The sequence below is a fragment of the Ruminococcus sp. genome, assembly GCF_016283395.1.
Genome location: NZ_JAEEMU010000055.1, coordinates 1 through 50,424, shown reverse-complemented (window position 1 = coordinate 50,424; position 50,424 = coordinate 1). Strand labels below are relative to the sequence as shown.

The 50,424-nt window shown below is 44.4% G+C and carries 35 protein-coding genes, 3 tRNA genes and 1 rRNA gene; 16 read left to right on the top strand and 23 right to left on the bottom strand.

The genetic code is table 11. The features are described 5' to 3' along the window. Nucleotides 1–191 precede the first annotated feature (191 nt). The 5 genes from QZZ41_RS14395 (at nucleotide 192) to QZZ41_RS14375 (ending at nucleotide 1,520) form a co-directional block, all read left to right on the top strand. A tRNA-Lys gene (locus QZZ41_RS14395) sits at nucleotides 192–267 on the top strand. 6 nt (nucleotides 268–273) lie between these two features. Continuing rightward, nucleotides 274–345 (top strand) — tRNA-Glu (locus QZZ41_RS14390). An 8-nt stretch (nucleotides 346–353) separates the two neighbouring features. Beyond that, nucleotides 354–470 (top strand): 5S ribosomal RNA (gene rrf, locus QZZ41_RS14385). Between the two features lie 8 nt (nucleotides 471–478). After that, nucleotides 479–554: transfer RNA gene (locus tag QZZ41_RS14380), tRNA-Asn, on the top strand. 300 nt (nucleotides 555–854) lie between these two features. Beyond that, nucleotides 855–1,520 (top strand): type II secretion system protein, encoded by a 666-nt coding sequence (locus QZZ41_RS14375; RefSeq protein ID WP_295073658.1) that lies wholly within the window; start codon nucleotides 855–857, stop codon nucleotides 1,518–1,520. 81 nt (nucleotides 1,521–1,601) lie between these two features. Here the strand turns inward: QZZ41_RS14375 and QZZ41_RS14370 are convergent, their stop codons facing one another. Then, nucleotides 1,602–2,024 carry a hypothetical protein gene (locus QZZ41_RS14370; protein ID WP_028518506.1) on the bottom strand — a complete coding sequence of 141 codons (423 nt, stop codon included), beginning with the start codon at nucleotides 2,022–2,024 and terminating at the stop codon, nucleotides 1,602–1,604. 209 nt (nucleotides 2,025–2,233) lie between these two features. Here QZZ41_RS14370 and QZZ41_RS14365 point away from each other — a divergent pair, with 209 nt between their 5' ends. Beyond that, on the top strand, nucleotides 2,234–2,725 hold the full coding sequence (locus tag QZZ41_RS14365) for a GNAT family N-acetyltransferase (RefSeq protein WP_295073654.1): 492 nt from the start codon (nucleotides 2,234–2,236) through the stop codon (nucleotides 2,723–2,725). A gap of 431 nt (nucleotides 2,726–3,156) precedes the next feature. Here QZZ41_RS14365 and QZZ41_RS14360 read toward each other — a convergent pair whose 3' ends face one another. The 5 genes from QZZ41_RS14360 to QZZ41_RS14340 all read right to left on the bottom strand — a co-directional run bounded on the left by QZZ41_RS14360 (nucleotide 3,157) and on the right by QZZ41_RS14340 (nucleotide 10,818). Then, the gene (locus tag QZZ41_RS14360; protein WP_295073651.1) at nucleotides 3,157–5,880 is read right to left on the bottom strand and encodes an ABC transporter permease; all 2,724 of its coding nucleotides are present in this window, start codon (nucleotides 5,878–5,880) and stop codon (nucleotides 3,157–3,159) included. Nucleotides 5,881–5,892: 12 nt separating this feature from the next. Beyond that, nucleotides 5,893–6,567 (bottom strand): ABC transporter ATP-binding protein, encoded by a 675-nt coding sequence (locus QZZ41_RS14355; protein ID WP_295073649.1) that lies wholly within the window; start codon nucleotides 6,565–6,567, stop codon nucleotides 5,893–5,895. 416 nt (nucleotides 6,568–6,983) lie between these two features. After that, entirely contained in the window at nucleotides 6,984–8,198 is a 1,215-nt protein-coding gene (locus QZZ41_RS14350) for a sensor histidine kinase KdpD (protein WP_295073646.1), read from the bottom strand. Further along, on the bottom strand, nucleotides 8,177–8,782 hold the full coding sequence (locus QZZ41_RS14345) for a response regulator transcription factor (protein ID WP_295073643.1): 606 nt from the start codon (nucleotides 8,780–8,782) through the stop codon (nucleotides 8,177–8,179). Before QZZ41_RS14345 ends, QZZ41_RS14350 begins: the two co-directional genes overlap by 22 nt. A 362-nt stretch (nucleotides 8,783–9,144) precedes the next feature. After that, a complete protein-coding gene (locus QZZ41_RS14340; protein WP_295073640.1) occupies nucleotides 9,145–10,818 on the bottom strand; it encodes a hypothetical protein in 1,674 nt (557 codons plus the stop codon). Nucleotides 10,819–11,245: 427 nt separating this feature from the next. On the opposite strand from QZZ41_RS14340, the gene QZZ41_RS14335 reads away from it, so the two are divergent. Both QZZ41_RS14335 and QZZ41_RS14330 read left to right on the top strand, forming a co-directional pair. Further along, a complete protein-coding gene (locus QZZ41_RS14335; RefSeq protein WP_295073637.1) occupies nucleotides 11,246–12,751 on the top strand; it encodes a DNA methylase in 1,506 nt (501 codons plus the stop codon). A 302-nt stretch (nucleotides 12,752–13,053) separates the two neighbouring features. Next, nucleotides 13,054–13,455 (top strand): hypothetical protein, encoded by a 402-nt coding sequence (locus QZZ41_RS14330; RefSeq protein ID WP_295073634.1) that lies wholly within the window; start codon nucleotides 13,054–13,056, stop codon nucleotides 13,453–13,455. A 1,078-nt stretch (nucleotides 13,456–14,533) separates the two neighbouring features. Here QZZ41_RS14330 and QZZ41_RS14325 read toward each other — a convergent pair. Then, nucleotides 14,534–16,150, bottom strand: a complete 1,617-nt coding sequence (locus QZZ41_RS14325) for a hypothetical protein (RefSeq protein ID WP_295073631.1) — start codon at nucleotides 16,148–16,150, stop codon at nucleotides 14,534–14,536. Further along, nucleotides 16,137–16,691, bottom strand: coding sequence for an RNA polymerase sigma factor (locus tag QZZ41_RS14320; protein ID WP_295073628.1), 555 nt, complete (start codon nucleotides 16,689–16,691; stop codon nucleotides 16,137–16,139). Before QZZ41_RS14320 ends, QZZ41_RS14325 begins: the two co-directional genes overlap by 14 nt. A 557-nt stretch (nucleotides 16,692–17,248) precedes the next feature. Between QZZ41_RS14320 and QZZ41_RS14315 the strand changes: the two genes are divergently transcribed. Next, a complete protein-coding gene (locus tag QZZ41_RS14315) occupies nucleotides 17,249–20,716 on the top strand; it encodes a CotH kinase family protein (RefSeq protein ID WP_295073625.1) in 3,468 nt (1,155 codons plus the stop codon). A gap of 197 nt (nucleotides 20,717–20,913) precedes the next feature. Here QZZ41_RS14315 and QZZ41_RS14310 read toward each other — a convergent pair whose 3' ends face one another. Beyond that, nucleotides 20,914–21,543, bottom strand: coding sequence for a response regulator transcription factor (locus QZZ41_RS14310; protein WP_295066476.1), 630 nt, complete (start codon nucleotides 21,541–21,543; stop codon nucleotides 20,914–20,916). Between the two features lie 168 nt (nucleotides 21,544–21,711). Here QZZ41_RS14310 and QZZ41_RS14305 point away from each other — a divergent pair, with 168 nt between their 5' ends. The 4 genes from QZZ41_RS14305 (at nucleotide 21,712) to QZZ41_RS14290 (ending at nucleotide 25,742) form a co-directional block, all read left to right on the top strand. Continuing rightward, on the top strand, nucleotides 21,712–22,662 hold the full coding sequence (locus tag QZZ41_RS14305) for an ABC transporter ATP-binding protein (RefSeq protein ID WP_295073623.1): 951 nt from the start codon (nucleotides 21,712–21,714) through the stop codon (nucleotides 22,660–22,662). Nucleotides 22,663–22,664: 2 nt separating this feature from the next. After that, nucleotides 22,665–23,798, top strand: a complete 1,134-nt coding sequence (locus tag QZZ41_RS14300; protein ID WP_295066480.1) for an ABC transporter permease — start codon at nucleotides 22,665–22,667, stop codon at nucleotides 23,796–23,798. Further along, complete coding sequence (locus tag QZZ41_RS14295; protein WP_295073620.1) at nucleotides 23,785–24,975, top strand: ABC transporter permease; 1,191 nt, start codon at nucleotides 23,785–23,787, stop codon at nucleotides 24,973–24,975. The genes QZZ41_RS14300 and QZZ41_RS14295 overlap by 14 nt, the downstream gene beginning before the upstream one ends. Nucleotides 24,976–25,187: 212 nt before the next feature. Continuing rightward, the gene (locus QZZ41_RS14290) at nucleotides 25,188–25,742 is read left to right on the top strand and encodes a hypothetical protein (protein ID WP_295073617.1); all 555 of its coding nucleotides are present in this window, start codon (nucleotides 25,188–25,190) and stop codon (nucleotides 25,740–25,742) included. 80 nt (nucleotides 25,743–25,822) lie between these two features. Here the strand turns inward: QZZ41_RS14290 and QZZ41_RS14285 are convergent, their stop codons facing one another. The 14 genes from QZZ41_RS14285 to QZZ41_RS14220 all read right to left on the bottom strand — a co-directional run bounded on the left by QZZ41_RS14285 (nucleotide 25,823) and on the right by QZZ41_RS14220 (nucleotide 37,683). Continuing rightward, entirely contained in the window at nucleotides 25,823–26,521 is a 699-nt protein-coding gene (locus QZZ41_RS14285) for a thioesterase II family protein (RefSeq protein ID WP_295073615.1), read from the bottom strand. A gap of 1 nt (nucleotide 26,522) precedes the next feature. Further along, nucleotides 26,523–26,774, bottom strand: a complete 252-nt coding sequence (locus QZZ41_RS14280; RefSeq protein ID WP_295073612.1) for an acyl carrier protein — start codon at nucleotides 26,772–26,774, stop codon at nucleotides 26,523–26,525. After that, entirely contained in the window at nucleotides 26,774–28,333 is a 1,560-nt protein-coding gene (locus QZZ41_RS14275; RefSeq protein ID WP_295073609.1) for a class I adenylate-forming enzyme family protein, read from the bottom strand. The genes QZZ41_RS14280 and QZZ41_RS14275 overlap by 1 nt, the downstream gene beginning before the upstream one ends. A gap of 2 nt (nucleotides 28,334–28,335) precedes the next feature. Next, on the bottom strand, nucleotides 28,336–29,457 hold the full coding sequence (locus tag QZZ41_RS14270) for an alpha/beta hydrolase (RefSeq protein WP_295073606.1): 1,122 nt from the start codon (nucleotides 29,455–29,457) through the stop codon (nucleotides 28,336–28,338). A 25-nt stretch (nucleotides 29,458–29,482) separates the two neighbouring features. Continuing rightward, nucleotides 29,483–29,839 carry a hypothetical protein gene (locus QZZ41_RS14265; protein WP_295073603.1) on the bottom strand — a complete coding sequence of 119 codons (357 nt, stop codon included), beginning with the start codon at nucleotides 29,837–29,839 and terminating at the stop codon, nucleotides 29,483–29,485. A gap of 285 nt (nucleotides 29,840–30,124) precedes the next feature. Further along, a complete protein-coding gene (locus QZZ41_RS14260) occupies nucleotides 30,125–31,333 on the bottom strand; it encodes a beta-ketoacyl synthase (protein ID WP_295073601.1) in 1,209 nt (402 codons plus the stop codon). 33 nt (nucleotides 31,334–31,366) lie between these two features. Further along, a complete protein-coding gene (locus QZZ41_RS14255; protein WP_295073598.1) occupies nucleotides 31,367–32,488 on the bottom strand; it encodes a 3-hydroxyacyl-CoA dehydrogenase family protein in 1,122 nt (373 codons plus the stop codon). A gap of 2 nt (nucleotides 32,489–32,490) precedes the next feature. After that, nucleotides 32,491–33,195, bottom strand: coding sequence for an enoyl-CoA hydratase/isomerase family protein (locus QZZ41_RS14250; RefSeq protein ID WP_295073595.1), 705 nt, complete (start codon nucleotides 33,193–33,195; stop codon nucleotides 32,491–32,493). Then, on the bottom strand, nucleotides 33,188–33,628 hold the full coding sequence (locus QZZ41_RS14245; protein WP_295073592.1) for a hypothetical protein: 441 nt from the start codon (nucleotides 33,626–33,628) through the stop codon (nucleotides 33,188–33,190). The genes QZZ41_RS14250 and QZZ41_RS14245 overlap by 8 nt, the downstream gene beginning before the upstream one ends. Then, nucleotides 33,615–34,025: a thioesterase family protein gene (locus QZZ41_RS14240; RefSeq protein ID WP_074718889.1), complete on the bottom strand. Its 411-nt coding sequence runs from the start codon at nucleotides 34,023–34,025 to the stop codon at nucleotides 33,615–33,617. The genes QZZ41_RS14245 and QZZ41_RS14240 overlap by 14 nt, the downstream gene beginning before the upstream one ends. Then, nucleotides 34,025–34,741, bottom strand: coding sequence for an enoyl-CoA hydratase/isomerase family protein (locus QZZ41_RS14235; protein WP_295073587.1), 717 nt, complete (start codon nucleotides 34,739–34,741; stop codon nucleotides 34,025–34,027). The genes QZZ41_RS14240 and QZZ41_RS14235 overlap by 1 nt, the downstream gene beginning before the upstream one ends. 9 nt (nucleotides 34,742–34,750) lie before the next feature. Continuing rightward, complete coding sequence (locus tag QZZ41_RS14230; RefSeq protein WP_019678946.1) at nucleotides 34,751–35,053, bottom strand: acyl carrier protein; 303 nt, start codon at nucleotides 35,051–35,053, stop codon at nucleotides 34,751–34,753. A 52-nt stretch (nucleotides 35,054–35,105) separates the two neighbouring features. Then, the gene (locus tag QZZ41_RS14225) at nucleotides 35,106–35,996 is read right to left on the bottom strand and encodes an ACP S-malonyltransferase (protein WP_295073583.1); all 891 of its coding nucleotides are present in this window, start codon (nucleotides 35,994–35,996) and stop codon (nucleotides 35,106–35,108) included. A 499-nt stretch (nucleotides 35,997–36,495) separates the two neighbouring features. Beyond that, nucleotides 36,496–37,683: an ECF transporter S component gene (locus tag QZZ41_RS14220; protein WP_295073580.1), complete on the bottom strand. Its 1,188-nt coding sequence runs from the start codon at nucleotides 37,681–37,683 to the stop codon at nucleotides 36,496–36,498. A 525-nt stretch (nucleotides 37,684–38,208) separates the two neighbouring features. Between QZZ41_RS14220 and QZZ41_RS14215 the strand changes: the two genes are divergently transcribed. From QZZ41_RS14215 to QZZ41_RS14205, 3 genes are all read left to right on the top strand, one after another. Continuing rightward, nucleotides 38,209–47,910, top strand: coding sequence for a SpaA isopeptide-forming pilin-related protein (locus tag QZZ41_RS14215; RefSeq protein WP_295073577.1), 9,702 nt, complete (start codon nucleotides 38,209–38,211; stop codon nucleotides 47,908–47,910). 275 nt (nucleotides 47,911–48,185) lie between these two features. Beyond that, a complete protein-coding gene (locus QZZ41_RS14210) occupies nucleotides 48,186–49,112 on the top strand; it encodes a magnesium transporter CorA family protein (protein ID WP_295073574.1) in 927 nt (308 codons plus the stop codon). A 454-nt stretch (nucleotides 49,113–49,566) separates the two neighbouring features. Next, the coding region (locus tag QZZ41_RS14205; protein ID WP_295073571.1) for an FAD-binding protein at nucleotides 49,567–50,424 on the top strand (858 nt) is incomplete at its 3' end.

Sequence of the window (50,424 nt, the reverse complement as noted above, 5' to 3'; positions counted from 1 at the left end):
GCTCAAAGTGTAAGCGTGGTGACACGTTCAGCTTGCGAGTACTAATCGGTCGAGGGCTTTTCCTTTTTACTTCTGAACTTCTTTGTTCTTGCCTCGCATTACGCTTTATTCCTTCAAAAGTTTTCAAAAAATTTGAAAAATCGCTTGACAAAACTGCTTGAATGTGGTATAATAGTTAAGCAGTTTGAAATGCACCATTAGCTCAGTTGGTAGAGCAACTGACTCTTAATCAGTGGGTCCTGGGTTCGAGTCCCCGATGGTGCACCAAAATTTGGCCCGTTGGTCAAGCGGTTAAGACACCGGCCTCTCACGCCGGTAACACCAGTTCGATTCTGGTACGGGTCATATAAATAGTCGGTGCTTATGGCAATGAGGTCACACCCGTTCCCATTCCGAACACGGAAGTTAAGCTCATTCGCGTTGACGATACTTGGCTGGCGACGGCCCGGGAAACTAAATCAGTGCCGACACTATATATTCCTCCTTAGCTCAGTCGGTAGAGCACTCGGCTGTTAACCGAGTTGTCGCCCGTTCGAGCCGGGCAGGGGGAGCCAATTAAGTCCAATTCAATAGAATTGGACTTTTTTTGATTTACAAGCATTAGAATCTGTTCATTTCTATGATATTGATGATATCGCTTTATGATAAAAGGCAGTAGAAAATACTGAAAAAATAACAAAAAGGGCAGCTTTACGTCGTTTTAGCCGCCTTTTTTGTTATCCTACCAATTTTTATTACAACAAGTATACATAATGTTATAAAACTTTGAATTTTCGCCCTTTTCTCTTGACAAAATATACTAAACGTGATATTATATATTTAAGGAAAATTCCTCAGGATTAGGAGGATGACATATGAACGAGCAGGAAAATAGTTTTAAGAACAGAGTAAAAGCCAAAGGTTTTACCCTTATAGAGCTTATCGTTGTTATATGTATCATAAGTGTTCTTGCAGCTATGCTTGTTCCGAGTATCATGGGATATATTGAGCTTGCAAGAAACAGAGCTGATGTAAGTGCAGCCGATGTTATATGTAAAGCTATAGAGGTCGAGTGTGCTATGGACACTGACAAGATAGAGTCATTTACAAGAAATCCGTGGAGTTCAGGTGTTAATGCTGACGGCAGCAAGTACGATGCAGATGATCACGGCTATGTTTACGTAGATCAGAACGAAGTCCGTGTAAGCAGCTATGCGATCGCAAAGATACTTGAAGAAAACGGATATATCAAGTCAGCAGGCAAGAATACAGGTGACATAAAAGAGTATAAGTTCACAAAAGATCAGTGCAACGGACTTATATGCAAGTCGAGAAAGAAATGGTACCGTTTCCAGATAAATATCAATTACCGAGACGGTGAGATACACTTTACGTATTCGGCAAATTCCAAAAACGGAGAACGATATAATACGTCAGGTCAGAGTATCAGCACAAACCTTCACGATCAGAAAGCATCTGAGATATTCGCAGGTATGATCGGCGGAGAGGCTGACGACATCGTTTCACTTCCGTCATTATAATCGCCCCCACTCCTAATTTATATAAAGCCCCCTAATTTATATAAGCAAAAAAACACGCACCTGCGTGTTTTTTTGTTTGTATCAGAATTTTCCTATACTTACAAGCTGTGCGGTGAACATCTTGCATTTGGGGCAGAATGTTATTGAACCCCGTGTCTTTCTGAGAAGTGTGGAATGACACCCGGGACATTCGTGCCTGAATTCTATGGTCAACGTAAAATCCTTCTGATTTAGGGACATTTCTTTTGCTATCTGCACGGAAAACTGCCTGCACTCCATACACTGATAGAGGTCTGTATCGCAGTTGACATACATCTTTTCACGTTCATTCTTTATGAGCTGCCTGACGGTCTCGCCGTATTTTCCGTAGAGAGCGGCACTGCGCAGTTCTTCTTCTGCTTCTTCGGTCCTTTTTTTGTAGTCTTTTGTCATAAGTCTGCCGCCCACGAAGAATTCTTCTTCATATCCGCATTCGTCGCATTTATACTTGTAAGATGTTCCCATAGTCACCGCTCCTTTCGTATTATATTTTATATTAACACAAGTCAGTAAAAAAATCAAGTATATTATAGCTCTTCCTTTGGCTATTTAGGTATTTTAAGCAGTTTTTATGTCGAATTTTTATCAAATTCATAGATTTGTATTATTATCTATTGACTTTTTTTAAAATAGTATGCTATAATGTGATTATAAAATTATATGGGGGTATATGTATGGTTATAAGGCATATTACAGAAAAAGATGATTTTTCCGCTGTCAGAAACATCTACGAAAAGGGCTGGCAGTTCGCATATAAGGGGATAATACCGCAGGATTATCTTGATAATATCCCGAAGGAAAAGTGGGGCGGCAATATCCTGAAAAACGGCAGAACTGAAATAGGTGCTTTTGAAGATGACAAGATAGTCGGCACAGCAAGCTTCTGTCCCTCACGCTGGGAGAAGTTCAGCAGCTGCGGCGAGATAGTTACTATTTACCTGCTGCCCGAGTATATCGGCAGGGGAATAGGTTCTGAACTCCTTAAAGCCTGCATTGCAGAGCTGGAGCTTCTTGGCTTTACGTCAATACTTATCTGGGTGCTTGAGGATAATTACAGAGCTCGTCATTTCTATGAAAAGCATGGCTTTGTAAATACGGAAGATCATATGAGCTCTGAGATAGGCGGCAAGGTGCTGCAAGAGGTAATGTACATCAGAAGAAAATGATATATCCTCTGAGAGAGCCTACAATGACGTTTACGGCACGTTCAATGATAAGAGTGTAATTCTGCTATTATATTCCTCTGAGCCGCTCCTGATGATTCTAAAGGCTGTCAGGCTATGCTGATGCTATAGCATAAAAATTACGCTTTGGCAGGCGTCTATATGCCGTTATAGGGACAAATATGAATTAGATGTTAACAAAATTTGCATTTCACGCACAAAAAATGCATTTCACGCTTTATATATTGCTTTTGTCACAAAGATGTATTATCATTAATATGTTGCTTGTGATGAGCACAAAGGGTACAATGAGAATGAATGACATAATGGCTTTCATAAAATTAGTCCCTATTCGTACAGACACTGTTCCCTCAGTGTTTGTGCGTTTATATTGCACACAAAAAGAGCAGTTCTTCCCGAACTGCTCTTTTGTTTTATCTGTTTACTGCCTGTGCTATGGACTCGACCTTTTCGAGGCTCTTTGTTGCTGGTATAGCTGACAGGATAGCTATGATGATATTGAATACCAGTGAAAGGACAACTACTATGATGATAGACACGATCACCTTGCTCAGCTGTTCGCTCCATACAGGTATAAAGATGAGAACACCGAGGATAGTGCCGACTATTGCAGCAGTTGCTGAGAACATGATAGTTTCCATAAGCACGCTCTTTCGGAGTTGTTTTCGCGTCATGCCTACGCTCCTGAGCATCATAAGCTCGCGGCTTCTGTTGAGTACGCTGGTATTTACGGAGTTTATCATTGAGAGTATACCTACCAGCCATATGGATATGAGGAAGGCAAGAACTATTTTTACGATAGCCTTGACAAATGAAGTTAGCCCTGTTCCTTCAAAATAAGTATCCATTACCAATGAGATACTGTGATCCATTTTGAATTCATCTACAGTTTTCTTTGCTTCCTGATAATGCTGTGGTGAGGCTTTGAGTGTGATATAGTAATATAAGTTTAAATCCGATGTGTTTTCAATAGGTATCAGGATAGCATTGCCGTATCCTTTTTTCATTTTGCTTTTTGCAGAACCGATGAACTTCATTTCTGTATCCGTACCTGTGAATTTGATTGTCGTTTCTTTCTGTACAGCAGTAAATTCACGTTCTTTTTTATCGGTATTGTTTTTGAAAACGGATTTAGATGCAACAAGCTCGTCATAGCTCATGCCTGTAAGCTCGTCAAGCTTTGCGGCTTCATAATCATCACGGTCTATAGATTCTATCCTCGCTCTTCTTGAGTTTTCATCTGGGTTGGGATAAGTGCCTGATATGAGTAATGAATCTATTTCATCTGAATGTGTAAATACTCTTTCACCATAAGTCTCTATATTGATCTTTTCAAATATCTTCTTGTCGCCAAAGGCTTTATTTACATCGGCAATAGCGTTTTTCGGATCATTGCTGTAGTAATCATCTATCCAGAAATCGTATATGTCATCTTTGTCGATATCTTTCATTTCTTTATATGTGTTGATAGCAATAAGAGACGAGAACGTGAACATGAGCACACCCAGTCCCATTGTGATAGTGGAAACGATGAAACGGCTCTTTGCTGCACCTATATTCTTTCTGGTATAGCGGCGCAGGAATTTCTTGGAGTTGAGGTCGAGCTTCGACTTCGATTTTTTGAGCTTTTTCTTTCCGCGCTTTGGCTTGCCGAAATTGAGAGCTTCGGCAGGCGAGAGCTTTCTTGCTGCCCACATTGCCGATGTGTAGGCTGAGATAAGTACAGCTATGAGGCAGAGAAATATTGCCAGCCCGATAAATGCAGGCTTTGCCGAGAATTCAAACATTGAAAATCCGATATTACTGAATGAATTGACTGACGAGCGGCATATGAGCAGTGCGGCTATTATTCCTAAAGGTATGGCTGTGCAGATGTAGAATATGGCTTCTGCCATTACTACTGTTGCTACCTGCAGCTTTGAAGCTCCCATGACGCGGAGTGCGGCAAAGTGAGTGCTTCGCTCCTGTACAGCCATTTCAAAGGCGTTGTCGATAACAAATCTTGCTATGAACCATGCTATAAGAAGTATTATCAGACCAGGTACTACAAAGGTAGGTATGATCGATGATATAGCATCTGAGCTTTTCCATTCAAGTGCCAGGAGGAAATTGTTTGTACGGATCCAATATTCTGATTTGTCATAGAAATTTTTGTCATAATCAAAGCCGAGGTCGATGAAAAGTTTCTTTACAGCTTCATCAAAGTCAATGTTGTCGGTGATACGGACATACATTTCTTTCATATCATCGTCATCATATATTACATCGGGATTTTTTTCGGATATTTCCGCAAAGCTGAGTTTTTCGCTGTCTCTATTCAATATATCGATGTATTTCTCCTTTGAGCGGAGTATATCCGTGAAGCCTGCTATTTTTATGGTGTATTCAACAGGTTCGCCGTAGGTTATATCGATTATAGGAGCATCATCAAGCAATATACCCCTGTTATATTTAAGCAGGTTGCTTATTTTATCTTTGCTGGCTTTGCTTTTCAGTTCTTCCGAAAGCTCTTCGTATTCCTCATCGTGTGTCGTATATTCTGTACCGTATTTTTCTTTCAGCTTAGAACGTATTTCTTTCATTACCTGCGAGTTTTCGTCATATTTTCCGTGTGCAGGACGTAAAGTAAAGGTAACTGTGTCGCCTTCATTGTATCCCATATCCTTGAATATGCTTGATACATAGATACCCTCGCTTTTATTCAGAGAAAATCCTCCGTCTATTTCATAAGGGCTTATGAGATCAGGATTTCCGTCACAATTGGTTATAGCTGCATTTTGGACCCTGTAGCTTGTTTTGCCGTCGGATATTTCAAAGAAATTTGCTCCGAAGCTCTCCGAATCAAAAGAAATGAATTCGGTACTGTAATAGCAGTGATCCTCTACAGAGGGGTGACCTTTTACGGTCTCTACAGCTTTGTCAGGATCCTGTGTATGGTCTATCCAGTTTGCGATTTCAAGCTCCCACGAACCGCCTTCGTCTATTTCATAGTTGAGCAGGGTAGTGAAGATACTGCTTCCGTATGCACAGACTGTTGCGAGAATGAATGCCGAAAGGGTTATACACATGAATGTGAGGATAGTGCGGAGCTTTTGTCGGCGGATATAATTCAGTGACAGTGCAATAAGATGTTTCATATCATCGCCTCCTTATTCCGAGAGGACTCCGTCTGTGATGCGGCAGATACGGTCTGCCTGAGCAGCTATGCTGCCGTCATGGGTTATGAGTATGAGAGTCTGATTGTACTTCTTGATAGAGCTTTTGAGGATAGAGATTATCTCGCGGCTGTTTTTGCTGTCGAGATTTCCTGTAGGCTCGTCCGCAAGTATTATTCTCGGCTTATGGATAAGTGCCCTCGCAAAGGCTACACGCTGCTGCTGACCGCCCGAAAGCTCGTGAGGGTAGTTGTTTCGCTTTACGTCAAGTCCCGTGAGCTTGAGGAGCTCCTCAAGAAATTCCTTGTCGGGTGGAGTGTTGTCAAGGTTCAGCGGCAGAACTATATTTTCCTCGACGTTGAGCACGGGGATGAGGTTGAAGTTCTGGAAGATAAAGCCTATACTCTTTCTGCGGTAGGCGGACAGTCCGTTATCGTCCATTGTGGTGATGTCTCTGCCGTTGAAGATTATCTTGCCGCTTGTGGGACGGTCGAGAGAGCCTATGCAGTTTAGGAGAGTAGTCTTGCCGCTTCCGCTCTCGCCTGTAATGGCTAAGAATTCCCCCTGCTTCACTTCAAGGTCTACATCGTTGAGAGCAAGAAAGGCGTTTTCGCCTGAGCCGTATTCTTTTTTGAGTTTTTCGGTTTTCAGAATGATGTTGTCGTCCATAATGATACCTCCGTTTCTTATTGTAACTTTAGTTTATCATGGTTATCTTACTGTAATGTTACAAAAATGAAAAAAAGCTGAAAAATTTTCAGCTTTTGCAGCGTGACGCTGCACCCTATCCACGTTGTCGCTCGTAAACTCGCTCACCATTATCAATACCAATACTCGTACATCGCTTACAGCACATTTGTAGGGGCTGGCGTCCTCGACAGCCAAATATTAGTTCTCCGTAACCATTATGTATACCGTAATTATATGTAGGGGACGCCGGCCCTACAGCGTTCCATTTGGTGTTTACACGAAATATGTGGACGCGCAATGCGCGTCCCTACAGCACGTTCATGTTATTTGTACGTTTTCTAACGGGACGTCGAGGGCGGCGTCCCCTACAATTCTAAGCACTAACAACTAACAACTCAATCTTTGATAAATACGAATTCAAAGCGTGTGCCTTTGCCGACTTCCGAATACACCATTATATCTCCGCCGTTGGCGCGGACTATCTTCTGTGCGATAGACATACCAAGTCCCGAGCTGTACATTGTCTTGTCGTTGGAACGGCAGGAGAAGCGTTCAAACAGCTTCGGTATTTCTTCCTGAGGTATGCCCTTGCCGTTGTCGGTAACAGCCAATGTTATCATTATAGGGTCATCTTTCAACTCCAGCGATATCTCTGAACATTCGGAGTGGTCTGCGGAGTTCTTGATAATATTCTCCAAAGCCTCGCACAGCCAGCCCTTGTCGCAGCTGAGCTTTATATCATCGGCAAGGCTTTCGTTCACTTTTATGCTTTTGCTTCTGAGAAGGGGAGACATACGCTTTACAGCTATCCTGCATATCTCCGCAGGGGAATTTATCTCCATGTTGTACTCTACAGCATCTGCATTGAGCTTTGCAAGCTTTATGGCTTCGATAACGAGCTTTTCCATACTGCTGAGATTGAGCTGTATCTCGTCCGAGAGCTTGTCACGATGCTCCTGAGGTAAGTCGTCAAGCTCGCTGAGCATATCCGTGTTGAGCCTTACCACAGCGAGAGAAGTCTTTATCTGGTGAGAGAGGTCGGTGAGGAAATCGCGGAGAAATCGCTGCTCGTTATTGAGCTTGAAATGGAGATTGTTCATTCGGTCGGTCAGCGTGTCTGCGGCTTCGGATATCCTTCGCACACAGCCCAAGTCCTCGCCGTAAAGACCTATAGTACCGTCAGTTTTGTCGGCAGCGTTAAGGCAGTCTGCACGGAGCTTTTCAAGGTCGCGGTATATGTTCATAAGCTCATGTATCGCTATGGCAAACCATATCACCGATAACGAAGCCATGACAGCAAATATGGCGGTGAATATAGTCGTGCGCACGGACTTGTAGCTGTACATTATGGTAGGGGAGAGTTCACGGTCGATACTGTAGCCGCTGAGTTTTTCCTCGGCTCTTGCTATTGCTTTTTCATCGGGAGCACCTGTGAATTTACCGTCACCTATTGCCGAAAGCTCGGCAGTTATCTGCTCTCTTACTATCCTGTCGGCGCAGAGCTTTGATATACCCCAAGCCGCTGCTGCGGATATACATATCATAAGCAGAAGTATGAGCAGAAGTTTTCTCGGAGCACGGTTGTTTATTAATCGGTCTGTTCTGTCCATTTATAGCCCATTCCTCTCTTGGTGACTATCCTGCCGCTGCCTGTGGTCTTGCTGAGTTTTTCGCGCAGGCGGCTGATATTTACCGAAAGGGTGTTGTCGTTTACGAAGATACCCTTTGAGTCCCAGAGGTATTCCAGTATCTGTTCACGGGTAAGGTACTGCTCACGGTTCAGCATGAGGTAGCTGAGAAGCTTCTGCTCCACCGCAGTAAGCTCCATTTCGGGCACATCGGGTACTCGTCTGAGATTTGCGCGTATACGTGAGAAAAGCTCACGCAGGCGGAAAGGCTTTGTTATGTAGTCATCGCCGCCGCTGTCGAGTCCGCGGACTATATCTGCTTCGTCATCGCATGAGGTAAGGAATATTACGGGAGTCTGTATCTTTTTTCTCAGCCGCTTGCAAAGGTCAACACCGCTGCCGTCAGGCAGCATGACATCGAGTATTATAAGGTCTGCTTCTGGTGCGTGGAGTTCGGCTGCCGCTGTTGTACTGACTGCGATAACGGTGTAGCCCTCGGATCTGAGAGCAAGGGAGATATTGCGGTTGAGTGTTTCATCGTCCTCAACGAGAAGTATGGTGTTCATGTTTTCACCTCAGTCATAAAAGTTGCTTTAATTCTAACATATAATCCGCCAAAAATCAAGAAGCTCAGTGCTTAGTGGGGAGTGATTAGTGAGTAGTGTAGGGACGCGCATTGCGCGTCTGCAAAAAATACAGTCAGCCTGTAGTAGCAGATATTATCCGACCGTGTAGCCTTACGCAGAAAATAGCATTAGCGCACTGTAGGAAACGCTGCCTGTGTTTTACAGATAGTGCTGTAAGCGATTTACGAATATGAGCATTGATAAGAGTGAGCGAGTTTACGAGCATCAACGTGGCAAGGGTGCAGCGTCACGCTGCAAAAAAGCTGCACCGCGGAGGATATCCGCAATGCAGCTTTGAATTATCAATATCTGTAGATAGAGCCGTCTTCAATGCTCTGGAGAACACCTGAACATAATCCCTTCCACTGTTCGATCTCAGCCTCGTCGTAAGAAATGACCTTCTTAGCCCAGTTGCTGCAATGAGCGCAGGCATTAGGAGCTGTCTGACCATCTTCGAGGATATCGTTTACACAGAGTGAACTTGCACAGTTGTTGTTATTGATGAAGTGCTCAAGGAAGCCGTCGAGCTTCTTGTTGTCAACATACATCTTAGGAAGATGCATAGTTCTTCCGTAATTCATCATAGCCTCGGGCTTGAGCTTGTCCATCCATCTCATCTTAGGTACTCCTGGAGGAGGACCGCCTACTGGCATACCAGCTGGAGGAGCAGTGATACCGTTCTTCTTTGCCCATTCCTCAGGCTCGCCTGGTCTTGGAGGTCTGCCTTCCATTACCCACGGAGGAGGACCGCCTGCCGGCATACCCATTGGAGGTCCACCAGCACCCATAGGTGGCATACCCATTGGAGGAGCACCTGCGCCCATAGGAGGCATACCAGCTGGGGGAGCAGTGATACCGTTCTTCTTTGCCCATTCCTCAGGCTCTCCTGGTCTTGGAGGTCTGCCTTCCATTACCCACGGAGGAGGACCGCCTGCGGGCATACCCATTGGAGGACCGCCGGCACCCATAGGTGGCATACCCATTGGGGGAGCACCTGCACCCATAGGAGCACTTGCAGCAGGAGCATCTGCGCCTGCCTGGAGACCTTCCTTGGACTGATCGGGACGTGTAGCAATTGTCTTAGCCTGTGGCCAGTTAACGATATCAAGAAGATTTCCGTCGTAGGACTCTTCCATATAGCTCTTTACCACTCTGTGGAGGAAATCGGTTGTTCTTGTTCTGTCGATAAGCTTGATAGAGAAGTGCTTGTTGCCTGTCTCTTCTGCAAGCTCTCTGTAATAGTGAACGTCCTCGGGACGAATGAACTCAGCTGTAAGGATAGCAGCAGGGTGAGTTACTTTCTTGTATGCACAGTTGACAAGTGAGTAGTCCATTGAGAACAGCTCAGGGTCTGAGTGACCTACGAAGCAGCCGTGTGCAAGGCGGAAAGGACATTCTCTGAGGCAGAGATTGTTAGCTATTACACGGAGATGAAGGTCTGTATCCTTGTACTGTGTGAGGACCTTTCTGAGCAGGTCGAACTTTCTGTTGAAGCCGTGATCGAGAGTGATCTCATCAACGCCCCAGTTTCTCCAGTATTCGATATGCTGTATAGTTGTAGGATAAGCATAGAGTCCAAGTGTTACGAAAACGTCCTTGAATTCTCTCTTTACATATTTTATAAGTATAGGCGAATTAAGCGTAAATGCTCTTATGCCAAGATCGTACATCTGGTGGATAAAATCACGTATCTGCTTGCCCACTACAGGATCGATCTCGTTCTGATCCATTGAAAGAGGGTTGATAAGATAGTTGAATGTGATGTCGCGCTTCTTACATTCCTTGACATAATCAGCAAGCTGATCGAGTGTGAAGTCAGGAATGATAGAAGCTGTACGTCCGCCCGGAAGTCCGTCAAATTTGAGCTTTCCGAAGAAGCTTGTTATAGCGTGCTTCTTATCGTACTCATCAACAAAGTCAAAAAGCTTGTAATCGAAATTACAGCCAAGATCAAATGAAATTGAGTCTTGATTCATGTTACACATCTCCCAAAAATTAAGTAAGGACATAATACATATAGTCGCGTTTGATTGTCAGTACACGCTAAAAAAGCGAGGATCCGAATATTTTTATATGATCGTTATGTATGTCGAGCCGCGGAGCTTAGTGTTGTTTTTCCGCAATAGTCCCATATTAAAATTATATCATTTCTTCACAGGACTGTCAATTATTCTTCTGCAATTTATTGAGAGATAATTTAAGTACAAATTTGTAAAAAATATCCAATTTTATACGCGTTTGATAGTGAAACTATCAAAGTTGTATTGTGAAAAGCTAATAATTATAGTCTGTATTTATGTGATATGTCACCAAAAAGGAACATATTTTCTTTTCAAGCCTTGACAGCAGGTGACTGGGAGTGGTATAATACTAAAAGAACAGATGTTCGGAGAGGAGGCGGCTATGGAAAGAATATATGTTGCTATTGATCTTAAATCCTTTTATGCTTCGGTAGAATGTGCCGAGCGCGGACTCGATCCCCTTGACACAAACCTTGTTGTTGCGGATAAGAGCCGCACCGATAAGACCATATGTCTTGCCGTATCGCCGTCCCTCAAGGCTTACGGTATCCCGGGCAGACCGAGACTTTTCGAGGTGGTTTCAAAGGTCAGAGATGTGAATGATATGCGGAAAATGAGAGCTCCGCGGAGAAAATTCAGAGGCAAGTCCGAGATAGCAAGCAAGCTTAATGCAGACCCGTCACTTGAACTTGACTATATAGTCGCAACTCCGCGAATGGCTCTGTATATTGCCTACAGTACGAGGATATATCAGATATACCTCAAGTATGTCGCTCCCGAGGATATACACGTTTACTCCATTGACGAGGTATTTATCGACGTTACCGCTTATCTTGACACCTACGGCATGACTGCCCATGAGCTTACCATGACTATGATAAGAGATGTGCTGAAAACCACGAAGATAACCGCTACAGCAGGCATAGGTACGAATATGTACCTTTGCAAGATAGCTATGGATATCGTTGCCAAGAAAATGCCTGCGGACAAGGACGGTGTGCGTATTGCGGAGCTTGACGAGATGTCCTACCGCCGCCTTATGTGGGAGCATCAGCCCCTTACCGATTTCTGGCGTTTAGGCAGAGGATATGCGGAAAGGCTGAAACACTGCGGACTTTTTACAATGGGGGATATCGCAAGATTTTCCACGTCCGAGTTCGGGGAAAGGGCACTTTATAAGATGTTCGGAGTAAATGCGGAGCTCCTCATTGACCACGCATGGGGGTGGGAGCCCTGCACTATTGCCGATGTGAAAAGCTATCGTCCCGAGAACAACAGTATAAGCTCGGGACAGGTATTGCAGGAGGCTACGGAGTACGGCACGGCTCGGCTCATAACATGGGAAATGGCTGATATGCTGGCTCTTGACCTGCTTGGAAAAGGGCTCGTTACCGATCAGCTGACGCTTACTATAGGCTATGATGTAAAGAATTTGCAGAACGAGGATATAAGGCGGAGCTATGAGGGCAAGGTGGTGCTTGACCATTACGGCAGGGCTGTACCTGTTCACGCTCACGGTACCATAAATCTTGATACACCTGTATCGTCATCGAAAATAATAACTGAAGCCATGATGCAGCTTTTTGACCGTATAGCGGACTTCCGCCTGCTGGTGAGAAGGATAACCGTCAATGCAAACAGGGTAGTGCCAGAGAGCTCGGTCAAGGAAGAGATAATACAGCTGGATTTTTTCTCAGATCCCGAAGAGAATGAGAAATGCCGTCAGCAGGAGCAGGCAGAGCTGCGGCGTGAGAAAAATTTGCAGCTTGCCATGCTGAGAATGAAGGAGAGATACGGCAAGAACGCGGTGCTCCGTGGAAGCAACCTCTGCGACGGAGCAACTGCAATGCCGCGCAACAGACAAATAGGCGGACACAGAGCGAGCTGAGCCAGCTCGACCGCTTGCCACGTTGTCACTCGTAAACTCGTTCACTCTTATCATAGCTCTTACTTGTACATCGCTTACAGCACTATATGTAGAATACGGGCGAACACTGTTCGCCCCTACAGCTCGTTCATGTTACTTGCATTGTAAGGTACACACGGGCGAGCGGAACTCGCCCCTACAAAGTTTTAATGTTGCCTGCGGCGTAATGCGCGGACGACCAATGGTCGTCCCTGCACTACTTACTATGCACTAACCGCTAATAACTACTCTCAACTCTAAACTTCATAAAGGGGGAGATAATAATGTCGGGACAGTATGATGATATAATCAATATGCCGCATCATGTTTCAACGACAAGGGCACAGATGCCGCGGCGGAACCGTGCGGCGCAGTTCGCGCCTTTTGCGGCTCTCACAGGCTATGAGGACGCTATTGGTGAGTCCGCGAGACTTACCGATGCAAAAGCCGAGCTTTGCGAGGACGAAGCAGCTGAACTGAACAAAAAAATACAGCTCCTCAGCGCACGTATCGCTTCGGAGCCTTATTGCGAGATAACCTATTTTGTTCCCGATAAGCATAAATCGGGAGGGAAGTATATTACCGTATCGGGTAATGTGCGGTTCATAGAAGAAGTTACGCGGCAGTTAGTGCTCTGCGGCGGACTGCGCATACCTCTTGATGATATCATAAAAATATCTCTATAAAGAGCAACAGCCCTATCTCCGCCTCAGAGATAAGACTGTTCTGATATGCCCTCTTACAAAAGGATTTGGATAGCAAAGGAATTACTTACAATATATCACAAAGACCGCCTATAGTCTTTGTTAAAATTCGTTTGTACGATCTCTGCGTGATACTGCGTATGCCCCCGAGCTTCGCGCTATCCTGTCGAATTATCGGGGAACAGCAAACCCGAATGCAGGTCAGGGGAGTATAGTGCAGAGTCTCCCCGCCTGCGGGTCTGTTGACTTTGTTTTGCATCGTATTGATGCGATGCCTGTCTGAAAGGGAAACAGGACTTTATACTTTGTGAAACCGCTCATTGCAACGGAATGAATTCATTTATAATACTGTGTCTGTAACATTATTTTTTAGTTTATACCGCCGAGGACAAAGGTGACGGGAGAGGGGCCGTCAGCCTTTGTACACGGAATGTGCCGTTTGCCTCGCCGATACAGAAGCTTTCAGAGCCTTCCTTAGTCTCACACAGAGAGAAGGTCAAAAGCTCCTCGATAGTCTTGAAAATGGAAATTCAAGCGTACATACTGCTTTTGCGGTATGTACATATTTTGTCTTTCATGCAGAGTCTGCGTAAATCTGCATAGAAAGAACGAAATCGTAAAGATGTCCTCAAAGGTGCTGTGGAAATATACGCCGCATATCGGGAACTGCGTTTGTGGGAGGGTAACAGGTTCGCCGGGCTGAATATTTCCACCGCCGCCTCAGAAGCTGCTGCAATATCGGATAGCATTGAGAGAACTGCCCGTTTTCTCTCTTTTTTATAAGACTGTCCGTTTTGCAGGATTTGCACTGGTTTGACCGCTTCGGCTTTTGACTTGTGCGGACAAATGTGAGTGACCGCTGCTGTTTTTGACAGCAGCGATGTTCACTTTAGGAGCTTTCTCCAAATTTTAATATCCCTATAGCCTATTTGCTATATGTTTATTATAAATAAAATGTGAATTGATAACAACCTATAAAATAAATATTAGGTGGAAAAAATGAGGGGAATTTGCAAAAATTGCCCACACTGACCAAATATTGCGCTCAGTGTGGGCTGTTTTAAACATTTTTTTGTAGTGATGCGTACAATTTGTCAAGAGTTGTACTGTCAACGTTGAACTCATATGTACGGTGACCGTAATCATCAGCCATGAATATTACTAATGTCTGATCTGCTGATATACTCACGTGTCCAAATATACAGGTATAATCATCACCTGTAGATAGCATATCATAATCAAATTCAACTTTTGTTTTGGGATAGAAGTCGTCAATTATCTGAATGATGCCTGCATTTTTGTTGCTTTTCAGAAATTCTGTCAATGGGGTACAATCCGGCGAATTTATATACTTTGAATTGACGGAGTCATATAAGGAGTATAAATTGAAACTGTCAGGGAAGTCAATAGCATCTAAAAATTCGCCAAGATTATCAGGAACGTAATCCCAGTTAATGCCTAAGAAGGTCTCGCCGTCATCAAATTCCACCATACACAGGAAATCGGGAGAGAAATCCTTGTAAGCATATACGGTATACACGGTAAGTCGTCCAAGTGCTACGTCATAAATACCGCTTTTGTGAAGCAGATCCCCTGTAAATGAAGTATCAAAATTCTCACATCCCGCCACTGTATATGTTGTGCCGTTATAATAGAATTCTGAATGCGGAGGCTTTGTAGTCGTTGTGCTCAGTACGGGAGAATATGTGCTGGACACCGCAGGATATACAGTTGTTGCAACAGCAGGATCATGTCGTGTCGTTGATGTGTAAACAATGGTCGACATTGCAGCTGTTGTTGTATAAGCAGGCTGCGGAGATATCGATGTTGCTATAGTAGTATATGCAGGGTGCGTGTATACTGCTGTAGTTGAAGTGTATACTCTGGTAGTATATACTTTAGTTGTTGTAGCATACGTCATCGTAGTATACGTAGCAAGTGATGTATATACCCTTGTAGTCGTAGTAGCTACAGGAATACGTGTAGTAGCTGAAGTACGCCTTGTTGTGGTAGATGTTCGCCGTGTAGTAGTGGACGTTCGACGTGTAGTGGTCGATGTATGTCTTGTAGTTGTTGAAGTGCGCCGCGTTGTAGTGCGTGTTGATATTCGTGGCGTTGTAGTAGTTGTGCGGACATCAGAACGCTGTGTGGTCAATACAGGGGATTGATGATGTGAAGTTGTGAGGTTCTGATGAGACGGATTATTGGAAGAAGTAATTTCAATGCTTGAAGCAGTTGTCCTTACATTGCTTTCCGAAGTCTTACTGTCTGAACGTGATGTCGTCACATTGCCTGAGCCGCTGTGACCGTTTGCGGAGGTAGTTTTTGTACCGTTTGCTCCGCTTTGCGCAGAATTATCAGAAACAATTGCCGTAGTTTCAAGGATATCATTTGTCGCTGTTGCGACAGTATTTTCCGTGGTAATATCCTCATCGGATGTTGTTACAGCCGTTGTTACGATAGGTGATGGTAATGTGTAGTCTTCCTTGTGAGGAGATGGTTTGATATCCTTCAGCAAACCGATATTCCAGATGCCTATGCCCACAGCTATCATAATACAGCAGCTCAGAGCAACGGTGGCATTTCTTAATATCAGAGCTTTTTTGCGTTTTTTCTCTTTCAGGTATTCTTCTCTGCGCTGAAAAACACTATTTGCTATCTCATTATAGTCTTTCATACTCAAAGCCCTCCTTTTCAAGCTTTGATCTCAGCGCAAGCTTTGCTCTGTACAGGAGATTTTCTATCTGACGGTTGCTTTTGTGCATTACCTTAGCAGCCTCAGAATTGCTCAGCTCTTCAAAAAACGTCAGGTAGAGCACCTGCTTGTAATCGGAGCTGAGAGTTTCCATAGCCCTGTGGAGCGAGATCTTTTGTTCTTCCTGCAAATATTCCCTTTCGATATTCCGCTCGTCGGAAATATCATAATATTCATCTGCGGGAGTGTCGGAAATACGCGACCTTTTGCGCAGTTCATCTATGGTGAGATTTCGTGCGATGGTATAAAGCCATGTCTTAAAGGTGCATTTTCCGGAAAATTTAGGTTTTTTGACGGATAGCTTGAAGAATGTATCTTCCATGAACTCCTCGGCAAGACTGAGAGAGCCTGTAATGCCGTTGAGATAGAGGATCAGACCGTCTTTATAGTCGTGGATCAGATCAACTAATCCGTTATCATCACCGTCAAGGTAACGGCGGTAGCTACTTGCACCGTTATCCATGAGCTCCCCCTTTCTGTAGGAATGTCCTCTCACTACTTAGACGTTTGAGTAGGATATTTCTCTCATATAAATTATCAATTAACAGTATATATCATTGGTAATACCATTTGTAAGCAACATAGTTAATGATACCACATATCGCGGAAATAGTCAAGTTTTTGGGCTTATTGGCGGTCAAAAGTGAGCATCAGCGGATGTATCAGCCCCTGTATTTTGGAACGCATTAGTATAATTAAGATACATTCAGAACATTTGAAAACAAAACGCATAACATTTTATGCTTTTTCATTTTTTGCGGACTTTTTATGTTTTGTTCAGTTTTTGCTCTTTTAGTTGACCTGATTTGTGCATAATGATGTATTATTAATATAAGGAAATGACGGAATATCGCGTAGTATGAATGTGCATCAGGCAGCATAAAAACGACATTTTATTAAGATTACTTTAAGATTATTTTAAGAATGGAAATATATGATACAGGTATGATGAAAATATGAAAAAGGCGTTAAGCCGCGTAATTACGAAAATATGAAAAATCACAAAATGGAGGGAATATTATGTCAAAGAAATCAGCAAAAAGAACCTGTGCAGGAATAATGAGTCTTGCAATGCTGCTAGGTACAGCAGGTCTGTTTCCTGCACCAAAGGCAGTAGCAGCTTCAGGTGTAACTATCAATGAGGTTTGCCCAAAGAATACTACATATGCTGCTCCTGACGGACAGATGTATGACTGGGTAGAGCTTTACAACAATTCAAGCAGCCCTGTGGATATCAGCGGCTGGGGTCTCACAGATAAGGCAGAGACACCTTACAGATTTACTATCCCGTCAGGTACAGTGATCCAGCCAAATACAGGCAAGGTATTCTTCTGTGACGGTACAGCAGGCGAGACAAACGCTTCTATTGCTCCTTTCGGACTTTCAACAAGCGGTGAGACTCTCACACTTACAGATGCTTCAGGCAATATCGCTTCACAGATAACATTCGAGGATATGGCAAAGGATACTTCATACGGTCAGTATCCCGACGGCAGCGGCGAGTATTATGTTATGAATGCTACTCCCGGCAAGAACAATGTTGCTCCTGAGGGCTCAAATGCAGTAAGAACTCCTTCTTTCTCAGCTGAGAGCGGTTTCTATGACAACGGCTTTGCACTTACTATCGACGTTCCGCAGGGAACTACAGTTTACTATACAACAGACGGCAGCGATCCGACAACTTCGTCTGAAAAGTACACAGGTGCTATCACTGTCAAGGATATGACAAGTGAGCCTAACAAGTACAGCGCAAGAACAGACGTTACAGCTTATACAGATATCCTTGCTCCTGATGAGGGCGTACTCAAGGCAGCAGTAGTTCGTGCTATAGCTGTAGACTCACAGGGCAGAGCAAGCAGCATCATAACTAAGACTTACTTCATAGGTTCAGCAAATGTTGAACGCTACAGAAATATGAAGGTAATATCACTTGTTACAGATCCTTCAAATCTTTTCGATTACGAAAAAGGTATCTACGTAACTGGTAAGGTATACGACCAGGGCGGAAACGGCATGGGCTGGGGTATGCCAGGTCAGCAGGGTATGAACTGGGGCAACCAGCAGGGTCAGAACGGCGACGGTCAGAATGCAGGTCAGCAGGGTGCTTTCAACATGAACGACTTCATGGGAGACACTCAGAATAACGGTAATGCTCAGCAGCCAGGCTTCAACATGGGCAACTTCAATTTCGGAGGAAACCAGAATGGCGATGCTCAGCAGGGCGGCTTCAATATGGGCAACTTCAACTTCGGCGGACAGCAGCAGGGCAATATGCAGCTCGGCGGCGCAGGCGGTCTTGTTGTAAATTCAGATGAAGAAGAGGAAGATGCTTCTGTATTCGACAGCATTTCACTTGACAGCATAGATGCTCCCGAGATACTTGCAGACGGCGATGACGCACAGCAGGGCGGTGCTCAGCAGGGTGGCTTCGGTGGCTTTGGCGGCTTCGGCGGTCAGGGCGGTGATGCACAGCAGGGTGGCTTTGGTGGCTTTGGCGGCTTCGGCGGTCAGGGCGGTGATGCACAGCAGGGTGGCTTTGGCGGTTTCGGCGGTCAGGGTGGTGATGCACAGCAGGGCGGCTTTGGCGGTCAGGACGCAGGTGCAGGCGCAGGCGGCTTCGGTGGATTCGGAGGCTTCGGCGGTGACGGCGGCGCAGGCGGAGCTGGCGGTATGGGCGGCTTTGGCGGCTTTGATATGGGCGGCATGGCATTCATGTCACAGGCTAACTACAACCAGAAGGGCCCAGAATGGGAGCGTCCGGCTAATATAGAGATATTTGAAAACGGCAAGAGCGTAGTTTCACAGGATGTAGGCATCAGAACAAAGGGTGCTGCTTCCCGTGCATGGGCACAGAAGAGCTTCAATATCTTTGCTCGTCAGGACTATGGCAAGAGCAGTGTAGAGTACGATCTCTTTGACGGTGAGGCTACAAAGGCTAAGAACAACAAGGTAATCGATACATTTGACGGTTTCACTATCAGAAACGGCGGTAACGACAACATGGCAGGCTTCTTCCGTGATTCTGTTGCACAGTCACTTGTTACCGACAGAGCTATGACTACACAGGCTACAAGCGAGTGTATACTCTTTATCGACGGCGAGTTCTGGGGCATTTATCAGCTCATGGAGAAGTACAACTCGGATTACTTCAAGTCACATTACGGCATAAAGAAGAATGATGTATGCTTCATAAAGAACAACTCACTTGAGGACGGCAACGATCAGGACCTCAACGAGTGGAACAACCTTCTCGGAAACCTCTCAAGAGTTGATATGACACTTGATGAGAATTATCAGAGAGCTTGTGCAGAGCTTGATATGCAGAGCTTTATCGACTATTTCGCAGCTCAGATCTACTGGGCTAACCACGACTGGCCAAATAATAATACAGGTGTATGGCGTTCAAATGCTGTAGATCCTGAAAATCCATATGCAGACGGCAAGTGGAGAATGGTACTGTTTGATACAGAGTACAGCTCTAACCTTGCTGACAAGGTAAGTGAAACAGGTCCAACCTTCAACAGCTTTAATCAGGCTGCAGGCGGCGGCATGGGCGGCTTCGGAGGCTTCATGGGAGGCGGCGGTTCTCTCAGCGGTGCATTCTCAAATCTTATGAAGAATCCGACATTCAGACAGCAGTTTGAGCTCAGCTTCATGGATATGGCTAACTATAACTTCGATACAAAGAAGACTACAGCTGCCATCAACTACTACAGAGGCTTCAAGCAGCAGATCCTTGATACATATAAGCGCTTCCCATCTTCAAAGCATACTCACAATGAGCAGACATTCGAGCAGGATTATCAGCTCCTTGAAACATTCTATAACACAAGATACGGCAATGTTACAAGCCAGATGAAGAACTATATGAACCTCACAGGCAGCCTTGCTACAGTAAATGTTAGCAACGACAGCAGCAAGGGTTCATTACAGCTCAATACTATCAAGTTTGACGACTCTATGAGCACATGGAGCGGTAAGTACTTCACAGACTTCCCTGTAACAGCAAAGGCATCTCCTAAGGATGGATATGCTTTCGATCACTGGGAGGTAACAGGTGCTACAGTTTCAGATACATACTCTGATACTATTACAGTTCCTGTAAGCGAAGGCGTTACTATCAAGCCGGTATACAAGACAGGCAGCTCAGAGCCTAAGGTAACAACAACAACAACTACTACTACAAGGACTACAACTACAACAACAAAGATCACAACAACTACTACAACATCTGTACAGCCTACACAGTTCGTAAATGTAACTCTCAGCGGCGATGCAAACTGCGATGGTCAGGTAGACCTCTCTGACGCAGTTATGGTAATGCAGGCTCTTGCAAATCCTAACAAGTACGGTGTAAACGGCAACGACAAGAACCACATTACAGAACAGGGTGCTGCAAATGCAGACGTTGATAAGTCAAGCGCAGGTATTACTGCAAACGATGCTCTGAAAATACAGGAGTATCTCCTTGGAAAAGGTTCTCTCTAATTAATTACTTACTATACAGCAAAAGGGCTGCACGATAATGTGCAGCCCTTTTGTTTGCGGCTATGGACGTAAAAGAAGTGGCAGATAAAAGTCTTTGGAAAGGGGTTCGGGGGATAACCTTTCCTCAGAAAGGTTTCCCCCGATAAATCAATATAAACTTCTATATTAGCAACATGGTTATCTGCCCGTTACTTATATCATATGCCTTTTACTTCTGTATAATAGTATACTGCAAGCTGAGTTCTGTCGCGGAGCTCCAGCTTGTCAAGGAGATTGCTTATGTAATTGCGTATTGTGCCTTCGCCGAGGAAAAGCTTCCCCGATATCTCTTTATTGCTCAGTCCCTCTGCAACAAGCTCCATTATCTCGCGTTCCTTGTCGCTGATACCGTGTGCAGCAAAGTCATAACGCTCCTTGGGCTTCATAAGCTCTGGGAGCTTGTTCATTATGGTGTTGCCGTAAACGCTCTGTCCGCCCATGACAGTTTCAAGTGCAGGTACTATGCCGTCAAAGTCCTGCTTGAGTATGTATCCCTTTGCGCCCATGTTCAGTGCCTTGATGATGTACTCATCATCTGAGAATGTGGTGAGGTAGAGTATCTTAGCGTCGGGGAACTCTTTCAGTATGACCTCGCCTGCCTCTATACCTGTCATGCCCTCCATGCGTATATCCATAAGTATAACATCAGGTCTGACGTTCCTGTATAGCTCTATTGCTTCATTTCCGCTTGAACCCATAGCGGTAACAGTTACCTTGCCCGAATTTTCAAGTATAGTCTTTAACGACAGAGCTACGAGCTTGTCGTCATCTATTACGATAATGTCCATAATTGCTCCTTTATGCCGTGATCTTTTCATTATTATATCATAGCGGTACATTTTTTTCAAGTACACAATGTGACAAATGTCATATGCAAAAACTGACTCCAGACACTACAAAAAGCTTTTCAGCTGAGGTATAATGATTACAGTAAAACACAACAGGGAGGATTTACCATGGAAAACACAGTTATCAAAATAAATAATCTTGTAAAACGCTACGGCGATCTTATCGCACTGGATCACCTTGATCTTGAAATAAAGCAGGGGGAGGTATTCGGACTTCTCGGACCGAACGGCTCGGGCAAGACCACTACCATAAACTGCCTTCTGTCACTTCTTGCCTTTGACAAGGGCGACATCGAGATATTCGGTAAGAAGATGACTCCCGTAAGCTACGATATCAAAAAGGAAATAGGCGTTATCATGCAGAATGTCACTGTTTTTGATGAGCTTACAGTTTACGAGAATATCGACTACTTCTGCGGACTCTATATCAAGGACAAGGCAAAGCGCAAGGAATATGTTGAGGAAGCAATAAAGTTCGTAGAACTGGGGGATTTCAGAAAGTTCTATCCGAAAAAGCTTTCGGGCGGACTTCTCCGCAGACTCAATATCGCCTGCGGTATCGCTCACAAGCCAAAGCTCATAATCCTTGACGAGCCCACAGTTGCAGTTGATCCTCAGAGCAGAAACCGTATCCTTGAGGGAATACAGGAGCTCAACAGAAACGGTGCTACAGTCATCTATACCTCGCACTATATGGAAGAGGTAGAGCAGATATGTACCCGCATAGCTATCATGGACAAGGGCAGAAAGGTAGCTGAGGGTACTAAGGACGAGCTGAAACGAATGATAAAGAATACAGAGACTATCACTATCGAGATACTTGATGTACCTGATAATATCGTAAAAGAGATAGCTTCACTGCCTCACGTATACGATACAGAGCTTGGCAACGGCAAGCTTACAGTTTACTGCTCGGGCGGCAAGCATAATCTTACAAGAGTACTTGAAGTGCTTCAGAAGAATGAGCTCAGCTTCGGCAGAGTATATACAGAGCTTCCGACACTCAACGACGTATTCCTTGAAATAACAGGAAAAGCTCTCAGAGACAAGGAGGAATGACCATGTTCATGCATATCCTTAAATATGAGCTGAAAAACGGTCTGCGTACAAAAGACCTTATCATATGGCTCATACTCTTTCCTATAATCCTCGGCACTTGTTTTAAAATAGCTTTCGGAAGCATTTACGAAAAGACCGAGAAATTCAGCTCAATCCCCGTTGCCATAGTTGAAGAAAGCGAAAATGCTGCTTTCAAACAGGTCATCGAGGGCATTGAAAAATCTGATGAACCCTTCCTCAAAGCCAGCTTTGTGGATAAGGAAAAGGCTGAAAAGATGCTTGACGACGGCAAGGTAGAGGGAATAATCTTTACTTCCGACAATATCAGCCTTACAGTAAAGGAAAAGGGCATACGCGAGACAATGCTGAAATCCTTTATCGAGCAGTATAAAGTTCGTGAAAAAATAGCTATGGACGCTATAAATACTGCTCCCGAAAAGGCACAGGAGGTCATCGCTTCACTCACATCTGAGACAGCTTCTACGTGCAGGGATATACCCCTTACACAGGGCAACCCCGATATGTATATACAGTATTTCTATAATCTTATCGCTATGGTGGCAATGTTCGGCTGTATAACAGGTATGCATATCACTATGCAAAATCAGGCAAATCTTTCACCTCTTGGTGCAAGGAACAACTGCTCACCTGTACCGAAATCAATAAATATAATCGCTTGTCTTACAGGCAGCTTTATAATGCAGACAGTATGTATGCTGATTTGCGTTACTTATCTTGCATTCATTCTTAAAATAGATTTCGGCGACAGACTGTGGCTGGTTTATCCTTCGGCTATACTTGGCGGTATCACAGGCGTTTCATTCGGTTTCTTCGTAGGTTCACTGGCTCGTGTAAGCGAAAAGGCAAAGAGTGCGATACTTATTTCTATATCAATGCTGCTGTGTTTTTGCAGCGGTCTTATGATGGGCAATATGAAGGCTATTATTGCAGCAACGATACCGTGGTTCAATAACATCAACCCCGCAGCAGTGATTTCCGACTGCTTCTACTGCCTCAATATCTATGAGGACTATGACCGTTTCATATCAAAGCTCATAACTATGGCAGCAATATCCGTTATGTTTATAGTTCTTGGCTTTGTGACTTCAAGGAGGAAGAAATATGCAAGTATTTAAGGCTATGTTCAAGGTAATGAGGAGCAGGCTTCCCTCAGCATTAATAGGTATCGTCTGCTTTTTTGCCATATCGGCAATAATTGCAAATGCTTCCACCAAGGAAAACAAGTTTGAAGCAAGCAGACTGAATGTATGTATATTCGATGAGGACGATACTGCCGAAAGTCATGCGCTGGCAGACTTTATAAAGAAAAGCAATGATATAGTTGAAATAGAGAATGACAGGGATATTATCATAGATTCAATTTACTACAAAAGAATCGATTATGCACTCATAATCAACAAGGGATACGCTGAAAAGATCAAAGCAGGGGACACAGCAGACCTTTTCGGCAGCTACCATTTGAGTGACAGCTTTTCTGTAGTATATATGGGACAGGTGCTTGACGAGTATGTCAACTCAGTAAAGGCTTATCTCAGTATGGGCAAGACCTTTGATGAGGCTGTTGCAAGTGCAGAAGTTGCACTGTCTCAGAACGCAGAGGTAAATATGTTCAGGGCAGACAATGCGGGCAACTCACACTTCAGCGTTGATTTTGCAGGCTATTTCCAGTATATGCCATATATACTCGTATCTATCATTATCAGTGTGGTAAGCCTTGTACTTGTTACTATGAACAAGAAGGATATACGTTACCGTACCAACTGCTCATGTATGAAGGAATCTTCATATACGTTCCAGCTTTTCCTCGGAAGCTTCCTGTTTGTGTTTGTAATATGGCTGATGTTTATGATAGGCGGTATGATACTCAACAAGGAGGTTTACACAGGAAGAGCGTGGTATGCAGTTCTTAACAGCTTCATATTCGCTGTGGTTGTCGGCACTATGGCTGTGCTTGTAGCAAGCTTTGAGCCAAAGGACAATGTACTCAACCTTATAACTCAGGTTCTTGGACTTGGTATGAGCTTCTTCTGCGGTATATTTATCCCTGTGGAGGTACTCAGCGACAAGGTGCTTTCTGTTGCAAGATTTTTGCCTGCTTATTGGTACGTAAGAGCTAATAACATGATAGCTGATATCACTCAGTTCAGTTTAAATGAGGTAATGCAGTGCTATCTGATACAATTAGGATTTGCAGCAGCTATGGTCATTATCACTCTGCTCGTCCGCAAGGTAAAGTACAGTGGTGCAGCTATCGGTACTGCCGTAAAAAAGGCAGCAGCTGCTGAGCACTAAGATATAAATGAATATTGAGCATAAAGGGCGCACAGAAGTGCGCTCTTTTAATATTTGTATGACCAATTCGCCGAAAAAAGTGACAAATGTCACTATGACAATGACATTTGTTATCTATCATTTTTCGGAACGATGTGATAGAATAAAGTCACAATAAACATTAAACGCGAGACGTTTTAAATACACTAAATTATTACTAAGGAGGGGCTTATATGAAAACGATCATGAAAAAAACACTATGCTTACTATCAAGTGCAGTCCTGTTATGCGGACTGACGGCTTTGCCCGCAGGCGCGAAAAGCTTGGATCCTGAAAATATAGTGAAATTAGAACCTGAGCTAAGACCGCAGCCAGGGCAGACTTTTAATCCGTACAAAGACACAGAGTTCGTACTGAAGCAGAATAAGTTCAACATAAAGCCGGGCGAAAAGGCTCTCCTTGAAGTTGGCAAGAAGCTCAAGATGATAGACGAAGCTCATTCATTTCCAAGGCCTGAGAAAAAAATACTTTCAATGGACGATATAGACCTGCTCAGACTCAGATTTCAGTGGTATGACGAGAACGGTCCTATCGAGGGGGCTACATCATACACATATGAAACCTATACACCAGGCAGATATTTCTGCGTTGTAACTATGATAGGACGCTTATGGGTAACTAATAGTGCGGATGTTAATATAAAGTTTCTGCGTCCTCCGCTTGATCCGGTTTTGGTTCCGAGACCTGATCCGACAGTTCCTATCAAGCCGGGACCGTTGCCTATTTAACGAAAAACAGATATAAAAATTGTTCAATGAGGGTAAAACAATGGCGGATAAGAGAAACTATCTCTTGTCCGCCATTGTGATCATACATGAAGTTTTTCTTTGATAATATTGCAGACTTCTTCCTTATGCTGCTGGAAGTAGAAATGGTCGCCCGAAAACGGATACAGACTGCACTTACCGTCTGTAAATCTGCCCCAGCTGCTCATATCAACATTCTGCATAAGAGGATCTTCCGTGCCGTAGATAACTGTGATATCGCAGTCGAACTTAACGTCATCGGGTGAAGCCTTATATCTTTCAGCCATGCGCACATCTGTTGCCAATATGCGGTTGAGTATCTTTACAAGCGCATCATCTGGCGGAGCAGGAGTTGCTGCCGAAAGAGAGTTTGCTGTGAAGAAAGATACTATTTCTTCATCGGAAGCAGTTTCCACATTCTCAAAGCAGTGTACATCTTCATCGGGAGGATTTTTTCCCGAAAGGAAGATATGACAAGGCTGGGGGAGTCCCTTTGCCTTAGTCTGGCGGATAAATTCCGTCACAAGGACAGTGCCCATGCTGTGACCGAAAAGTGCGTATTCGCCGCTTATCTCTTCGGAATGTTTTTCTATGAGGTCTGCTATACAGTCAGCAACGTTGTCCAGTAATGGCTCTGACATACGTGTAAAGCGTCCTGAGAGCTCCATAGGTATAACTGTCGTATCCTTTGGCAGGAAACGCTTGAATGAGACATAGCTCTTTGCAGAGCCGCCTGCGTGTGAAAAGAAAAATAATACCATATTATTCTTCAACAGGTGTGCCCTTTTCGTTGAGGAGATCGAATATCTCGCCTACCTTGCTGATAGAAGCCACCAGTGAAAGAGGTACATTGAGCTTGAATGTTTCTGTTATCTCTGAGCCAAGTCCGAAAAGTCCAAGTGAATCGAGATAAAGGTCATCGTAAACGTCAGTATCTCTTGTTATCTCAGAAGCGTCAACGCCTACATAATCGGAAATTGCCTGTGCGAAGTCTTCAAATTTAAGATTATTCATTATTTATACTCCTTTTTTCTCAGGTATTTGAACTGTATCTTGCCGATATCCTTTGGTATTTCCTCAACGAGAACTACCTTATCAGGTACTTTGTAAGCTGAGAGCTTGCCGTCAAAGTAACGAGCCAGCTCACCGCGTGTTACCTTTTCTTCGCCCTTTGGCTGGATATATGCAACGATCTGCTGACCGATAACAGGATGCGGCTCATCAGTAACAGCTGCGGCTGCTATCTTTGGGTGAGTAAGGAGACAAGCCTCAACTTCCTCAGCGTGAACGAGGTTTCCGCCGCGCTTGATGATACGCTTGCTTCTTCCTGCGAAACGTACTATACCGCCGGGGAGCTTGTTTACAAGGTCACCTGTGCAGAACCAGCGTCTACCCTGCTCGTCTGTGAGTATCTTCTCTGCGGAGAGCTCTGGGTTGCCGAAGTATTCAGTGATAACACCGTCTGTATATACACACAGCTCACCAGTTTCGCCCTCGGGTACTTCATTCTTGTTCTCATCGATAACACGTACATCTGTGAAGCTGAGCTTCTTGAAATCGCTTGGGTCTGTACCGTTGTCGATAGCGGAATCCCATACGACCATTGTGCAGGTCTCGGAAGAACCGATAACGTTTACTACACGGATACCAAGCTTCTCAACGAAGATATCAGCTATCTCCTTGGGGAGAACTTCTCCTGCCCAGTAGCTTATACGGACGCTTGAAAGGTCGTACTTGTCAAAATCAGGTGTAGAAAGAAGCACTTTTGCAAGTGTAGAAGTGAGCTGGATAACGCTTATCTTGTATTTCTCTATTGTTTCAAGGAATGTTACAGGGTTGAACTGTGGCTGATACATAACTGTACCGCCCTTGAGCACCATCTGCTGTCCCATGCCGAAGCCGCCCTGATGATAGAGGGTCATGCCCAGCATCATTACATCGTCAGATCTGAATTCGAGGTAGTCGCCCATATCCTTCTGTGTGGAAAGGAAGCCGCCGGAAGGTACTGAGAGCAGCTTAGGGATACCTGTGCTGCCTGATGTGCAGGCAAGTGACAGTGTGTGGAGATATGCAGGCTCATATATATCGCACTCACTGCTGCCGTACTCTGCCATGAACTTTTCAGCGGAGATGTAGCAGGAGTCAGCAGGGATAAGGCTCTCGTCCGCAAAGCATATAACTTTGTCGAGTGTTATCTGTGAAGGCACAAGAGCACTTACAGCTGCGATGATATTGTTGTTTCTGTACTTTTCTGTTACGAACATTACCTTTGATGTTGTAGCAGGGATAAGCTTTGAGAGCTCCAGCGAGCCGCTCTGAGGGTCCATAGGAACAGGCTGTGCGCCTATTCTTACTGCGGACCAGTAAACGATGAACCACTCGATGCTGTTAGGCATACAGATGCCCACCTTGTCGTCCTCACCGATGCCTATCTTCTTCATTGCAGAGCCGAGCACTGCTGTCTTTTCCATAAACTGAGAGTATGTAAGCTCGTTCTCATCTATTCTCAGAAGCACCTTGTCAGGTGTTTCCTTAGCGTATTTTTCGTAGTAATCGAAAAATTTTTCTGACATTTTTATTTTCCCCCATTAAGTCTTTCAGCGATGAAGTCTGCTGCAATATGCTTTACCCAGTGATACTGCTCACCAACAGGCATTGCGTGCATGATAGTCTCCTCGGAAACGTAAGCAGGCTTGTCCTCGATGTGTATGCTCTCCTTATAGCCCTGAGCCTTGTCAAGGAGCTTCTGTGAAGCCTCGGGAGTCATCCAGTTGTCATCGCTGCTGTATACCATAAGAAAGTCTGCCTTGTGTGTACCCTCTTCGAGAGTTTTCATACCCTCAAGATAGTCGTCAGAGTATTGATATGAGCTCCACTTGCCGCGCTTCATCCATACAGGGATACTGCCCTGATCTGCGAAGTTCATAAGGAGAGGGAACAGACTTACGCAAGCCTTTACCTTCTTATTCTTTACTGTTGCACGGAAAGCGTATCCGCCGCCCATGCAGAGTCCGAAGTTTGCGATATTGTTTTCATCGAGCTTGGGTGAATCCTTTATGAAGTCGTATATTCCTTTGAATGCAGCCTCTATCTGTTTGCCGCCGCATTTGATATTGTTGTGGATTATTGCTGCACCTGCACCCGGCATATCGGGAGTGATGACTGCGATACCTCTTTCGTTGAGTGGAGCAGCCAGCATTTCCAGCTCTTCCTTGCAGCTTCCGATACCCGAGTATGTGATAACCACAGGATAGCCAGTTTTTCTGCCCGAATCAGGGTAGTGTATGTAAGCAGGTATTTTGCCAAATTTAGTATCTATTTCAATGTATTCAACTTTGTTTTTGCAGAGCTTGATATAGTGTTTGTAGCTTTCTTCGAGACCTTTATATATTTCTGTCTTATGTTCTACATCTTCAATGTTTACCATAAAGCAAGCATAGTGGCACTGTGTGATCATCTTTGCATATTCTCTTGCAGAGATCTTGTTTCCTGCTGCCTCTGCTTTGTCGCGGAGCTCAGTATAACGGTCTATCTTTGCGTGCCATTCATCAAGCCATACACCCTGTATCTGTTTGCCGCTCTTGACCTTGATATTATCTATCTTCTTGAGTATGAACTCAAGGTCAAAGGGGTCAGCTCCGTAGAGGAGCGAACGTGTAGCTACGGGGTTAAGCAAATCTCTTATTGCCCATTTCATATTTATCTTGTCCTTTCATATAAGGTCAGCCTGTGTAACGCCATGCACCTTCCCTTGTCATTTCCGTGAACTGCATATAGATACGGTACGGATCAACATGGGTGTGCTTTTGTATAAGAGCGAGCATCCTGTCAGCAAGCTCTTTCAGAAATTCTGATTTGCAGTCTGCACATTCCTGTGGGAGTATGTAACGAAACTCTGCAAAGAATACGGTATCCTCGCTCTTGTTCATATACATTGAACAGTCATCGAGCATTACCATTATAGCAGGCAGAGGCTTTCTGAGTATTACGGAAAGCTCTGATGCAGCTTCGTCAAGAAAGTCTGTACGTGCAGCATCTGAATCAAACTTGAAGTTAGTTTTCATCTGTGCGATAGGCATATCCTTTTATCCTTTCATTCTTTCCAGTCTTTAAATTTTAATACCCTTTATATTTAATTTAGATCATTTTCGATAGTGTAAAACAGGGAAGAAAAAACTGTGTAATACAGCCGTTAGCCATTAGGCATTAGCCGTTAGCCGAAGGAGTTCGCTTACGCTCACATTATTTAAATTATTCGCCGTAGGCGACACATTTGCTACTAGCTGACGGCTAAGGGCTAAAGGCTTAGTTTCGTGATAAGTGAGAACGATGATAATACTTCCCTAATTCGATAATTAGTAGTGTTAATTGTACTTTTTGAATACAAGAGTTGCATTGTGTCCGCCGAAGCCGAAGGAGTTTGAGATAGCAACGTCTACCTTGCGTTCCTGTGGCTTGTTCGGAACATAGTTGAGGTCAAGTTCGGGATCGGGTTCATCATAGTGAAGTGTCGGAGGTACTATACCTGTTTCCATAGCCTTTATGCAGGCAATGGCTTCAAGTGCGCCGCCTGCGCCGAGAGTATGACCGATAGATGCCTTAACAGATGATACAGGGATATCGTAAGCTCTTTCTCCGAATACTTCCTTTATAGCCTTTGTTTCATAAAGGTCATTGAGACCTGTTGAAGTTCCGTGTGCGTTTATGTAGTCAACAGCGTCAGGTGAGATGCCTGCATTGTCAAGAGCAAGTCTCATGGACTCTGCCATGCCTACGCCGTCTGTTTTTGGAGCTGTAAGGTTATAAGCTTCACCGCACATAGCTGCGCCTGCAAGCTCACAGTATATCTTAGCTCCGCGAGCTTTTGCACTTTCCTCGGATTCGAGGATAACAGTTCCGCCGCCCTCGCCCATGATGAAGCCGTCACGGTTCTTTGTGAACGGACGAGCAGCTGTAGAAGGGTCAGGGTTTACGGACATAGCAAGGAGCTGATTGAATCCGCTTATAACGAGATGTGTAACTGTGTTTGAGATGCCGCCTGCGACTACCATATCGCAGAGTCCTGATTCGATGAACTGCTTTCCGAGAGCCATAGCATATGCTGATGAAGCGCAGGCTGTGCTCACGTTGAATGAAGGACCTGTGAAGCCGTATTTGATGGAAACAAGAGCAGGGAGCTCGTTAGGCATCTTCTTGAGAGTTATGTTGAGGGGCTTGTCAAGCTCGTAATCCTCGAAGGAGTTGTCGATAACACCGTAGATAACGCCGACTTTTTTGCCGTTGTATGTAGTGATATCAACTCCGCAGTCTGCGATAGCCTCGCCTGCGGAAGCAAGTCCCATTCTTGTGGTAGTAGTGGTTGCATTGAGCTGACGCTTTTTCCAGTATTTGCCTGCCTCAGCCTCAAATGCTTCATCTACCTCGGCAGCAACTGTGGTATCGTGCTTGTCGAGGGGGATACGTGTGATAGTTTTCATGCCGCACTTGCCTGAGATCAAGCCATTCCAGTAATCCTCGGCAGTATATCCTATTGATGTAACGGCACCAATGCCTGTAATAACAACTTTTTTCATAAATTCTTACCTCATATCAGATGTCGTGTGGGTTTATGCCAATGTTTTCAGCCATACATCCTTGCTCTGATGTATGTACGAGCCAAAGCCCGTTTTGCTGTGCAGTTCATCAAGAGCTGCAAATAATACTTCAATACCGTACTTTTCAAGATAAGCAGCAGGAGTTTCGGCAATTCCGAGGGTATCCTGTACAGCTTCAAGAAATACGTTTTTGTCGCCGCTGTATTCACAGGCGGCATTGACTGTCTCGTTAAGTATGAGAGCAGCCATATAAAGCGGAGCTTTTTCGCATGAGTTTCCGCTGTCGGTCTCATGCTCCTTCATAAAGTCAAGGAAACACATAGTTTCCTTAGGGCAGCCTTCGTTCAGCCAGCCGTTCATTTTTTCGCAGCCGTATCCGAGAAGCCTCTTGTTACGCTCGATACGGAAGTTATCGGGACTTCCTGCCATGAGTCCGAGACCTACACTGTCAAGCACCTCGAAAGGCGGTGCAACTGGGAACATTTCTGCCAGTCCCTTGTTGAGCTCGGCTGCTGTGACGTTCAGGCTCTCGCGGAGATATATTGCGTGAGAGACCATGCAAGCAAGTATCTGATTGAGATATATATGATATCCACCTGAAAAGACGATAGGCTTTTTGCCTGCTGTCTTTACCAGCTCGGCAGCCTTGCTTATACAGCTGTCGGCGGTATCGGGGAGTATATTGAGTTCTACGAATCCTGTAAGCTTTACGGGATAGAAGAAGTGTAATCCGAAGCATCTTTCCTTATGAGGAACGTCCTCGAATACCGAGGCGAGGTCCAGAGAGGAAGTGTTTGAAAGCAGGAGACAGTCCTCTGAAACTGCCGCTGCTGCCTTTGCGAAGATATCCTTCTTGGCAGCCATGTTTTCAAATACAGCTTCTATTACTATATCGCAGCCGCTGAGAGCAGCTGTATCGTCTGTGAACAGGAATGAGTCCTTTTTGTATTCATACTGTTCTTCGGTTATCTTTTTGCGTTTAAGGCTCTTGCCAAGTGTTTTCAGAACTGCCGCTGTGTTTTCCTCGGCACCGAAAAGATCGATGACGACGAACTGTGCATCGGTAAGCTTGTCAAAGAAAAGCGAGAAAATATCCTTTCCCATTTTTCCGTAGCCGATAATACCTATTTTCATGCTTATGCCTCCTTGCTGAGTAAGTAAGAGGTGATGTAAGCTTTGTAGTTATCGTGATCGAATTTTTCGTACTTTTCTGAGATGTATGCGATAAGAGCCAATGCCTCTGCCATACCCTGTTTCTTCTCTGCGAAGATATCTGCCCAGCCAAGCTGGAAGGCTTCTTCGGCAGGGATGAGCTCACCTGACATTACAAGACCATAGGCATTCTGTATACCGCATATTTCGATAGTTCTTGCAACTCCGCCCAGTGCAGGAAGAATTCCGAAAGTGGATTCAGGCTGACCTACTCTTGCATTTTTTTCAATTATTCTATAGTGGCTGTTGACAGCGATCTCACTGCCTGAACCGATACAGAAACCCGTTACCACACTAATGACGGGGAACGGGAGATTACGAAGAAATGTGAAGAAATGTTTTTGTCTGATATGACCCTCGGGAAGTATCCCTGTAGAGTCGTCGTAGATTTCGTTTGCCGAGCGTTCTGACAGAGCATCTACATCAGCACCGACGCTGAAATGTCTGCCTGCTCCTTTGATAATTAGTCCTTTGTAATTGCCATTTGCAGCCTTTTCTTCGATATCAGCCATAGCGGCTTCATACTCTCTGAAAAAGTCAGCTGTCATAAGATTATTGCCTGGCATATTCATTGAAAGAATGAGGACACCGTCCTGTTCTTCAAGTATCATGCCGTTATTTTCATTCATTGGAGTTACCTCCGTTCTTGTCTGCCATAAGGCGGTAGAATGCTTTCGATTCAATCTCGAGCACCTTTTCCGCAGGAGCTGTACGCGATGCTGTGAAGCAGGCGTTTATCTCCTTTATCTGTTTTTCTGTCTTGTCCTTGAAAAGCTTTTCCACGTATTCATCGACCTCACTGCTTTTCAGTCTGAGATCGAATTCGTGAGCAAGATTTTCATCTGCATCGTCATCAAAAGCTGCTGCTGTGATAAAAACAGCGTTTCTGAGGAACTCTCTTACAGCAGAGATCTCTTCCTCTGAATCGCCCGCAACAGTGCTGCTCTGAGGATAAACGATGACGAGACAAGCATTGCTGAGCTGTTCAGCCGAACCAACAAGCTCATACAGTGATGAGATGTCAGTGACCTTAACAGCGTATCCGTTTTTATTTACTGTCATTATTTCCGCCCTCTATGCAAATTCTTAAAGCCTCGGGGATATCGCATATTATGCGTTCCTTGTTTACATAAACGAGCTTGCCTGTGACCTTGCATGACACAAGACCAGTAGTCTCGTTTATTATTTTGTGCTTGTAGCTGACTATGCCGCCTGTGCAGGTGACTTCCGTGTCTATCCTTACTTCGTCGAGCAGGTGAAGTTCATGCATATATCTCTGGCTGCTTTCCATGATAACGGGGAAGAGACCTTCTTCCTCAAGCACACCGAGTATACCGCTGACGTGGTAGAAGTTCCACAGAGCAGTCTCTGCATACTGTAGATATACAGCATTGTTTACATGGCCGAATGAGTCGAGCTCATAGCCCCTTACCGTAAGGTGGTACGAAGTTTTCTTCATTACTTTGAAGCCTCCGCAAGAGCTGCTTCAAATTTGCCCTTGGACGGGTCTGTAACTCCATCTGAAGCGAGATTTATAGTATCTATTATAGCGTGTATCTGTGTGAGAGACTTTCCGTTGAGAAGCTCTTTGACGAAAGCTTTGGTTTCGTCGAATGAGTTCCTGTTCTCACTGAGCTTTGTAACGAGTCCCATATCAAGTGCTTCCTTTGCACCGATCATTTCTCCGCAGAGTATCATCTGAAGAGCCTTTTCCTTGCCAAGGAGCCTGTAAAGTCTTTCCATGCCGCCCATTCCGGGAACTACACCATGCATGATCTCGGGGAGACCGAGGAAAGCCGATGGTGAAGCTATCCTGAACTGGCAGCTGAGGGCTATTTCAAGTCCGCCGCCGAAGCAGCCGCCGTTTATAGCAGCCGCAGTGATGATAGGGAGCTTTTCGATAGTACGAAGAAGCTCTCTTGCGTTTTCAAGCTTTGCCGATAATTCACTGCTGTCTGATGTACCGAAAAGGGAAACATCTGCACCGTGTGAGAAATGTCTTCCTTTTCCGGTTATAATAAGAGCCCCTACCTGTGGATTTTCGTCCAGCCAGCCGAGGAGCTTCTTACGGTCTGCGAATTCGGGCTCAGTCAGAAGATTTTTCGGCCCGTTGTCAATTGTAAGTACAGCAATATTATCTTCGGCATACAGCTCTGATAAATTTGTCCTTAACATTCAGACCTCTCACTGATTAACGATGTCGTTTCCGTACTGATAGATCTTGCAGAACATCTCTACAACATCGCTCATTGTATCCATAGGAGCCTTGAGCATATACTTGCCGATGCTCTGGAGCTTGATGTCAAGGTCGTACTTGTCGGCAGTCATTTCGATAAGTTCAACGAACATAAGGGAATCGCTGCCAAGATCTTCCTGTGGATTTGTATCCATAGTGATCTCGTCTTTCTCTACTTCACATTCCTCTGCGTAGTAGTCGAAGATCATGTCCTTGATCTCCTGTCTGATTTCTTCTGTGATCTCTCTCATTTTTTTAAACCTCCAATAAATTTATTCCCCTTTTGCAAGGGATATGGAAAAATTACACATCTTCAAGAGTGTAAATTTTACATTTCCTACTTACACGTGAGAACTTGCTTACTGCGCCGTTCGCACTTACGTCAAAAAATTCAGTCACGCCCAGTTCCTCAAGCTTATTAAGTGCAAGATCCCAGCGTATGGGGGTATACACGTTCAGCTGATTTTCCGTCATGACCTGCTTGCCTGTAGTCATAACCTCTCTGTTAAATATGGAAAGGATAGGATATACAGGGTCTTTATATTCCGTAGAAGCACAAAAATCAACGTACTCCTTAGAATATTTTTTCATTATCGGGTGGTGGTAGGCAACGCCCGTACCAAAGCTGAAAGCCTTGATAGCACCCTCGTTCTGGCAAAGAAGAAGTGCTTTTTCGACTGCATCTGCACGTCCGCTGACCATAACGTGGAACTTTGAATTTCCGCTTCCGATTATGATCTCATCGGGTGAGAATTTGCCTGCGAACATCTCTTCGATGTCGTTATAGGAGAAACCGATGACGATACCCATATCGAGCTTTTCGTCGTGCTCCTCAAGACAGCGCATTGTAGCGCGGTTCATCATGATTATGTCGTGTGCGAATTCATGTGGCACAGCTCCGAAGCAGCTGCTTATGCTCACTATTCCCGAGCTGTATCCTGCGCCTATATCAGGTATTATGTCTTTGCTTATGTAGTGTTCATAAACGACTCTGTCACATATGAGAGATATCAACCACTCTGCGACTCTTCCGTCGTAAGCTTTGTTTTTTTCGAGATCTTTGTTTAGTCCGAGCCTGTTGAATGCAGTTTCAAGGTAGAATTCGTACTTGTCCATGAGTTCAGGCGGCAGATTGACCAAAAGCTTTTCGGGTTTTGAACCGATGCCGTTGAACAGGAATGCTCTGTTGTACATTATTCATTCTCCTTATATATTATATCTACATCTTATCACCTATTTAGTGTGCTGTCAATAGATAAACTCTTAATTTTGCAATTTTTGAGCAAAACGTTAAAAAAATCACAGTCTTTCAACCAAATTTTATAAATTAGTGCGATTATACGTTTTGTTATACATATTTAAACAAAATAACCAAATATCGTCGTAAACCCTTTAATGGGAGTATTTAACGCTATATAAAGCCGCAAGCCTGATTGGTGATAGATGGCATATCATTTTGGCTGAGCCAAAAAACGACGACTTTTTAGACAAAATGTTGAGCCAATCATTAAAATCAATATATGATATATACATAAATTAATGTGCAAAATAACACTTTAATGCACTTAAAGCGACCGCAATTTTTGAAAAAAACTGTGTATGCTTATTTCATTTTACAGCAATAGTAAATACAGGTTATATGCTTAGAAAAAATAAAAGCCTTTTCTGTTTCGGAAAAGGCTTTTTGCAAGTTTTATTGTTGTTCGGTTGCTTTTATGAACTTTGCCTTGAAAAGGGCTGTGCAGATAAGTGTTGTGAATAATGTTGAGATGACCATTTCAAACAATGCGTTGATACCGACAGCTGTTATTATGAAGAGGAGAATGCTCTTTCCGCTTCTGAGTTTGTCAACGTAGTTGAATTTCTTGTATACCTTGAGAGTGTATTCGCCGTCGCTGAGGTCTCTGAAGTCAGCGTTCGGCTCTTTGAATTTGAGCGTTTTTTCGCTGATCTCTTTGCCGTTGAAGGTAGCACCCTTCAGTTTTTTTGAACTGAAAACGAACTTTGTTGCATCAGAATCTGTCAGCAGTGGGACTGCCGCGGAAGGAGTTCCGATAGTAAGAATTATATCATTGCCTATCTGAGCGTGAACTCTGTCTGATGCGAAATCAACGTGATCACCGCTGTTGTTGGTGATCTCGGCTATGACACCGTTTTTTACGGTGATTGTGTACTTGTTGTCAAGACCTGCTGCTGTATGGTTGAATATAAGCACCAGAGCTCCCATAAAGAAGATGGTATTGAGTATAGCAGCTGAGAAGCCCGAGATGCCGAAAGACAGCTGTACATTTGACATATTTTTCTTGTTGACGAACCAGAACATAACACCAAAACCAACTGCGAATACAGCTATAAGTGTAAGTGCCACAGGGATACCTGATGTTATAAAGTTATACATACCTTCCGACATATTGTATTTGCCGTTCTTGTCGTGGCAGATGAGGAGCATCACAGACAGGAAAAGACCGATAAGGACGATACCTGAAATGATACCTGAAATTATGGACATAGCTTTTTTGGACTTTATCCTGGAAAGCGCGGAGAATATAAATCCGACCAGCAGACCGTCCAGAGCTCTCGGAACGACACGCTGTATGAATGTGAGTGTCGGGCTTATTTCGAGTGTAGCAGCACCCATTGCACTTGGAACGCCTATGCCGAAGCACTGCAGGAAACTGAACAAGCCGAACACTATTCCTATGATAAGTCCGCCTATTGGTCCCATTGTGATAGCTGCGATAGCGATAGGGATTATGTTAAGTGTGATTACCAGCGGGCCTATAGGTATAGAACCGATGGGGGTGAATGAAAAAATTGCTATGATCGCAGTCAGCAAACCAAGCAATACTATTCTTTTGGTGTCAAATTTGAAAACCTTCATTTTAAATTTTCCTCCTTGTTACTACTCCCTCGGAAGGGATATAATACAATGCATATAATACATATATGATATCACATTTTGTAAAGTTTGTAAAGGGCTCAATCTACAGAAAAAGGTTAACAGCTTGTTCAAAAATAGTACATATGTTACAAATATAACCTTTTGTGATGCTGGTTTTATAATTAAACTAATAAAATAAAATACTCAAAGTATAATTTTAAAGGTGAGTTTATGAAAAATCTTTGACCAAAGGTCAACTGTTATCACGGATGCAGTTGACTTAAAACAACGATATTTTGGTAAACTTGCTACCGAATGTTAAAAAGATACGTTGACGAGGAACAAAATGCACAATTATTCTAAAAATATTTATGAAATTTAGTTAGTGTTAAAATATTGCAATTAGTATATCATTATGATATAATATAAGTGCAAAATTCTGTAATCCTATCAAAATGCGGACAAGCAAAAGGGTACCTTTACGGGGAATTGTAAAAAAACATAAAGAAAGGATTGGTTATGACCATGAAAAAATCTTTGGGGAAAAGATTTTTAAGTGGCGTTACATCGGGAATTCTGGCGGTCACCTATGCCCTGCCGTCAATCATTCCGTCGGCTTCTGCCGAAGATGAAACGCTGAACCCGAAGTATGGCAAAGACTATGCCGTTGAAGATATTCTCAGCGAATATGCATACTTTGTCAGGGATGATGCCAATATCGGCAATCATACGGTCGGTTCGATCGCTATAGGCGGTACCGGAGTAATAGATCACTTCGGTGAAGGTGCTGTATCACCGTCGTTTATAGGCAATATCGAAAAGACAGGAAACTATCAGAGTGAAGCCCCGTTCCTTTATGGCGAAGACATAAGAGAACGCTATAAGGGACAGCCGGTTTACTACCACCAGCACAGTGAAGACCTTTCGTATCTTGACTTTGAAGGCTCAAAGTTCCAGAAGATAGATAACGACTTCATTGATTTTGGCGAGGCATTCGCCAAGATATCCGAGTGGTCGGAGGCTAAGAAAACTGCTTCCGATGCATACAAGTTAACGGAAAGCGATATTGAGGAAAGAGAGCTTTGGTTCGGCAATAACATCAAAGTCATCTCTATTGATTTCGACACTATGCCCTCAAATATCGTTATCCCGAAGGAGATCTTTGAATCAGCAAACCTTATCAGTCTTAAAGGCGATATCCAGAAGATCGCTACAGGCGGTTACACTATCACACTTGAAGATGTTGAAAAAGCAAATCTTGCTTTCGACGGAAACGGTGAGGGCGGATTCAAGCTTGTTGAGTTCGCAGGTGTTGAGGCAGGAAAAAACACAACTGCTTTCCATGCGCTCGGTGACAGTGAGACTACTCAGAACGGTCAGATAAACCTTGATGCAGGAATGAATTTCGTATGGAATTTCCCTGATTCAACAGAAGTAAACTTTAAATTCGGCGGCGGTCATATCGTTGCTCCGAAGGCTTCATACACCAACGACGGCGGTAACAATGAGGGAAGCATAATCGCTAAGAGCATTGAGTACACAAAGGCTGAAGCTCATTTCTATCCTTACTTCTCATTCTCAAAGGAAAGACCTGTGAAAAAGAAGGTCTCAGACGTTACCTTCTCAAAGGTCAAGGATACTACCGAGATCACAGATACAACTGCTGACGGCTACAGCGTAAAGAACGCAGGCGAAAAGATCAGCGGTGCGCATATGGTTCTCACACTTGATGCTCCGGAGCAGGAGGGTGAGACACTCAGCGGCGTAACATCAAATCTTGACAGCAAGAGCGTTGAAGAGGGCAAGCCCGTTATCAGCGGTTCTGTTATCAAGTGGACAACAGTTGATACCGATCTCACTTTAAAGGGACTCCCTGACGGCAAGTATATCCTCAGCGAGGAAAATGCTCCCGAGGGATGTCAGCCAATAAAGTCTACAGTTATCACTGTAAGCGACGGCAAGGTAACTTCCGATAATACTACAGGAGTTATCGCAAAGGATAAGTCAGGCTCTGAAACAGCTTCAATAACAGCTGTTGATGAAGTTTATACAGCATTTATCCGTAAGGCAAGAACTGTTTCTGGCAGCGTAGATTCACCTGTTTCGGGAGCTCTCCTCAGACTCACGGGTGTTGATGAATACGATCAGCCGATAGATATGTCTGCTGTAACTGCAAAGGACGTACAGTACTTTACAGATAACGGACACGGTATACAGCTCGAAAGTGTTGATTCAAAGCTCGCTGCATACAAGCTTGCTTCAAACGCAATAGAGAATACCGCATCAGACAAGAATGCTGCATACGAATTCACTACAACAGGTTCAAATGTAGCATTCACTGGTCTCCCTGCCGGTACTTACACTATCGAAGAGCTTTCAGCTCCTACAGGTTACCTTTCAGCTTCTTCAAAGACTTTCGTTATCTCAAAGGATACAAACGGAAGACTTGCAATGACAAGCGGCAAGGACACAGGAGCCTCACAGGATACAGTAACACTTTACGACAATATCCAGACTATAAAAATAAGTAAGGCTGATATTGGCGGCAACATAGTTGAAGGTGCTGAGTTCGAGCTTTCGAGAACAGATAATGGTTCTCTCGGAAACGTTTCTATCGCACTTGATGAAGATGAATCCTATGACATAATAGGTGAAGTTAGTGAAGCAGCCGATTCAGACGGCGATGATTATAATGACAAGGGCGTTGAGATACAGCTCAACGGTACACAGTCATTCACAGTCCGCGGAAAGACAATGAATCATATACGTATTAACGGCAAGGCTGTTAATACAGGCAGCAAGCAGAACACATATTTATATGAGGGCAGTGCAACAGATCAGCTTATCATAACAGGTATGTACGAAGGTGATTATACCGTTAAGCTGGACGATGGAACAGAATGTGTTATCCACTGCTCAAAGGGCAATAAAAAAATTGATAACTATGGAGTATTGTTAAAGCCAAAGAGCTCTGACAATAAGGAAGATCTCAAGGACAGCACAGCTATCCTTTCCACTGACAATAAGACCATTTCCTTCAAGGGCGGCACTGTTAATATTGCCAGCCTTGATGACGGCGAGTACGTCCTCAAGGAGACAGCAGCCCCCAATGGTTTTGCCAAGGTCGAGTCAGCATTCACATTCGAGATCAATAACGGCGAAGTTACATTAAAGAGTGCAGACACAACAGGTTTTACTGTTAAGAACGGCGATGAGATCGTTATCACAGACAGTATTTCCGAAATAAGCATATACAAGTACTACGATTCAGTAGGAAATACAACACCTGACGCAGCAGGCAAGGGTGCTGATATGAAGCTCACATTCGTAAAGGCTTCTGATAAGGCAGTACAGGATATCGTAGGCGCAAAGAACATCAAGGTCGGCGAGTCAGCAAAGTGGAATTCAAAGCGTGAAAATCCAAAGGTATTCGTTGGTCTTATGGACGGTGAGTACCTCCTTGAAGAAGAGAAAGCTCCTGAGGGTTATGAGGCTGCTGAGCCTAAGACAATAATCATCAAGGACGGTATCATCGCAGGCGACGGTGCAAGCGAGTATCTCCTCAACACAAAGAAGGGTACTATCACACTTGACAAGAAGGCACTTGGCGGCGATTATATTGCTGAGGGTGAAGTTGAGTTCACTATCAAGGCATCAGGCAGCGATGCAACACTCAAGGGTGTAAGCATCAACGGCGGCGAAGAGCTAGGCGATGTCAAGGAGTACAAGTTCAGCGGTCTTACATCTACATTCACGGGACTTAAAGACGGCGAATATATCCTCGTTGAGGATACAGCTCCCGCAGGCTACTCTGTAGTATCAGAGTTCAAGTTCACTGTCAAGGGCGGCAATGTTGAAAGCGTAGAGAGTGCTACAAACGGCAGATCCTACAAGGACGAAAAGGGCAACATCGTAGTTGAAGATGCTCCTATCGTAAAGCTCAGCAAGGAAGCTCTCGGTGCAAAGCCTATCCCTGAGAGTGCAGGCAAGGCAGAGTTCACACTTATCGCAAACGATGAGGGTGCAAGCCTCAAGGGCGTTAAGATCAACGGCACTGAGGTAACAGAGGATACAAACGAGACAAAGTTCAAGGGCAACGCAGTTGACTTTGAATATCTTGCAGCAGGCAGCTATACTCTCGTAGAGGATACAGCTCCTACAGGCTACTCAGTAGTAACAAAGTTCAATTTCACAGTTGATGAAAAGGGTAAGGTATCAAAGGTAGAGACAACTACTAACGGAAAGTCATACATCGGCGAAAACGGTGAGATAGTTGTTGAAGATGCTCCTATCATCAAGATAGACAAGAAGGAAGTAGGCGGTGAGCCTATCCCCGAGGAGTCAGGCAAGGCTAAGTTCAAGCTTACAGCTGAGGGAGATCAGACTCTCGAAGGTGTAAAGGTAGACGGCGGCGAGGCACTCGGCAAGGACGTTAAGGAAGTAGAGTTCGACGGAAACGTTGCTGAGCTCGAATATCTCCCTGACGGAAAGTACAGCCTTGAAGAGACAGCAGCTCCTGATGGCTACACAACAATCACAACATTCACATTTGAAATAGAAGACGGTGTTGTAAAGAACACATCAGTCGTAACAGACGGTGACAAGAAGGTATCAGATGACGGAAAGACAATTGAAGTATTTGATACAAAGTCTACTATTAAAATAGACAAGCAGGCACTTGGCGGAACTCCTATCCCCGAGAGTGCAGGCAAGGCTAAGTTCACACTTATCGCAAACGATGAGGGCGCAAGTCTCCAGGGCGTTAAGGTAAACGGCAAGGCTGTTGAAGACGATACAGTTTCTGTAGAATTCGACGGCAATGCAGCAGAATTTGAATTCCTCAAGGACGGTCAGTATACTCTCAGAGAGGATACAGCTCCTACAGGATATTCAGTAATAACTGATTTCACATTCACAGTTGAGAACGGTATCGTTACAAAGAGCGATGCAGTTACAACAGGCAGAACTACAGTTTCTCCTGACGGTAAGAAGATCGTAGTCGAGGACGCTCCTATCATCAAGATAGACAAGAAGGAAGTAGGCGGCGAGCCTATTCCTGAAAGTGCAGGCAAAGCTAAGTTCAAGCTTACAGCTGAGGGAGATCAGACTCTCGAAGGTGTAAAGGTAGACGGCGGCGAGGCACTCGGCAAGGGCGTTAAGGAAGTTGAGTTCGACGGCAATGCAGCTGAGCTCGAATATCTCCCTGACGGTACATACAGCCTTGAAGAGACAGCAGCTCCTGACGGCTACACAACTATCACAACATTTACATTTGACATCGTTGACGGCACAGTTACAAACGTAAAGGTAAAAACTGACGGAGATGCAAAGGTTTCCGAGGACGGAACAGTTCTCGAAGTATTCGATACAAAGTCAGTCATCTCGATCGACAAGAAGGAACTCGGCGGAGAAGAAATTCCTGCTGAGGCAGGCGGTGCAACATTTGTACTCACAGCAGAGGACGAGGGCAAGACACTCGAGGGCGTAACCATTAATGATGGTAAGGCTCTTGGTGAAGTTAAGTCAACAGAGTTCACAGGCAACGGTACAAAGTTCACAGGACTCAAGGACGGTAAGTACAGCCTTGAAGAAACAGCAGCACCTACCGGCTATGCAACAGTAACAAAGTTTACATTCGATATTGAAAACGGTATCGTAAAGAATGTTGACGTTGAGACAGACGGCGATGCAAAGATATCAAAGGACGGCAAGGTCCTTGAAGTATTTGACAGTAAGTCATCAACAATAACAATCGACAAGAAGGCTCTCGGCGGAGAAGAAATTCCGGCTGAGGCAGGCGGTGCAACATTTGTACTCACAGCAGAGGACGAGGGCAAGACACTCGAGGGCGTAACTATCAATGACGGTGACGCACTTGGTAATGTAAAGTCAACAGAGTTCACAGGCAACGGTACAAAGTTCACAGGACTCAAGGACGGTAAGTACAGCCTTGAAGAAACAGCAGCACCAGACGGCTTCACAACAGTAACAAAGTTCACATTCGATATCGAAAACGGTATCGTAAAGAACGTTGATGTTGAGACAGACGGTGACGCAAAGATCTCAAAGGACGGCAAGGTTCTTGAAGTATTCGACACTAAGTCAACAATAACAATCGACAAGAAAGCACTCGGCGGAGAAGAGATTCCAGCTGAGGCAGGCGGAGCAACATTTGTACTCACAGCAGAGGACGAGGGCAAGACACTCAAGGGTGTGACTATCAATGACGGTAAGGCACTCGGCGAAGTCAAGTCAACAGAGTTCACAGGCAACGGTACAAAGTTCACAGGACTCAAGGACGGTAAGTACAGCCTTGAAGAAACAGCAGCACCTGACGGCTTCACAACAGTAACAAAGTTCACATTCGATATCGAGAACGGTATCGTAAAGAATGTTGACGTTGAGACAGACGGCGATGCAAAGGTTTCAAAGGACGGCAAGGTTCTTGAAGTATTCGACACAAAGTCAACAATAACAATCGACAAGAAGGCACTGGGCGGTGAAGAGATCCCCGAAGAGGCAGGCAAGGCTAAGTTCAAGCTCATCTCTGAGGACGGTCAGTCACTGAAGGGCGTTAAGATCAACGGCGGCAAGGCTCTCGAAGATGTCAAGGAGACTGAATTCGACGGCAATTCCGCAAACTTCGAGTTCCTGAAGGACGGTAAGTATTCACTTGTTGAAACTGCTTCACCTGACGGTTACGATGTAGTTTCAAAGTTCACATTCACACTTGAAAACGGTAAGGTCAAGAACGTAGAAGCTTCCACAACAGGCAAGACTTCTATGTCCGAGGACAAGACAACTATCATTATTGAGGACGCTCCTAACGAGTTTACGATCGGCAAGAGCGATATCACAGGCGAGAAGGAGATCAAGGGTGCTCAGCTTGAGCTCACAAACTCCGACATCGACTGGAAGACAATTCTTGAAGCAAACAAGAATGACAGCGATTTCGTAAAGGTCGAGAACAGTGACGGTAAGGTCATCGGTATCCAGTGGGTGTCAGGCGACTCTGCAAAGCTCGTAAAAGCACTCAAGGACGGTAACTACTCACTGAAGGAAACAGGTGACAAGTTCGAGGACGGCGGAAAGGTTTATGATATCATTACTTCCGTACTCAACTTCACTATCAAGGACAGCAAGATAGTTGATGCAAAGGGTGAAGCTCTCAAGGAGACACCTGACAAGACATCTGAGGAAGGCTATTACATAGTAGACAAGAGCGGTAATCATATTGAAGTTTGCGATGCTGAGGCAACAACAAGTACTTCAACATCAACAACTACAGGCAAGACCACAACGACTACAACTTCTACATCTACTACTACAAGCAAGACAACAACATCAACTACAACAACAACTACCACAACAACTACCACAACAACTACCACAACAACTACCACAACAACTACCACCACAACCACCACAACAACCACCACAACAACAACTACAACTACAACTACCACAACTACTACAACCACAACGACTTCGACAAGCACAACAACCACAACGTCGAAGACGACAACAACAACTACAAGCACAACGACTACTACAACAACTACAACGCTTGCAAAGGTAAATATCAACAAGGTAGACCTTGGCGGCACAGAAGTAGTCGGAGCTAAACTGACGCTTACAGGAAAGACATCAGGAGGAAAGAAAGTATCCTTCAAGGACGGTCAGATCAAGGCAGGCGCAGGAGCAGAAGTGCTCAACGGCGTAGGCAATGCGATCGTATGGCTGTCAGGTACAGAGACAACAGTTGTATACGTAGAGGATGGAACATATACCATTGAAGAGCTTGCAGCACCAAAGGGATATGAAGTAGCAACAAAGATCGAGTTCACAGTTGAGAACGGAAAGATAGTAAAGGGCGGTAAGTCAGCTGATACAGTTGAAATGATCGATGAGAGAATAGTAACAACTACAACAACAACGACCACAACAACTACAACTACAACTTCAACCACAACTTCAACCACAACTACTACATCAACAACCACCTCAACTACAACGACATCTACAACTACTACAACCTCAACTACGACAACATCAACTACGACAACATCAACTACGACAACAACAACTACCACAACAACTACCACAACAACAACTACTACCACAACAACTACTACAACTACAACGACTTCGACAAGCACAACAACCACAACGTCGAAGACGACAACAACTACAAGCACAACGACTACTACAACTACGACAACGCTTGCAAAGGTAAATATCAATAAGGTAGACCTTGGCGGCACAGAGGTAGTCGGAGCTAAACTGACACTTACAGGAAAGACATCAGGCGGAAAGACAGTATCTTTCAAGGACGGACAAATCAAGGCAGGCGCAGGAGCAGAAGTGCTCAACGGCGTAGGCAATGCAATGGTATGGCTGTCAGGTACAGAGACAACAGTTGTATACGTAGAGGACGGAACATATACCCTTGAAGAGCTTGCAGCACCAAAGGGATATGAAGTAGCAACAAAGATCGAGTTCACAGTTGAGAACGGAAAGATAGTAAAGGGCGGCAAGTCAGCTGATACAGTTGAAATGATCGATGAGAGAATAGTAACAACAACTACTACGACCTCAACAACAACGACCACAACAACTACAACTACAACAACGACTACCACTACAACTACTACATCTACAACAACCTCAACTACAACAACCTCAACTACAACAACATCTACAACTACGACAACATCAACTACGACAACATCAACTACGACAACATCAACTACGACAACAACAACTACCACAACAACATCGACAACAACTACTACAACAACTACCACAACTACTACAACCACAACGACTTCGACAAGCACAACAACCACAACGTCGAAGACGACAACAACTACTACAAGCACAACGACTACAACAACAACTACAACGCTTGCAAAGGTAAACATCAATAAGGTAGACCTTGGCGGCACAGAAGTAGTCGGAGCTAAACTGACACTTACAGGAAAGACATCAGGCGGAAAGACAGTATCTTTCAAGGACGGACAGATCAAGGCAGGCGCAGGAGCAGAAGTGCTCAACGGCGTAGGCAATGCAATGGTATGGCTGTCAGGTACAGAGACAACAGTTGTATACGTAGAGGACGGAACATATACACTTGAAGAGCTTGCAGCTCCGAAGGGATATGAAGTAGCAACAAAGATCGAGTTCACAGTAGAGAACGGCAAGATAGTAAAGGGCGGTAAGTCGGCAGATACAGTTGAAATGGTCGATGAGAGAATAGTAACAACAACTACTACGACCTCAACAACAACGACCACAACAACTACAACAACGACTACCACCACAACAACGACTACCACGACTACAACTACAACATCTACAACAAGCAAGACAACTACGACAACAACATCAACTACTACATCGACAACTACAACAGTTATAACAACAGCTGTTGTAAAGATCGACAAGCAGGATATCCTTGGTGAAGAAGTCGAAGGTGCCGAGCTTACACTTACAGGTGTTGACAAGGACGGTCATAAGGTAGAATTCGATGAAGGCGTTATTACAGCCGGACAGGGTGCTAAGGTTGAAAAGTCTCACGGTGATTCACTGGTTTGGATCTCAGGACAGACAGCAACAAAGGTAACTCTTGAGGACGGTCAGTATATCCTTCACGAAGTAGCTGCTCCTACAGGCTACGAAGTAGCAACAGATATGAAGTTCACAGTTACTGACGGTAAGCTTGTATCTGTTGACGGAGTTGAGACAGATTCCGATACAGTTGTAATGATCGACAAGAAGATAGTAACAACTACTACAACAACGACAACTACAACTACTACAAGCACAACAACTACAACCACAAACGTGACCGATGTAATGGGACAGGAGGTTTCAAATACTACCAGCGTTACACAGGGAGGTATCGAGTTCTCAGTAACTTCAACTTCCACAACAACAACAACTACTACATCGACCACTTCCACAACTACAACATCTGAGACTACTACAACAGATGTTACTACCACTACAGCAGAAGAGACAACAACTACTACAACTACAACTGCTGCTGTAACTGGTAAGACAACAGCAAAAACAACTACAAAGGCTAAGAGCACAACAACTAAGAAGACAACTGATGCACCTAAGACAGGTGTTGAGGGAGCAGGAGCAGCATTAGCAGTACTTGGTATTGCAGCAGTTTGCGCTTTCGCAGCTCGTTCAAGAAAGAAGAACGACGATCAGTAAGGCTTTCAAAGATGAATAAGTGATCGAAGCACAAAGAGCTGTCGGACAATTGTCTGACAGCTCTTTTTTTGAAAAAAAGACTTGTAATTGATGTTGAAATTTGGTATAATAATCTTATATCTTGATTATGGAGGTGCATTATGAGTTCTGACCCTTATGGGAATTTGAATAATATTCCATGCTTCGGCAGACGATAATAATGCTCTCGTCCTTTTGCCGAAGTTAATCTCGGCGAAAGGAGCAAGGCTTTTCCGCTATGGAACAGCCGAAATGATATGATAAACTTTTACTGCTATGAAAACGGTATCCTGAAACAGTGCGATGCTCCGATAGCAGGCTGCTGGGTATCGGTGGTAGACCCGACTCCCCAGGAGGTAAGGGAGCTTATAGAGGATTATGGTCTTGACAGCGGATTTGTTAAGTCCGCAATAGATGAGGAGGAGTCATCACGTATCGAGCGCGAGGACGACCAGACTCTCGTTATTATAGATACTCCTGTATCTGCAATTGGCGACGACAAGACCAAGAACTTCTATACTCTTCCTATGGGCATCATCGTTACGGACGAATACGTTTTCACTATCTCTATCAGAGAAACACAGATACTCAACGAAGCCGCACGAGGCGGCATACGCAATCTCAGACCTGATTTCAAGACAAGATTTGTGCTCCAGCTTCTTCTCAGGATCGCAGCACTCTTTCTTACCTACCTGAAACAGATAGATAAGATATCATCTGCTGCTGAGCAGGAGCTCCATGACGCTATGAAGAACGAGCTTCTCATGCAGCTGCTGGCTCTTGAAAAGTCACTGGTATACTTTTCCACTTCACTGAAAGCAAATGAAGCGACTATCGAGAAGATATTTCGAGGCAGAGTAATAAAGCTCTACGATGAGGATCAGGACCTTCTTGAGGACGTTCTTATCGAGATGAAGCAGGCGATCGAGATGTCAAGTATATACACAGGCATTCTGTCCAGTATGATGGACGGCTTCTCGTCGATAATCTCGAATAATCTGAACCTTGTGATGTGGAGACTTACTATCGTCACTATCGTACTTCAGATACCGAACATCATGTTTGCGTTTTACGGTATCAATACGGGAGATATACCGTTCAACTATACCTGGGTCGCGCTTGCACTTACAGGTTTCCTTACGATAGTTACAGCGTTTGCGCTGCTTAAATGGAAGAAGAAATAAACCTGACGGAGAGGGAAATGGCAGAAATAAAGCATAGTTTGATCGCCAATTTTGACTCTGAAGACAAAAAAGAGGGTTTCAGAGGACAATCATATATACAGAAAAAATGCCTGTGATGATGAAGTAGTAATAGGATCAAGGTAAATCTTGAGAGAGTTCAGGAGATGTCTGCAGAGAGAGTTCCTGATTTGCCTAAAAGCCGGATCAGAATACATTTGCAACGTGCTCTTGGTTTTTATATTGCAGTTTTCGGAGAGATACATGAATGCGGGAGCGCGAAATGCACAGCATCTGATAAAATTGTTTAGCTTAAAGATATTATAGAAGAAAAATACTCATAAATCTTTCCCTGCTTATATTGGCAGGGATTATTTTTTTATTTTTAGTGACAAGCGGCAATAAATGTGCTATAATAACTATGTATAGATTTTTCTGTAAAGGACGGACTTTGTTTATGTCAAAAAATTATGATGTTATTATAGCAGGCTGCGGAGCAGCAGGACTTTACGCGGCTATAAATCTCCCCAGTGAGCTCAATATACTCATTCTGTGCAAGCGCGACCTGCCGCTTTGCAATTCCTCCCTCGCACAGGGCGGCATCGCAGGAGTTTATAACTCACCTGGCGACAATATCCAGTACCATCAGAACGATACTCTCATTGCAGGCAGCTTCAAGAACAATGTGGAAGCTGTTCATACCCTCGTAAGCGAGGCTGCACAGGATATCGAGCATATAATCAAGCTGGGCGTGGAGTTTGACAAGAATCCCGACGGTACCTACCACCGCACTCTTGAGGGCGGTCACAGCCACCACCGTATCTTCCACCATGCAGACGCTACGGGCAAGGAGATAACCTCCACACTTCTGGAGAACGTTCAGCAGCTCAGCAACGTCACCATAATGGAGAACACTATGATGTGCAGCGTTAAGCAGACAAAGACAGGCTACTCCGCACTGCTCAAGCTTGCTGACGACTCCTACGAGACCTGCAACTGCCACTTCATGATAATGGCAACAGGCGGTATCGGACGTGTATACCAGTTCACCACAAACTCCGCCATAGCAACAGGCGACGGCATAACCTTTGCCTATGAAATGGGTGCAAAGATAAAGAACCTGAGCTATGTTCAGTTCCACCCCACAGCCTTCAACAACCGCGCTACAAGAGAGTGCTTCCTTATTTCCGAGGCAGTACGCGGCGAGGGCGCTTACCTGCTGAACTGCCACAAGGAGCGCTTCATGCACAACTATGATGAGCGTCTGGAGCTTGCTCCCAGAGACGTAGTTTCCCACGCTATCATACTTGAGTCA

Coding starts and splice junctions, on each gene's coding strand:
- QZZ41_RS14375 (WP_295073658.1), top strand. CDS start 855: ATGAACGAGCAGGAAAATAGTTTTAAGAACAGAGTAAAAGCCAAAGGT.
- QZZ41_RS14370 (WP_028518506.1), bottom strand. CDS start 2,024: ATGGGAACATCTTACAAGTATAAATGCGACGAATGCGGATATGAAGAA.
- QZZ41_RS14365 (WP_295073654.1), top strand. CDS start 2,234: ATGGTTATAAGGCATATTACAGAAAAAGATGATTTTTCCGCTGTCAGA.
- QZZ41_RS14360 (WP_295073651.1), bottom strand. CDS start 5,880: ATGAAACATCTTATTGCACTGTCACTGAATTATATCCGCCGACAAAAG.
- QZZ41_RS14355 (WP_295073649.1), bottom strand. CDS start 6,567: ATGGACGACAACATCATTCTGAAAACCGAAAAACTCAAAAAAGAATAC.
- QZZ41_RS14350 (WP_295073646.1), bottom strand. CDS start 8,198: ATGGACAGAACAGACCGATTAATAAACAACCGTGCTCCGAGAAAACTT.
- QZZ41_RS14345 (WP_295073643.1), bottom strand. CDS start 8,782: ATGAACACCATACTTCTCGTTGAGGACGATGAAACACTCAACCGCAAT.
- QZZ41_RS14340 (WP_295073640.1), bottom strand. CDS start 10,818: ATGAATCAAGACTCAATTTCATTTGATCTTGGCTGTAATTTCGATTAC.
- QZZ41_RS14335 (WP_295073637.1), top strand. CDS start 11,246: ATGGAAAGAATATATGTTGCTATTGATCTTAAATCCTTTTATGCTTCG.
- QZZ41_RS14330 (WP_295073634.1), top strand. CDS start 13,054: ATGTCGGGACAGTATGATGATATAATCAATATGCCGCATCATGTTTCA.
- QZZ41_RS14325 (WP_295073631.1), bottom strand. CDS start 16,150: ATGAAAGACTATAATGAGATAGCAAATAGTGTTTTTCAGCGCAGAGAA.
- QZZ41_RS14320 (WP_295073628.1), bottom strand. CDS start 16,691: ATGGATAACGGTGCAAGTAGCTACCGCCGTTACCTTGACGGTGATGAT.
- QZZ41_RS14315 (WP_295073625.1), top strand. CDS start 17,249: ATGTCAAAGAAATCAGCAAAAAGAACCTGTGCAGGAATAATGAGTCTT.
- QZZ41_RS14310 (WP_295066476.1), bottom strand. CDS start 21,543: ATGGACATTATCGTAATAGATGACGACAAGCTCGTAGCTCTGTCGTTA.
- QZZ41_RS14305 (WP_295073623.1), top strand. CDS start 21,712: ATGGAAAACACAGTTATCAAAATAAATAATCTTGTAAAACGCTACGGC.
- QZZ41_RS14300 (WP_295066480.1), top strand. CDS start 22,665: ATGTTCATGCATATCCTTAAATATGAGCTGAAAAACGGTCTGCGTACA.
- QZZ41_RS14295 (WP_295073620.1), top strand. CDS start 23,785: ATGCAAGTATTTAAGGCTATGTTCAAGGTAATGAGGAGCAGGCTTCCC.
- QZZ41_RS14290 (WP_295073617.1), top strand. CDS start 25,188: ATGAAAACGATCATGAAAAAAACACTATGCTTACTATCAAGTGCAGTC.
- QZZ41_RS14285 (WP_295073615.1), bottom strand. CDS start 26,521: ATGGTATTATTTTTCTTTTCACACGCAGGCGGCTCTGCAAAGAGCTAT.
- QZZ41_RS14280 (WP_295073612.1), bottom strand. CDS start 26,774: ATGAATAATCTTAAATTTGAAGACTTCGCACAGGCAATTTCCGATTAT.
- QZZ41_RS14275 (WP_295073609.1), bottom strand. CDS start 28,333: ATGTCAGAAAAATTTTTCGATTACTACGAAAAATACGCTAAGGAAACA.
- QZZ41_RS14270 (WP_295073606.1), bottom strand. CDS start 29,457: ATGAAATGGGCAATAAGAGATTTGCTTAACCCCGTAGCTACACGTTCG.
- QZZ41_RS14265 (WP_295073603.1), bottom strand. CDS start 29,839: ATGCCTATCGCACAGATGAAAACTAACTTCAAGTTTGATTCAGATGCT.
- QZZ41_RS14260 (WP_295073601.1), bottom strand. CDS start 31,333: ATGAAAAAAGTTGTTATTACAGGCATTGGTGCCGTTACATCAATAGGA.
- QZZ41_RS14255 (WP_295073598.1), bottom strand. CDS start 32,488: ATGAAAATAGGTATTATCGGCTACGGAAAAATGGGAAAGGATATTTTC.
- QZZ41_RS14250 (WP_295073595.1), bottom strand. CDS start 33,195: ATGAATGAAAATAACGGCATGATACTTGAAGAACAGGACGGTGTCCTC.
- QZZ41_RS14245 (WP_295073592.1), bottom strand. CDS start 33,628: ATGACAGTAAATAAAAACGGATACGCTGTTAAGGTCACTGACATCTCA.
- QZZ41_RS14240 (WP_074718889.1), bottom strand. CDS start 34,025: ATGAAGAAAACTTCGTACCACCTTACGGTAAGGGGCTATGAGCTCGAC.
- QZZ41_RS14235 (WP_295073587.1), bottom strand. CDS start 34,741: ATGTTAAGGACAAATTTATCAGAGCTGTATGCCGAAGATAATATTGCT.
- QZZ41_RS14230 (WP_019678946.1), bottom strand. CDS start 35,053: ATGAGAGAGATCACAGAAGAAATCAGACAGGAGATCAAGGACATGATC.
- QZZ41_RS14225 (WP_295073583.1), bottom strand. CDS start 35,996: ATGTACAACAGAGCATTCCTGTTCAACGGCATCGGTTCAAAACCCGAA.
- QZZ41_RS14220 (WP_295073580.1), bottom strand. CDS start 37,683: ATGAAGGTTTTCAAATTTGACACCAAAAGAATAGTATTGCTTGGTTTG.
- QZZ41_RS14215 (WP_295073577.1), top strand. CDS start 38,209: ATGAAAAAATCTTTGGGGAAAAGATTTTTAAGTGGCGTTACATCGGGA.
- QZZ41_RS14210 (WP_295073574.1), top strand. CDS start 48,186: ATGATAAACTTTTACTGCTATGAAAACGGTATCCTGAAACAGTGCGAT.